General features: G+C 60.7%; 39 protein-coding genes, 1 tRNA gene and 1 pseudogene (1 of these 41 cut by a window edge). 15 read left to right on the top strand and 26 right to left on the bottom strand.

The window, feature by feature from the left end:
* The first annotated feature begins 308 nt into the window (after nt 1–308).
* The 7 genes from Q0897_RS03685 (at nt 309) to Q0897_RS03655 (ending at nt 7,920) form a co-directional block, all read left to right on the top strand.
* Nucleotides 309–4,133, top strand: a complete 3,825-nt coding sequence (locus Q0897_RS03685) for an FtsK/SpoIIIE domain-containing protein (RefSeq protein WP_299307544.1) — start codon at nt 309–311, stop codon at nt 4,131–4,133.
* 81 nt (nt 4,134–4,214) lie between these two features.
* Entirely contained in the window at nt 4,215–4,601 is a 387-nt protein-coding gene (locus tag Q0897_RS03680) for a hypothetical protein (protein ID WP_299307543.1), read from the top strand.
* Nucleotides 4,598–6,004, top strand: coding sequence for a DNA phosphorothioation-associated putative methyltransferase (locus Q0897_RS03675; protein WP_299307542.1), 1,407 nt, complete (start codon nt 4,598–4,600; stop codon nt 6,002–6,004). The genes Q0897_RS03680 and Q0897_RS03675 overlap by 4 nt, the downstream gene beginning before the upstream one ends.
* Nucleotides 6,005–6,342: 338 nt before the next feature.
* Nucleotides 6,343–6,987: a S24 family peptidase gene (locus Q0897_RS03670; protein ID WP_299307541.1), complete on the top strand. Its 645-nt coding sequence runs from the start codon at nt 6,343–6,345 to the stop codon at nt 6,985–6,987.
* Between the two features lie 11 nt (nt 6,988–6,998).
* Complete coding sequence (locus tag Q0897_RS03665; protein WP_299307540.1) at nt 6,999–7,424, top strand: hypothetical protein; 426 nt, start codon at nt 6,999–7,001, stop codon at nt 7,422–7,424.
* Nucleotides 7,415–7,723 (top strand): DUF5818 domain-containing protein, encoded by a 309-nt coding sequence (locus Q0897_RS03660; protein WP_299307539.1) that lies wholly within the window; start codon nt 7,415–7,417, stop codon nt 7,721–7,723. The genes Q0897_RS03665 and Q0897_RS03660 overlap by 10 nt, the downstream gene beginning before the upstream one ends.
* The gene (locus Q0897_RS03655) at nt 7,723–7,920 is read left to right on the top strand and encodes a hypothetical protein (protein WP_299307538.1); all 198 of its coding nucleotides are present in this window, start codon (nt 7,723–7,725) and stop codon (nt 7,918–7,920) included. Before Q0897_RS03660 ends, Q0897_RS03655 begins: the two co-directional genes overlap by 1 nt.
* 33 nt (nt 7,921–7,953) lie before the next feature.
* Here Q0897_RS03655 and Q0897_RS03650 read toward each other — a convergent pair whose 3' ends face one another.
* The 3 genes and pseudogenes from Q0897_RS03650 to Q0897_RS03640 form a co-directional block, all read right to left on the bottom strand.
* A complete protein-coding gene (locus Q0897_RS03650) occupies nt 7,954–8,202 on the bottom strand; it encodes a hypothetical protein (protein ID WP_299307537.1) in 249 nt (82 codons plus the stop codon).
* A 63-nt stretch (nt 8,203–8,265) separates the two neighbouring features.
* Complete coding sequence (gene mobF / locus Q0897_RS03645; RefSeq protein WP_299307535.1) at nt 8,266–11,202, bottom strand: MobF family relaxase; 2,937 nt, start codon at nt 11,200–11,202, stop codon at nt 8,266–8,268.
* A 37-nt stretch (nt 11,203–11,239) separates the two neighbouring features.
* A pseudogene (locus tag Q0897_RS03640) lies at nt 11,240–13,624 on the bottom strand (type IV secretion system DNA-binding domain-containing protein).
* Between the two features lie 763 nt (nt 13,625–14,387).
* Between Q0897_RS03640 and Q0897_RS03635 the strand changes: the two are divergent.
* Nucleotides 14,388–14,582 carry a hypothetical protein gene (locus Q0897_RS03635; RefSeq protein ID WP_299307593.1) on the top strand — a complete coding sequence of 65 codons (195 nt, stop codon included), beginning with the start codon at nt 14,388–14,390 and terminating at the stop codon, nt 14,580–14,582.
* A 102-nt stretch (nt 14,583–14,684) separates the two neighbouring features.
* Here the strand turns inward: Q0897_RS03635 and Q0897_RS03630 are convergent, their stop codons facing one another.
* Nucleotides 14,685–14,921, bottom strand: coding sequence for a hypothetical protein (locus Q0897_RS03630; protein ID WP_013832744.1), 237 nt, complete (start codon nt 14,919–14,921; stop codon nt 14,685–14,687).
* A 326-nt stretch (nt 14,922–15,247) separates the two neighbouring features.
* Here Q0897_RS03630 and Q0897_RS03625 point away from each other — a divergent pair, with 326 nt between their 5' ends.
* Nucleotides 15,248–15,478: a DUF6437 family protein gene (locus tag Q0897_RS03625; RefSeq protein WP_299307532.1), complete on the top strand. Its 231-nt coding sequence runs from the start codon at nt 15,248–15,250 to the stop codon at nt 15,476–15,478.
* Nucleotides 15,479–15,594: 116 nt separating this feature from the next.
* Here Q0897_RS03625 and Q0897_RS03620 read toward each other — a convergent pair whose 3' ends face one another.
* The 7 genes from Q0897_RS03620 to Q0897_RS03590 form a co-directional block, all read right to left on the bottom strand.
* The gene (locus tag Q0897_RS03620; protein ID WP_054529553.1) at nt 15,595–15,984 is read right to left on the bottom strand and encodes a single-stranded DNA-binding protein; all 390 of its coding nucleotides are present in this window, start codon (nt 15,982–15,984) and stop codon (nt 15,595–15,597) included.
* Nucleotides 15,985–16,282: 298 nt separating this feature from the next.
* Nucleotides 16,283–16,711 carry a hypothetical protein gene (locus tag Q0897_RS03615; RefSeq protein WP_299307531.1) on the bottom strand — a complete coding sequence of 143 codons (429 nt, stop codon included), beginning with the start codon at nt 16,709–16,711 and terminating at the stop codon, nt 16,283–16,285.
* Between the two features lie 10 nt (nt 16,712–16,721).
* The gene (locus Q0897_RS03610) at nt 16,722–17,159 is read right to left on the bottom strand and encodes a DUF6878 family protein (RefSeq protein ID WP_299307530.1); all 438 of its coding nucleotides are present in this window, start codon (nt 17,157–17,159) and stop codon (nt 16,722–16,724) included.
* A gap of 118 nt (nt 17,160–17,277) precedes the next feature.
* Nucleotides 17,278–18,231 (bottom strand): DUF2493 domain-containing protein, encoded by a 954-nt coding sequence (locus Q0897_RS03605; RefSeq protein ID WP_299307529.1) that lies wholly within the window; start codon nt 18,229–18,231, stop codon nt 17,278–17,280.
* 301 nt (nt 18,232–18,532) lie between these two features.
* Nucleotides 18,533–18,955, bottom strand: coding sequence for a hypothetical protein (locus tag Q0897_RS03600; RefSeq protein ID WP_299307528.1), 423 nt, complete (start codon nt 18,953–18,955; stop codon nt 18,533–18,535).
* An 11-nt stretch (nt 18,956–18,966) separates the two neighbouring features.
* On the bottom strand, nt 18,967–19,908 hold the full coding sequence (locus Q0897_RS03595) for a zincin-like metallopeptidase domain-containing protein (protein ID WP_299307527.1): 942 nt from the start codon (nt 19,906–19,908) through the stop codon (nt 18,967–18,969).
* A gap of 155 nt (nt 19,909–20,063) precedes the next feature.
* Nucleotides 20,064–22,052 (bottom strand): ParB/RepB/Spo0J family partition protein, encoded by a 1,989-nt coding sequence (locus Q0897_RS03590; protein WP_299307526.1) that lies wholly within the window; start codon nt 22,050–22,052, stop codon nt 20,064–20,066.
* 167 nt (nt 22,053–22,219) lie between these two features.
* Here Q0897_RS03590 and Q0897_RS03585 point away from each other — a divergent pair, with 167 nt between their 5' ends.
* Nucleotides 22,220–22,705 (top strand): hypothetical protein, encoded by a 486-nt coding sequence (locus Q0897_RS03585; RefSeq protein ID WP_299307525.1) that lies wholly within the window; start codon nt 22,220–22,222, stop codon nt 22,703–22,705.
* A gap of 39 nt (nt 22,706–22,744) precedes the next feature.
* Here the strand turns inward: Q0897_RS03585 and Q0897_RS03580 are convergent, their stop codons facing one another.
* The 4 genes from Q0897_RS03580 to Q0897_RS03565 all read right to left on the bottom strand — a co-directional run bounded on the left by Q0897_RS03580 (nt 22,745) and on the right by Q0897_RS03565 (nt 29,179).
* Nucleotides 22,745–23,464 (bottom strand): RES family NAD+ phosphorylase, encoded by a 720-nt coding sequence (locus Q0897_RS03580; RefSeq protein ID WP_299307524.1) that lies wholly within the window; start codon nt 23,462–23,464, stop codon nt 22,745–22,747.
* Entirely contained in the window at nt 23,461–23,874 is a 414-nt protein-coding gene (locus Q0897_RS03575; RefSeq protein WP_299307523.1) for an MbcA/ParS/Xre antitoxin family protein, read from the bottom strand. Before Q0897_RS03575 ends, Q0897_RS03580 begins: the two co-directional genes overlap by 4 nt.
* Nucleotides 23,875–23,934: 60 nt before the next feature.
* Nucleotides 23,935–28,167 (bottom strand): strawberry notch family protein, encoded by a 4,233-nt coding sequence (locus tag Q0897_RS03570; RefSeq protein WP_366519895.1) that lies wholly within the window; start codon nt 28,165–28,167, stop codon nt 23,935–23,937.
* Nucleotides 28,168–28,270: 103 nt separating this feature from the next.
* Nucleotides 28,271–29,179, bottom strand: coding sequence for a toprim domain-containing protein (locus Q0897_RS03565; RefSeq protein WP_299307521.1), 909 nt, complete (start codon nt 29,177–29,179; stop codon nt 28,271–28,273).
* 127 nt (nt 29,180–29,306) lie between these two features.
* On the opposite strand from Q0897_RS03565, the gene Q0897_RS03560 reads away from it, so the two are divergent.
* On the top strand, nt 29,307–29,966 hold the full coding sequence (locus Q0897_RS03560; protein WP_299307520.1) for a lytic transglycosylase domain-containing protein: 660 nt from the start codon (nt 29,307–29,309) through the stop codon (nt 29,964–29,966).
* Between the two features lie 42 nt (nt 29,967–30,008).
* Nucleotides 30,009–30,176 carry a DUF5818 domain-containing protein gene (locus Q0897_RS03555; protein WP_299307519.1) on the top strand — a complete coding sequence of 56 codons (168 nt, stop codon included), beginning with the start codon at nt 30,009–30,011 and terminating at the stop codon, nt 30,174–30,176.
* Between the two features lie 15 nt (nt 30,177–30,191).
* On the opposite strand, the gene Q0897_RS03550 is transcribed toward Q0897_RS03555, so the two are convergent.
* From Q0897_RS03550 to aspS, 8 genes are all read right to left on the bottom strand, one after another.
* Nucleotides 30,192–31,445 carry an integrase arm-type DNA-binding domain-containing protein gene (locus Q0897_RS03550; protein WP_299307518.1) on the bottom strand — a complete coding sequence of 418 codons (1,254 nt, stop codon included), beginning with the start codon at nt 31,443–31,445 and terminating at the stop codon, nt 30,192–30,194.
* Nucleotides 31,446–31,623: 178 nt separating this feature from the next.
* Nucleotides 31,624–31,700: transfer RNA gene (locus Q0897_RS03545), tRNA-Met, on the bottom strand.
* 81 nt (nt 31,701–31,781) lie between these two features.
* Nucleotides 31,782–32,324: a 2'-5' RNA ligase family protein gene (locus tag Q0897_RS03540; RefSeq protein ID WP_299307517.1), complete on the bottom strand. Its 543-nt coding sequence runs from the start codon at nt 32,322–32,324 to the stop codon at nt 31,782–31,784.
* Nucleotides 32,317–32,844: a peroxiredoxin gene (locus Q0897_RS03535; RefSeq protein WP_299307516.1), complete on the bottom strand. Its 528-nt coding sequence runs from the start codon at nt 32,842–32,844 to the stop codon at nt 32,317–32,319. The genes Q0897_RS03540 and Q0897_RS03535 overlap by 8 nt, the downstream gene beginning before the upstream one ends.
* Nucleotides 32,845–32,950: 106 nt before the next feature.
* Nucleotides 32,951–33,940, bottom strand: a complete 990-nt coding sequence (gene mltG / locus Q0897_RS03530; protein WP_299307515.1) for an endolytic transglycosylase MltG — start codon at nt 33,938–33,940, stop codon at nt 32,951–32,953.
* Nucleotide 33,941: 1 nt separating this feature from the next.
* Nucleotides 33,942–35,201 (bottom strand): beta-ketoacyl-ACP synthase II, encoded by a 1,260-nt coding sequence (gene fabF / locus Q0897_RS03525; RefSeq protein WP_299307514.1) that lies wholly within the window; start codon nt 35,199–35,201, stop codon nt 33,942–33,944.
* 173 nt (nt 35,202–35,374) lie between these two features.
* Nucleotides 35,375–35,611 carry an acyl carrier protein gene (locus Q0897_RS03520; RefSeq protein WP_047821044.1) on the bottom strand — a complete coding sequence of 79 codons (237 nt, stop codon included), beginning with the start codon at nt 35,609–35,611 and terminating at the stop codon, nt 35,375–35,377.
* 127 nt (nt 35,612–35,738) lie between these two features.
* A complete protein-coding gene (gene aspS / locus Q0897_RS03515; RefSeq protein ID WP_299307513.1) occupies nt 35,739–37,559 on the bottom strand; it encodes an aspartate--tRNA ligase in 1,821 nt (606 codons plus the stop codon).
* A gap of 150 nt (nt 37,560–37,709) precedes the next feature.
* On the opposite strand from aspS, the gene rnd reads away from it, so the two are divergent.
* Together rnd and Q0897_RS03505 are read left to right on the top strand one after the other, a co-directional pair.
* Nucleotides 37,710–38,894, top strand: coding sequence for a ribonuclease D (gene rnd, locus Q0897_RS03510; protein ID WP_299307512.1), 1,185 nt, complete (start codon nt 37,710–37,712; stop codon nt 38,892–38,894).
* Nucleotides 38,895–38,913: 19 nt separating this feature from the next.
* Nucleotides 38,914–39,813: a hydrogen peroxide-inducible genes activator gene (locus Q0897_RS03505; RefSeq protein ID WP_299307511.1), complete on the top strand. Its 900-nt coding sequence runs from the start codon at nt 38,914–38,916 to the stop codon at nt 39,811–39,813.
* A gap of 20 nt (nt 39,814–39,833) precedes the next feature.
* Here the strand turns inward: Q0897_RS03505 and pgsA are convergent, their stop codons facing one another.
* On the bottom strand, nt 39,834–40,400 hold the full coding sequence (pgsA, locus tag Q0897_RS03500) for a CDP-diacylglycerol--glycerol-3-phosphate 3-phosphatidyltransferase (protein WP_299307510.1): 567 nt from the start codon (nt 40,398–40,400) through the stop codon (nt 39,834–39,836).
* Between the two features lie 132 nt (nt 40,401–40,532).
* On the opposite strand from pgsA, the gene Q0897_RS03495 reads away from it, so the two are divergent.
* Nucleotides 40,533–41,843, top strand: a complete 1,311-nt coding sequence (locus Q0897_RS03495; protein ID WP_299307509.1) for an MFS transporter — start codon at nt 40,533–40,535, stop codon at nt 41,841–41,843.
* 22 nt (nt 41,844–41,865) lie between these two features.
* On the opposite strand, the gene Q0897_RS03490 is transcribed toward Q0897_RS03495, so the two are convergent.
* Nucleotides 41,866–42,087, bottom strand: coding sequence for a hypothetical protein (locus Q0897_RS03490; RefSeq protein ID WP_299307508.1), 222 nt, complete (start codon nt 42,085–42,087; stop codon nt 41,866–41,868).
* A 154-nt stretch (nt 42,088–42,241) separates the two neighbouring features.
* A protein-coding gene (locus tag Q0897_RS03485) for an EVE domain-containing protein (RefSeq protein ID WP_299307507.1) crosses the window boundary here: on the bottom strand, nt 42,242–42,253 show its final stretch. The gene runs 402 nt beyond the window's last position; the window shows 12 of its 414 coding nt (coding positions 403–414); the start codon falls outside the window, past its right edge; the stop codon is at nt 42,242–42,244.

Genomic DNA, 42,253 nt, shown 5'->3' with positions numbered 1-42,253 from the left:
AGTGAATTTTTCAAGGAGGGTTTGGGCTTCATCTTCGTTCCTTCGTCACTACGACGAAGCCCAAACCCTCCTTAATTACAACCTCAAATCTGTGCCATGGGTGCTGACGGGGAACACTCGCACCTCACGCCGTCCTCGACTTTGGTCGCTGTTGGGAAGGCGAATGGGAGCAGAGCGTAAAGGAGGAAAATGCGAGCGTTGGCAAGGCAGCAACGGAATTCGAGTTCGAGGCGTATCTGGTAACCGCCGAGGAATTAGACGCCCTTAGGAAGAACCGGACGAGCAAGCCCCACGCAAATCGGGCGCAGATGACTTGGAAGCCGAAGCCAGAGGCGCTCGGCTTATCCTTGTCGATAGATCTACGTCAAATTCGCAAGCAGGATGCGACACAGCCGACCTTCCTCATTTCAGGTCGCATCCATCATAATCGAGCGAGCCGGAATGCCGCGCCAAGTGTAGTTGATCTGGCACAGCGCAGCACGGTGTTGGATGCGTTCCAACAGAGCGAGGGCCTGCTCGCCAATCCTGGGCGTGACGAGAATCGGATCGACGTCACTTGGCCGCAGTCGCTGGAAGCGATCGTCGAGAGCGGTGTGATCACAGCGACCGAAGGACAGGAACTCGGTAACGCTTACGATGCTTTCATTACTGCCTATGGCGCAGCGATCGAAGCGCTCCTCCGTGGCACCGGAGTGGGCGCCGACGAGCTTCTTCTCCAAGCCGAGGTCTATGGTGACCTGCTTCGTAGCGTCATGACGATAGCCCCTCAGGAACTGTGCATCCGGGATCTGCTTGCCCCTCTGGCGCGCATCGGGCTCATCTTGATCGACGGAGACACCCCCTCCGCGATACTGACTCCTTGGCATCCGCTGCGGCTCGCCGAAATCGGGGCGAAGGCACGCCAATTGGCCAGTGCCATCACTGACGTTGTCACGAGCAATCAAGAACAGCGCAGTGGAGTAGAGGACTTCGTAGAGGACCGCATCGCAACCCTTGGCGGGACGTATTACGGCGATGTCGCCGTGCTTCCTGGCCTCGACGCACAACTCGTAGCTGAAACCCAGGCAGTGATGGACTACAGCCTTCTCGAACCACTGTCCGGCGGATCCCAACATGGTGTCACTAACGAACCCACAGACGCAGCCATCAAGGCTTTCGACCGCGTCGCCAACGAGTATCTAAAGCTGCGGCCTCACGAGCGCGCCAATTTCTCGGTCGTCATTCTCAACGCGGATTCAGAGAACCTCCCTCTGGCAATGGCGAATGGATTGTCACGTCGTGTCGAGGACGACAGCGAAATCAGGTGCGAACTGGTGGTTACCGATGACGATCCAATCCGACTTCGGCAAGTTTACGAAAGGCAGAACCGCCGCATAAGCCACGAGATCGACACGAGCCTCGCCAGCGAGGCCGCCCGCAATTTCCTTTCGCGTCTGCGCGTAGGCATCTTCAGCCCGGAAACTCTGGCTCAGGAAACCCAGAAGGCCAACGATGTCGTCCTTCTACGGGACGTGATCGCTCGCAGCAGCAATGTGCGATGGACTAAGGGTTTTGACGACGGGTCCAGCGAAGATTTTGCCACGTTCGTCCCTACCGCTCGGTCGAAACGTCGCCCGTTCCGGAAAGGCAACACCACGTCTGCGCTCTATTTGACAGCCCCGCGGCAGCCATTGGCGGGCCGTATTTACGTCGACGCCCTCCGCACGATCATGATGCGGGACGTCGCAACGAATCCAGAACCTTGGCTCCCCGTTCAGGAGGTAGAATTCAAGGCAGGCGAAGTCAGTCAAATCCTCGGCAAGGCGCACAGCCTCGGAAACTGGGTCATGACGTTCGATCGCGTCGCGGATCGGCGGCTGATCGCCACCAACGAACGTCGCATCATCCGATACTTTAGCGTGCCGGGATCGACGCACAACGTGATCGTCTCGACCGAGATAACCGAGGACGACCTTGGCGACTGCATCGACGTCGACGTTGGCATCTTGCTCCAAGGCATCGGAACCGACGATCTTTCAGCTTTGCGCCATCAGCTATTTATCCGCGCGGCACAGCTCTCCGGAGGCGTTGTCATGCGCGGTGCACAATGGGCGAACTACGCGCACGAACTGCTTGGGCTCGTCCTTTCACAACGCGAACTGGACCGCTTGCTCAAGGTTGATCGCGAGAACCGGACTGCATGGTTTTTCCTCGATGACTATCGCGACTGGCTCGATCTGACCGGAGAGATGGCGGACATACTAGCCATCGACTTCGCAGTGAGTGCGAACGGACCGGAAATCCGTGTTGTAGTTGCCGAGGCGAAATACGTCGGACAGGATGGGATCTCCGATCAGCGTAAGCGTTCCGCAGGGCAACTAGAGTCAACCTGGACTGCGCTCAACCAACGCTTGCTCGGAGGATCTGCCAATCTCGACCCCGCGATCTGGCGGCATCGCCTCGCGGACATGGTCCTCGAACACATGGACCCCTTCGACCAAGTTGGCGGAATTACTCAAGATCGGTGGCTTGAAGGGCTGAGAGACGGCTCATTCCCCATATCTGTCGACGGTCACTCGATAGTGTTCAGCCATGAACTCGACACGGTATTCGAGCCGATGCCTCATCTACCCGACGAGGCCAAGGTTATCGCCGACCGACGACGTCTCGCACAATGGGTATTCTCACGCGCTGAAACCGCCAAAGCCCTGCGGGGCCTAGCCGATGACGCGCAACCCGGGATAGTCCACGTTCCCACTGGGTGGCCCCAGTCAACGTCCTTCGACGAGACGATTGAAGGGAAACAGCCCGAAGCGCAGCAGCGTGATGCCGGCATGGGCGATAACAGTCCCCCAGATGACGCTCCGCCACAACGTGATCCTCAGCCCGACGGGCCAACACCTGATGAAGAAGCTAAACTGCTAACTGAAGACGCCGTGGACGATGACCCAATGGAGCCCAATGGTCCTTGGAGTCAGCGGATTAACTCGGTGCTTCATCGCCTCAGAAATGCAGGCGATGAGGCGGAGGGCAATTCCTGGCTAGCGTCGCAGATCGACGCCCTCCGCGCCGCACTGCAAGGCGAGGGAATGGACGCTCCGGTAATGGGGCAGCGGCTCACGCCGAACACTGGCCTCGTCTATGTGGGGGGACGCACCCTGACTGTGGCTTGGCTGGAGAGAAAACGAACCGACCTGTTGACGCGCTATGGTCTCGACATCGTGCGGATATCCCCTTTGCCCGGTCAGATCGCGATCGGACTGCGTCGGCCTGCGCGGGCTATCCTGCATCTTGCTGATGCTTGGCTAAAACGCGCATCTGACCCGGTCGAAGGGCAGCGGACCTCGCCGCTTCTGGGCGAGAAGGAAGACGACGGAAGCTTGTGCTACCTACCACTTGCCAGCGGCTATCTCTCGCAAGAACGGGCGGCGCCCCACAGTCTCGTCTCAGGGACGACCGGGAGCGGCAAAGGCATCCTTGTTACTAACCTCATACTCGACCTCTGTGCCCTAAACAGTCCTGATGAACTGGAAATGCATCTGATCGACCCAAAGCGGGGGGTCGACTACGCTTGGGCGCGGCGACTTCCGCACTTGAGGGGCGGGATCATAGACGACCAGGACGAAGCTCTGGCATTACTTGAGCGTTTGGTCGCCGATATGGACCGGCGGTACGACGAGATTAGCCGAGAGAACTGCCGCAACATCGATCAATATAATCGAAAGGTGCAGCCTGAACGGAAAATGCCGCGCATCGTCATCTTCTTTGATGAAGTTGCCAACTGGATGCAGGACGACGAGTTCAAGAAGGAAGTCGATGGCCTAATCAACAAGATCGCTACCAAGTCCCGCGCCGCTGGCTTCCACCTGTTCATGGTGTACCAACGAGCCGACAACCAAGTGATGACGATGCAGTTGAGAACCAACCTGGGCAACAAGCTGATCCTGCACCTCGGCGACGAAGGAAGTTCCCGTATCGCACTTGGAGAGGTGGGAGCTGACCGCCTACTGGGGAAAGGACACTTGATCGCAAAATTGGACACCGATGATAAGATCTACCTGCAGGTCCCCTTCATCGGGGATGACGAGGTTGAGGAGCTTGCCGACGCCGTGATCGAAACGTGGCTGGAGGTGAGACGGGAAGCGGCAGAATAGATGTCGGTTGGGAAAGTAGTTCGGGGGGCACTCTATGTTCACCGCACGGCAGTTGCAGAGCTGGCGCCCGAGGCACGCAAATTGCTCGACAAGGCGACCGCCATATCGAGAGGCGTGAACTGGAATGTCGCGAGACTTCAAGGTGACATTGTCGGCCTTCTTGAATACGAGGACTTCGATAGCGCCGCGTTTCCACGTCTGATCGCGTCGACGAGATTGAACTTATCAACTGGCGAAACCAAGCGCACAGACTTCAGTCGATCGGAAAACCCACTAATTCTTCATAGAAAAGAACAGCTATTTGGCGATCGAGACCCGAGGGTGGCAAGATGGGCAACGACAACGAAGCAGCTAGTGGAAAAGGGCCTTTTCGAAAACAGTCACCTGATTGGAAGACAGAAGCTCTGGTCGGCGCGTCTTGCTGCGGCAGGTCTACTGGTAGTTGGCGACGAGGTCGTGGAATCATGAGCGTAGAGGTCCAGCGTCATCGCACGGCGATGGTCCGTCATACGCTGTCCCAACCCATGTCCCTCGCAGTGAGACATGGGCTGGTCCGTCCGGGCGTGACCGTCTTCGACTATGGCTGTGGTCAGGGCGACGATCTGCGTGCACTCGCAGCGGCGGGCATTGAGGCCAATGGATGGGATCCTTATTTTGCTACGGACCGAGATAGACGGGAGGCGGAAGTCGTCAACATCGGTTTCGTCCTCAATGTAATTGAAGATCCGGTCGAGAGAGTGGACGCCCTCACCACAGCTTGGGGTCTAACGCGGCGCGTGCTCATCGTCTCAGTAATGGTCGTCGGGGCTGTACCCGTAGACGGATTGAAACCCTTCGGCGATGGCTACCTTACGACAAGAGGGACATTCCAGAAGTACTTCCAACAGGCCGAACTCAAAGCACTGTTGACGCAAGTTGTTGACGTTGAGCCGATCGCACTTGCTCCTGGAATTTTCGCGCTATTCCGTTCACCTGAGGAAGAGCAAGATTTCCTTCTGGAGCGTAGACGCGGGCGCAGGGCCTCGACGAGCGCATATCGTAGCGACCGGCCAGTCGGATCAAAGCCAATTCAGCCGCATCTTCAGGAACGGCTTGCTCCCGTAATCGATGTTGTCGCAGCGTTTGCTGCCCAACGCGGACGAATGCCTCACCCCGACGAGATACCGTCAGATGTTCATGATATCCTCGTCAGGGAACGGGTTTCGTTCGCGCGCGCACTCGATGCAACTAGAGGCGGAGGGATCAGCGATGAGCTCCTTGCTCAAGCAGAAGCACAGCGTCGTGAGGATTTGCTGGTCCATCAGGCGCTGAACATCCTGAACCGGTCTCGATCAGCCGCCCGGCCAGGCCCTTCGATTGTTCGTGACATCCGCCACCTTTTCGGAAGCCAGCAGCAGTTCGTCGAACAAGCAATGGAATATCTTCATGGCCTTTCAGACCCACACCGCACAGTTGATGCGATTCTTCGAGCGTCTAAAAGTAGGCTAGGTGCAATCGACGAGGATGGTCGGCTTGTAATTGACAACAGGCGTGTGGCTGAACTCGAAGGGATTATCAGGTGCTTTATCGGATGTGCGTTGTATTTGTCAGGCGAGATGAATGATGAACACATTATCCGCGTCGACCCTATGCGTCGACGCGCCACCCTCTTCCGCATTTCAGGCAGGCGCAATTCATTTCCCGAAACCGACACGTCAGTCACTATAGATTTGAAACGACAAGACGTGATTGTTCGGAGTGATCGACGCGTTTTGCTGCGCAAGGCCGACGTTTTTGGCATGTCTTCACGATCACAACAGCGCTCTATAGAACTAGAAAGGAAAAAACAAGAATGCATAAATGAAGACAAGGTCCTTGTGAGGATTCAATAGATTTCCATAAATTTGTAAAAACTTGTCTACATCATGATGATATATTCGATAGGATGCTAGGGGTTTCCTTCTAGGAACTGCCTTACACGTTGCCGCGTCTTTTCCCTTGGCCTTCTGCCTTCGCGAAGATCCTGAACAAACCGTGGGTCCCCAACTGCCTGCCTACCAAACATGCTGGCCTTCGTACCGCTACGCGCCAAGTAGCCCTCAATCTGGTCCAGGAGCTCCATCGCCTTCGACTCGCTTTCCGCTTGCGTTCTTGTTATGTTCTTATTAGGAAGACTTCCTAGAGTCTAGGATCTAATTTCCTAGACGGATGCGATAGGACCCGCCGCGCGATGGAAGATGCACGCAAAGCCCTGGACGATCTGATCCGGCAACGAGGCTGTAATTACTCTTCGATTTCTCGCCTTCTCGGACGCAACGCGGCCTACATCCAGCAATACATCCGCCGCGGCAGTCCCCGCCAACTGGACGAGCAGGACCGCTCCGTGCTCGCCCGCTTCTTCGGCGTGGACGAAAAAATCCTTGGCGCTCCCGAGCGGCGATCCGGCCCGGTCGTCGAACTGGTCCATGTTCCGGTTCTCGATGTCGAAGCCTCGGCGGGGCACGGCGCTTTGGCCGAAATGGAATCCAAATGCGCCCAGTTCGGGTTTGACGAGAAGTGGCTGCGCCGTCTGACCGCAAGCAAGGCGACGAGCCTTTCGATCATCGCCGTGCACGGGGATTCGATGGAGCCAACGCTGCATGACGGCGATGAAGTCATGGTCGATCTCAACGATGGACAGTCGCGGCTGCGCGACGGGATCTATGTGCTGCGCATGGACGACATGCTCAGCGTCAAGCGGGTCGCAATCGAGCCGCAAGGCAAGCGGGTCTCGGTGCTCAGCGACAATCCGGCCTATCCCAGTTGGCGCGGACTGGAGAAGCGGACGATCAATATCGTCGGCCGCGTGCTTTGGTTCGGCCGCGCGCTTCGCTAGGTAGCTCGCCAATGCTTGCCCTCCTCGCTGCCTCGATCGTCGCTGCCGGCCAGACCTTTACCTGCACACCCACGCATGTCTGGGATGGCGACGGGCCCATATGGTGCGCCGAAGGCCCCCATGTCCGCATCGCCGGGATCGCCGCGCGCGAAATGGAAGGAACATGCCGGACCAACCAGCCTTGCCCCGACGCGTCGGCAATCGAAGCGCGCGACGCGCTCGTCGATCTTCTTGGCGGCCCTCGCGGGACCATCTCGACAGGGCATGTCGTGGTTCGTGGACCGAGATTGACGTGCCGGTCGGAAGGTTCGGCAGGCGGCAACCGGACGGCTGCCTGGTGCCGACTGCCAAGCGGGGCTGATCTCTCCTGCTCCATGATCCAGACACGCACTGTGCTGCACTGGAATCGCTACTGGAAGGGGCCTGCGTGCCGCTAGGCCCGGAACTCTGTCTGACAGGCCGTCTTGCCGAAGGCCCCTTCGGACTTGAACTCCATTCGGGTGGCGGGGTGTGGGAACTCGACACCGGGCGTGGAACACGCCGGTTGCTCGGACGCGAAGTGGAAGTCTGCGGACGCCGCGCAGGTTTCAACGAGCTCATCTGCGATCAGATCTGGCCAGCAGGACAACCCCGCCCTCCTCGCTCCAAATTCAATATTGAACTGCTCCTCGCCAGCAGTGTCGTGGGCTATGGTTTGATCGCGTTCTTCCTCGGCCTTGTTGGACGTCTCGGCTGATGTTGAGCGATTGGGAACTCTGGGCTTGCGCCAACCAGGTGCTGAAAACCCATGGTGAGAATGCACCGCTTCATGTCGCCGAGCAGATCGGCGCGCTCGCGCTGGCACAGGACGAGGCGGGCGTCGCCACCTGGAAAGCCATCGCCAAACGCATTGCAGAGCTGATGGGGAAGGATCGCCCGACGCGCCTGCAATAAGCCAGTATTACCTCAGCCACATCTAAATGCTGGTCAGCCCATCGGCGAGAGATCGCCCGGAAAGAGAGTGGGCTGAGAGCTCCTGCCGGCATTCCCCTTTCCTTCGAACTCCAAACCCTGCATGCGTTCGACCAGGTGGCGCGCGAGATCGACACGAGCATTGCGCTGGGTTCGCGGGTCGTCAGCGCCGAGCCCGACAAGCGTTGCTTCGGACGCGATGGCAATCGCGACTTCGATATGCGTGAACAGGATTTCATCGGCGATTCGGGACATGGCCGCCATGAGAACAAAAACAGAACTAACAGTCAACCGGTGCCATATGAACCCATGCGGATAAACGCTGCGTCAGATCCCGATTTCGAAGGGCTTGGTGATCGAGCGATCGAGTTCGGGCGGCTCGCGAGCCGGTTCTTGCGAACGATCAGACGCCTTGCCCTTAGCCTGGCCAATTGCTGCCGCATTGCGCAGCTGATTGACCGTTTCGAGTGCCGAGCGCTTCATTCCCGGATTGCGCTCAACAGCTGCTTCGAGCTTGCCCGCATTGTCGACAAACAGGGTCAGACCATCGCGCAGGCGGGTTATCGTCACGAGAAATGTCTGCTGATTGGCAAGATTGCGTTCGCGGCTATCCATGACGGCGATCCCGCGGTCGGAGGTCAGACCCTGCGCCATGTGCGCATTGAGCGCGTAGGCGAGATCTAGACGCTCAAGCATGGGGTCGCCCAGCCCCAGCAGGTGTTCGGTGCCGAGCGACGTTTTCACCGTGACACCCTTCGCATCAACCGCCATGATGCGCGCCTGATCGGCGTTGAGCAGTCCGCGCTTGTGATCGGTCGCCGTCCAGCGAACGCGGTCGCCATCGTAGATTTCTAGTGGGCGAACCTCAAACAGACGCAGGGGATCCTGCTCACCCTGCGGTCGTATCTGGCCCGGCCGGAATTCAAAGCGCTTGCCCCGCTCGTTCTGCAGCATCACGCGTTCGCGGGTGGGATCGGTTTCGATCACATCATAGCGGCCCTTCTGCAGCCCCTGCCCCCTTTGCCGGCGGTCGACTTCGAGCACCATGCCGGCCGCATAGCTGCGCGCATAGCGCATTTCCTCACGCGTCAGATTGACGCGCGACAGCACAGTGAGACCCAAGGAACCCGGTCCCAATTCGCCATTGGCCTTGAGCCCGATTTGGACTGCTTCATTCACCTGTCCGCGCAAGTTGCGACCCGAAGCATAAATCGCGGTCATCTCCCGCTCTGCAGGCGAAAGCGATAGCCAGGCCGCCGCGGCGTCGACGGCAGCTGTATTTCCCGACGCGACGACATGCGGGCCAAGATGTCGCAAGGCCTCGTCGATGTTTCCGCCCTGCGCTGCATATTGAGCGTCGCGCAACGCCTTATCGCGGGCCCGGAGATTGGTGTTCATGGTAGCCGTTTCGACGCCTGCCTTCTGCATGACGTCGAAGGGTTTGCCCGCATCGACAGCGCCCAATTGGTTCCTGTCCCCTATGCTGGCGAAGCGGTCGAGCTGAAGCAGGTTGGCGAGGCGCACCAGCTTTTCCTTGTCGGCATTGCCGACCATCGAGGCTTCGTCGAGTAGCACCGTGGTGCCGCGCAGAGACGCGCGGGTCTCGGCAAGCCTCGCCTGGTCTGCTCCTTCCAGAAGGCCCTGATGTTGGCGTAGAAAGCGCGCGACCGTCATCGAGGGAATGCCGGTGTCACGTTCAAGCATCTGCACGAGCGTGTTCTGGACTGCTAGTCCGAGCACGGACCTGCCTTCCTCGCGCAAGATGTCCGCCACAGGTTTGAGGACGGTACTCTTGCCGGCGCCCGCCACACCCTGAATCGCGACAATCCGGTTATGCGAGGCGAGAAGCAGGCACCCTGCCCCTTCCTGGCCAGGGTTCAAGGTCAGGCCATATTTGAGCTGAGAGAGCGCCTGTAGCCGCTCTCCGGCCACATCAGCTTCGACCACGGCAGACCCATGGCCACGTCCGGTTTCGACGGCGGCGATGATGCGCTGTTCGAGCCCGATCGCATCGCGGGTCGTAACAAGATTGCGATCTGCACCCTTGCCTTTTTGCAGGTGGCCCTGGCGCAGCAACTGGTCGACGCGGTGTTCGATGTCGGGGAGCGTGGTGGGCAAGGCAAAGCCTAGCGCTGAGCGATATATCTCGGTCCGCGAGAACGCCGCCTCGCGCTCGCCCAAATGCCGGATTGCCGATGCGACCGCATGAACGGCGGCGATCTGTTCGGGCGTCCGGCGCTCGATGTCGCGAGGCACAAGCGGATCGCCCTGACGTAGCCCCAGACGCTCCGCGAAGGTCGCAGCCAAAAGGCGCGCCCGCTGACCGATCGATCGGACCGAATTTCCAATTCCGGAGACGGAGCCAATGTCGGTGGCGGCCCGTGCATTGGCCTGTGAAATGACAAGCCTCGGATCAAAGCCCAACTGTGCCGCTGCCTCGCGCCATTGGTTCACGAGAGCCTGGCGGTCCGCCACCGGCCCTTTGTCCGCGCGGGTCATCAATGTGGCTGCATCCAGTGCGGCCGGACCTTTTGCCTCCATGGTCGAGTATGCCTCGAGAATCTCGGTACGGCGCGAACTGAAGGCGTCACGAACGGGTTTTGGGACGCCCACCGCTTCGAAATTGCCATGCTTGCCGAATTCGCCGACCTGGTAGCCGAGCTTTTCTACGGCCAAGCGGAAGCGCGCCATGGTCATGGCATTGAGCAGCGTGTTGTGCTCCCAGATCTTGTCATTCCTCAGCGCTCGCCATTTGCCATCGGGTCCCTGGGTGACATTGGCAACCACGGCGTGAAAGTGCGCGTTGGGCTCCTGATTGCGGTTCGTGTCGTGCTGGAAAAGCCCGATCACGAGATTGCGTGTCGCGACCACCCGCTCCTTGCCTCGGACTTCCATGCGGGTTTCGGCGAGATTCTTCTCAGCCCAGGCCAGAGTCTCGCGGACGGCCGCACCATAGGCATCGAGGATACGCCTGTCGCCGCCGACGAGGGCAAGGATGGACCAGCTCTTGGGCATCGAGAATGTGAGGTCGGTGCCGGCGCGATGCGCCCTGTTATCGCTCCCGACACGGCTTCCATCGGGCAGCATGCCCTTGAGCACGGCCTCGAACTGCGAGGCTTCGACGACGCCTCGCAGTCCAAGCGCCTCCGCGCCTTTGCCAAGCCATTGACCAGATCGCTCGGCATCGGCGCGGGTATAGTAATTGTCAGCGGCAAAGTAGTTGGCAGCGCCGCCAGCCGTGCGGACGTTGGCTACAGAGAGCATCAGGCGTCACTCCGCCCGGCGGCATCTGCCTCGTTCGTCACAGTTCAAAATCGCCGAGGTCGGGACCCTCGTGCGAAGGCTGATCCTGCTCGGGAACGCCGTCTTCGAGCATGAGCTTGCGGGCTTCTGCCTCTCGCTGGCGCTGGGCTATCCGATCGACGGCTTGCGGCTTATCCGAGGGCGGATTGGCCCGCGGCAAGTCGCTTCGGCGTCCCTCCTTCACGCTATTCGATGGATCCTTCTCATCGGGATGATCGCCTTTGCGAAACGCCGCATTCGTCGGCAGCAGCGGACGGGAATTACGCGGCGTTGCCGCGCGCCCTTCGGGCGACGATCGTCGCGGATGATCGGATTTGGCTGACACCTTCCTGGTGTCGTCGAGAACGTCCTTTTCGGCCTGCTTCGTCACCCGCTGGCGTGATTGCTTGGCATCGACATCCACTGCCGACTCTAGTGAAAGAGTACCTTGCTTTGGGACGACGGGCTTGCCCGCCCCGTCATCGTTCGACGAGGGATGTTCGCTCTGACTTGCGGGCGGATTGGCAGCCGTCTCGTCGCCTTCACTCTTGCCATCGACCTGCCGGATTGGTTCTCGATCCTTGGCCCGACCGACGAAGACATGCGCGATTCTTTCCCGGTCTATCGGCTTCAGACGGACCGGCGCTGCTGGAAAGCCGTCGGGGAATTTGATGAAGCCTGACAGGCGCGGCAGGTTCATCAACTGGTCGGGCAGCAGCAAAGGCTCGATATGCTTGCGCGGCGTCAGGCTGACGGCGTCGCGGGCATTGTTGTAGCCGTAGGTGTAGCCTTCTTCCATGTCGCGAACCTGGCGATGACCGATGAAGTCGGAACACCAGGTGGCGGTCTCGCGATCTGCCGTACCGAGGATCAATTTTGTCCGGGCAAGCGATGCAAGCGTCATCGCCATGTTCTCACCGTAGACCTCCTTGAGCTTGGCATAGGCATGGATGCCGGTGACGATCGCGCCGCCGAAATTACGCGCCGTCTGCAGGCCTTTTTCGAGAGCGGGGAGCCGGTGAAGCGCGCCCAGTTCGTCAATGAAGAACCAGCATTTGAGGTCCTTGGTGCGAGGCATCGTCATAAGCGTGTTCATCGCCGTATCGAGCCACAGCGTAAGCAGCTGCGCGCACACGCTCATGTCGACGTAGCGCGCGGAGATGAAGACCATGGAGCCACTTCTTTTGGCGTTAGTGCCTTCGTCGTTATGGGCGCCCTCCTCGATCCAGTCGCGGATTGAAAAGCGGCGCCCGGAAGTGGGCAGGAGCTTCAGCGCCTTGGCGTTCACGTTGAACACTGCCCGGATCGATTCCGCCATGCGCGCGGCTTCAGGAGCGGTTAGGGGATCGGCGATCGTGCCTCGCATCATTGCGTGGACCCGCGAGAGATCAGCGGTCATCAGTTCGCGGGCAAGCGCAGCATTGGTGCCCCGCCCTTCGGCCACCAGTTTGAGGCAGAATTCGACGAACAGCGCACGCGCCGCGATAACCCAGAATTGCGCCTCCCCGCCCCCGTCATGGGGTACGATGGCTTCCGCTGCCGCCCAGAATTCACCTTCGGTGCGGCATTCGTCGAAGAGGCTCCATTGCGGACAGCGCGCGTCGAGCGGGTTCAGAATGATGTCCCGGTCGGCCTGGTAGAAGTGTTCGATAAAAGCGCCGGTTAGGTCGAACACGACGCAGCGCTGTCCCTTGGCGCGGGCTTCAGCAATCATGTCCGACATGGCGACTGTCTTGCCCATGCCGGTGGTCCCGATGAGCATGGCGTGGCTCTGTTCAAGCCGCCAGGGATAGACAACCGTCGCAAGATGCGAGGGCCGGTATGGAAATGCCGCAGACAGTTCCTTGGGCGAACACAGATGCCATTTCCAACCCATAGAGCTCGAGAGCTCACGGGCGCGCTCGCGCTGGTTGTGCCCGCGCAGTTCATCGACCAGTTCCGGTAGTGTAACGAGCATGGCCCCGCGCTCATGTTTGCGCTCTTTTGAACGGCTGCCGAAGCGCGCTGCGAACCAGTAGAACAGCACGAACGCCGGCACGAGAAGCAAGGCCGAACGCACCAAAGCATCGCCCAGCAAGTCGAGCAAATGATCCCAGGCATTGATCACCGGTGGATAGGCATCGAGTATGATGATGGGGAGCTGGACGGTTCCTCCCAACCCCGTTTCGAGTGCGACCTGTTTGGCCGGATCGAACTCCATGAAGCCGTAGATGGCAGCATAAATTCGCATCCAGACAAGGTAGGTTTCGTGATCGCTCAGCCCTGCCGAAATGGTCCACCAGCTAGTCTAGGAAATGCCGATAGCGGCGATGATCAGCGGCCCCTTGAGACCTGCTGCAAACATGAAGCTGAAGTGCCCGAGCAGCTGACTTCCGCGCGTGAAGTTGACGAGGTTACGCTTCATCGGAACCTCCCTCGCCGGTGTTTGCGGTGAGTCCCAGTTCCTTGCATTTGCGCGCATAGGCCTGATGGGCTCGCTCACGCAGCCCGTGATCGGCATGCCCTGCAAGAAGAGCATCGACGCCGACCATTGTGAACACCGATTGACGGCTGACGCGGTCGACCGATGTTTCGAGCTTGGATGCAAGATCATCATTTTCGCATGCCTGCGAAAGCAGCGACCGGATCCATTCGCTGACGCTTATATCGCGCCGCTTTGCTGCAGTACGAACCCGCTCAGCGAGCTCGACGGTGACATGTACCTAGAGAGATTTTGGCCGTGTCATGCACGGACTCCTTGTGGTCAGGAGCCCGGAACGCACTGCGAAAGGCGGTTATTGTCTAAATCAGAAACGAGAACATGTCAAGAACATGCGAGATGCGCAGGAATGCGCCATTTCTGGCTGTCGTCAATCGAATCCGATTGGCGAATTGGCGACAATTCATTTCTGATTGAGAAGCTGCCATTTTTGCCAGAATCCAGTACCACATTGTCTTTACTATCTTTTTTACCGCCCCCCGCTTGCGATTTGTCGCGTAGGGTGTGCTCTTCTGTCCCCAGCTTAGAGGGTAGGACCCAGTGTTATGACCTGCACGGGATCGGCGGTTTTGAAGTCCCAAAACCAGGGGATGAGGACGATCCCGTTCGACTGCCGATTGTGCTAAAGATTGATTGAGCTTGCCGGCAGGAAGAATGGTGTGCCGGGCATCCCACAGGGAGCATGGTTATGGCGGACGTAACACTGAGCGCGACACCCAAAGGCAACGGATTCCAGGCAACCGTGACCCATTCCAACGGCGTATCGATCAGTTCGGCAGAAGCCTTTCCGACGAAGGCCGAAGCCATTTCAGCCGCGGCCATGAAGGTGCTCGACATGCCCGATCGGCTGGAGAAGTTCGACGCGTCGGACGCCGAAGACTGATGTTGCACGGAATGCTCGCGCGATACGTACGGGAGCGACAAAACGGGACCCGAGCAAAAAGAAAGGAGGAAGCCCTGACGGACTTCCTCCTTGTGTGTGGCATCAGAATTCATCGCTCAGCTTTCCTGGCACTGTGTCGATGACCCGGTCCAGCATGGCCTTGGGCAGTGCGCCGTAATCGCCCTCATCGACCGCGATGTAACCTGCCTCACCATCGGTCAGGACATATTGGGTGAAGTAGCTGTGAAGGGACCGGGCATGAGCCTTGTCGAGTGCGGCAACGAAAGCTGCCTGATCTGCCTGGAATGAGCCCTGCGCGATATTCAGTGAAGCGTACATGATCTTTCCTCCTGATGTTCGATGCGTCGCATCAGGAGCTGCGAGGATGTGGGTGACGGGCCGGGTCAGGGACCGCGCATAGCGCGGCCGCGAAGCGGCGATGGGGGAAACGATTTTTGCCGGGCTTGCCCGGTAAAAATGGTGGGGCCCCGTCGTCCTTGACGCGGCCCCAAAGCCCGCATCACACTTGGCCTTTCTGCGAGAGAGACCTCTCCAACGTCAGCGAGAAAAGCACTGGCATCGCGGCAAAAACCGTTTTCCTACATGGCCCCTTGCTGGCACTGTCGCGCGTGGAGGGGACCAACGGCCAGCGAAAGGACAAACTCATGGCCAGGTCCAAACCGAGCGCGCGGAACGCGCTCAAGAAGCTGCGCGAGCAGCGCGAAGAACTCGATGCACAGGAGGCCAGGCTCCGTGATGAAGCAGCCGGCGAACTGGGCAAGGTTCTTCTCGAATGCGGAGCCGAGACGGTCGAACCTGCGCAACTGAAGCAGCTCATCCGCGCATCGCTCACCATCGGGATCGACGATGCTCTCAAGCGGCTCTCCCCCGCCTGACACTTCAACCGCGGCGGGGTGTGGGCTCGATGCCCCGCCCCGCCGTTCACGCCTGCGAGCACAAAAAAGGCCCCGATGGCGCGAACCATCGGAGCCTTGTCGTTTGCGGGAGGCACTCAGTCCTCATCAATGTCGGGCGCACCTTCATTGTTCGACGCTCGGCCCTTGGTGAGGAAGTCCACCTTGTCGGCGATGATCTCGCAGCCGTAGCGCTTGGTGCCGTCCTGGTCTTCCCACTGCGTATAGTGGATGCGCCCCTCGACCGTCACGAGCTGGCCCTTGGTGCAGTACTTGGCGACGTTCTGGCCGAGACCGTTGAAGCAGGTCACGCGGTGGAATTCGCTGTCCTTGGCGGTGTAGCCGTTTTCGTCCTTGTAGGTCTTGCCGTCCTTGCGTGCGGGACGGTCGGTGACGACCGAGATCGAGGTGATGCTGGTACCGCCCTGGGTCGTGCGGGTTTCGGGATCGCGGGCGATGCGGCCAACGAGGATAACGAGATTGGTCATGGTCTTTCTCCTGATCGAGCATTCCGGGTCCATCCCGGCTGCAAACCCGACTAGGAAGCGGCCACGGCGAAGCGCACCGAAGGGAAACCTCGATCTGGTTCGGGTGGTGCGGGCAGCCGGGCGCAGCCCGGCAACTCGGCCGGACCTGATCGGGGTTGCGCGTCTCGACGGGGATGCTTCAGGAAAGGTTTGCTTACAGGCCGGGTTGGTCCCGAGTGCCTTGCACAGGCCAAGCCATGACTTTTCGCATTAACAGGTTGCCACGTCCCCCCTGACCTCGCTTGCCTTCAAGGCGACATCATATCTCGACTACCGACGCTCCTCCCGAAGCGGACGAAAGCCCCCCTGAAAACGCGCCGCCAGCAGCCGTCTCCACAGTGCCAAGCGGCATAGGCTCGTCCAGACGATGGCCCCGCAACATCCAGTCTTGGGGCGTGATGAGGCGTCCCCAATCCGCAAAGGAAGGAATCGTGCCCAAATCCTCGCGGACGTGCTGCTCGCCTACAAGGCGAACGGGCACGACACGGCTGTCGGCGTTGAGGATGGTAGGCCCGAACAGCGTTTCGAGCATGAAAATGCCTTCGGCATGGTGCCGAAGGGCCCGGTGCCGCGGATCAGCAAAGATCGCCTTCGACTGGTCAAACCATTGGTGGAGCGGCAGGTAATCTTCCACCACCCCTCCCCATTTCCGGACTGACGATAGGGCGTGATAATAGCAATGAGCCATCACACCTCTCCTAGAGATCAGTCGAATGGTCGTCGGTCGCCGTGTACCGCAGCTGGCAGTCCAGAACGAAACTCGGCATAGCCACGTCGATGACCAGTTCGCCGCAGGCACCATCATTGATTTCCCACCCAGGATGATGGCGTTCGAGAGCAAGGTAAGTCAGTTGCTCGAGGGCGGAATTGAGGCTCTGGTCGTCGCCTTCTCCAACACAGGCGATCGTCACTTCGGGACACGGAACACTCGCCCCCACGGCGTCAGAGAAGACGCATTCTTCGACCGCACCGCTGTCGCCACACCCATCGAAACGGATTTCTACGCGGGCAATTTCGGCATTGCGCAGCGGGGCAATGATAGCTGCCTTGAGCCGTTGGACTTCACTTTGTGCCTGCGCCGCGCGCTCGGTCTGGCGGACAGCAAAATCCGCCATGATCGCCTGAAAATCAGTCATGAAATTTCTCCTGCAATGTGGGGGGCAAGCACCAATCGTCTTGCCCACGATGACAGGCGATTTCTCTCCTCTGACAGGCTGCGCCAGCGCCGATGGCGCTGGCGCGATGCCAGACGCATCAGTCGGTATCCTGAGCCGCGCGCTTGGGTGAAGTGCCAAGCGGACCACGGCGATCAACGACGGTAATCCGACGGGATTTGGCTTCGATGACCAAGCGCTCTAGGACCCCGTTTCCGGGAAAGGCCACGACATAACGGGGGTCGAGCGAGAGCATACGCTCGTTGCGCTTGAAGCCTGCGCGTGCCCCCAGGCGCATGTCGAGGGAGAAGCTGATTTGGGGGATACTGCGTCGTTCCGCCCATGAAGATGCCAGACGGTCAACGCCCTTGGTATCACCGCCGTGGACAAGAACCATGTCAGGAACCCGGTCGTGAACCTTGTCCAGAGTAGCCCAGACGTTGTTGGCGAAAGTGAGAGCGTCCTGCTCGTTTGGATGGCGTGTGCGGCCACCGGCAAAGATCACCGGCGTTCCTTCTGGCATGGCGGCGCGGCGCTTGGCTTCGCACCGGGCTCGGATGAACTCGCGGCCCTCCACGAGCGCGGAAGTCAGCATGGCGCTGTGATTGAAGCGCGAACTCGACACGGGCTTCCACGAGGAGCCGAATTCGTTGAGATAGAGGGCAGCGGCCACTTCGCGCATCTCCTCGAGAGCGATCATGGCCCCTTCGGCACACTGCGCACGCTCAACCTGGGTCTCGAGTTCATGGGTATGAATTTCGGATCCATCTGCAGTGGCCAGGAGCGCTCGGACTTCGTCGGTTGCGCGGTCGACTGCGGTCGATTTGCGGGTCGCGGAACGGTGAAAGATGTTGACGAACGCCCAGCCGAGGTCCTCGGCATCGGCCTCCAGCGCAGTCCCAGAGACCATCGCAAAAAGATCGGACCAGACAGCTTCGAGCGTCTGGACGACCGCTTCGTGGACCGGAAAATCATTGGTGGAAACCGGGGCAGGACCAATCGAAAAACCGGAAAGATCGAGGCCGGCAAGTTGGTCAGAAAATGATGAGTGCATGGGTATTGTCCTCCTGACTGGCGTGAGGCTGACGCACCCGCTCATGGCTGCGCCAGCGAGAGCCCGTCAGGGCCAGCTTGAGGCAGTCTCCGCACCCGACAGGGGAAACCCGCTTGGGCAGGCTGGCGCGGGCAGGCCAACGGCCCACAGGGCCGGGCCAACTCGGGCCTGCGCAAGCCGGGTTGCGGAAGACTGGCGGCTGGCCCAGGGCCTCTCTCGCATGGCTTCAGACCATGAGTGCACATGCAGGCTTCGTCAGTCAGGACTGGTACATGTGTTCGCTCACGATTGAGTGGCGCATTCAGGCCACCCGTTTTGCGTAGACGCCCTCACCGTTCGACATGTGACCGAGGCAGACGTAGTCGCCGAATAACGCTTCAAAGCGCGAGGCGATCTGGGACAGCCAGCGTTGTGCTCTGGGCGATCTGGCCGTGCGCCAATCGGCATCCCAATAGGCGCCATCGTCGCGCTCGACGATCCACACCGCAACCAAGCCGGCGTAAACCGACACGCCGAAATCCGCATAGGCATTGCGCATGAGGATACGGTCTTCGCGGCCTCGCCAACCGTCGTGCGCGATCAGGGAAGGGAATGCCTGCCCTGCGCGCTCGCGCAGATCCTCGCGGAGCCATTCATATTCCAAGTCCCAGTCGTCGTCGTTTTCGACTTCGAGCACGGTGAAGGCGACAATGGCCCCGCTGGGATAGCTGACCGATCGGCCCATGATGCCCTCCTTCAAGCGGCCAGCGCAGCGTCGTCAGACGCTTCGTCAATATCATCGGCAGAGGTCCGTCCCCCGAGTCTGAGCAGAAGCCTTGATGCTTCCTCCGCCTTTGCGGCAGCGGTGAGAATGGCACGGTCATCCTGCTTCAGGAGCTTGAGCCAATGCTCGATATAGCTCGCATGGCTATCCAAGTGTGTGACTGGCAGACCGAGTTCAGCGCCGAGCATGGCGCTCGAAAGTTCGGCAATGAGTTCCTCGGCAGCGTAAGCTGCAGAGCCAAATCGATTCTTGAGATTACGGTCGAGGCGGCTGGCATGACCGGTCCAATGCGATAGCTCGTGCGCGAGCGTCGCGTAATAGTGGTCGAAGCCTGAGAAGAGATGCAAGGGCGGCATTGTCACCCGGTCAGCTACCGGCTCATAATAGGCTTCGTCGCCCTGATGACGCAGGACGGCCGGAATAATGGCAAAGAATGAGTCGAGTTCAGCCTGACGGCCCTCGGGCTCCACCACCTCAAGCGTCGCGGCGGGATGGAAACGTTCCGGAAGACCTTCGACCTGATCAGCATTGAAAACCGGATAGGCCTTCAACACGCGACGACTTTCGTCGGTTTTTTCGCCGGTGTCGGGTGCTTCTACTTCCTTGGTGTAGCTCTTGTAGAAGATGGCGATGGTGGATTTTTCACCCTTGCGCACCTGTGCGCCCAGTTCTTTGGCCTGATTGTAGGTCATCCAGAACGGCGAGGCGTAACCGCACATGTCGGCAACCATCCAGAGCCAGAATACATTCATGCCGCGATAAGGGATGCCGCACGCCCGCAATGGGCGCGAGACTGGCACACCGCGCCATGGCTTGATCCAGGGCTTCGTGCCGGACTCGAGGCGGGCGATGATTTCCTGGGTGATACGGGTAGCAGGCGACACTCCGCCGCTTTGTCCCTTGCGATAGGCCATGTTGTATCTCCTGAAATGGCCTGACGACAGTTCCGTCGGTCAGTGCCGGAGATCCCGGAGCCCGCTCCGCTCTCTTTCCATGAAGGAAACGGCCCCCCGGCATGTGCCGGAGGACCGCTTCACGGTGGCGAGCAGCCGTTCCTGTCAGGAGGAGGTCAGGCGGCCAGCTCGCTCGGGGGCTGATTGTCGTCGTTGGCGACGAAATCCGCATCGGGACTTTGCGCTTCGTTATCGGCAGGAATTTCCGGCTGGTCGGCAAAACGCATGACTTCGGGCACCCAGGCGAGGGCTCTTTCCCGAACTTCGACCTCGGTGATGTAGGTCCCCGCGAAGACGCGCTCGGCGCTCATCGCGAGATCGCCCTTTTTCACCGATGCAAAGCGTGAGGACAGTTCCAAACCGCCAACATCGGTGAGCGCATCAAGGATGACCTGCTTCGAGACGCGGTCGAAGTAGTTTGCCGCGGTCGGACGCCACCATTGCGCCATGTCGATGCCGATCGTGCTGCCCAGATGATCCTGGAACGTGATCTGACGTTCGCCTGCCATGTTGAGGCTCGCCTCGAGTGTGCGAGCGACGACGAAGCCGAGCCATGCTGCGCGACTTTCATCAGCGAGTGCCCGAAACATCTTGAAGCGCGACGAAGCGTCTTCGCCAGATCGCCAGCTCTCATCGAGACCCGAGCGCAGGTCCGCAAGGGACGCGCTTGCCGGCGCATCCTTCGCTTCGAACCCGACAATCGGACCCGCGGGGACGCCGCCACGCAGGGTCGTGGCCGCGCGTGACCGCCAGTCGTGGGTGTCGGCATCCGCGAGGGTGAAGACCATGATGTCGAGCGAAAGGCCGGGATCCGATGCCACGTGGAGCGCGAGCACGTCACGACGTTGCATCGCAAGTTCGTCGACCAGACGCTTGGAAAGCGCTGCACGGCGTTTGCCATCACTGCCGACACTCGCGACGACTTCGACGACATCTTCGTCACCAACGACTTCGATGTCGCGTTCGCCGTAGAACACTGGCTGGAGAACCGGTGTGCCGTCGCGCGAGAGGACGAGGATCATTCCGGCATCGGCCTTCAGTTCGGGTGCCAGCTCCGGGGGCTTTGCCCGAATGTCCTGGCATTCGCGCTCGATCGCTTCGATCGTCGCCTCGGCCGCAGCAATTGCTTCTTCGGCGCTGTCTTCGTCTTCAAGAATGGCCGCATGCTCGTCGTACGAGGCATCGAGCTCATCAAGGCGGGCCAGTTCGGCGTCAGTCAACGGAGCCGGCTCGGCTGGAAGTCGAATGAGGCCTTCGACGAGATCGTGACTGGCATAGGCGTCAAGCGTCGGCTTGACCCAGGCAAGACCCTGCTCTGCTGCGAGCGCCTTGGCGCGCTTTTCCATCTCCTCTGCGGCGAGCGTTTCGAGAAGCGCGACATCGACCCAGGACTCGCTGTCATCGTCGTCGAAGAGTTCGCGTTCGATCCGGCTACCTGCAGCGAGATAGGCTTCGCGACCGACAAGACGGGCCCGAGCATCGCTGCCGTGAACCGTGCCGGAGAGCACCATGCGCCGGATACTGTCGGCGCTGGGCGCATAATAGCCCGAAGACGCTTGCTCATAGACGCGAGCCTGAATTTCTTGATCGGAGGTCGCGCCGAACGCTTTGGCGAGATCGAGAGTGATTTCGCCGGATGCCAGAGCATCGAAGACGACGGGTGCAAGGGTCGCGAGACGCAGCCGGCCTTCGACGAAGCGGACCGTCAGTCCGAAGCGGCGCGCGACATCTTCCGTCGAGGCACCAGCATCAATAAGGGCAGCGAACGCCTGCGCTTCATCGGCTGGGTTCATCGCGAGGCGATGGAAGTTTTCGGCCAGGCTCGTTTCGACGGCTATTTCCGCATCGTCCTCAAGCACGAGGCAGGTAACCTCGTAGCCCTTCGGCAGAACTTTCTCTTCGGCAAGCGCCAGCAAGGCGCACCGGCGGCGCTCTCCTGCTTCGACCTCGAATTTTCCACGAGCAGCAGGCCGAACGATGAGGTTCTGCAACAAACCATGGGCTGCAATGCTCGCTTTCAGTTCGGCATCTGCGGCGGGGTCGCCGTGACGGCGCACATTGCGAGGGGACTGGACCAACTTGGTCAGCGGGATCGCCTTGATCATGGGACTTACTCCTGATTGCGAGCTCAAGCATCGACCATCGAGGCTCCTTCGGCTCAGTCAGAAGCAAGCTTCCTTTCCTCTTCTATGGGCGCAGTCGTTGATAGGGAAACCAGTCATTTACTGGTAAGATGGCATGTCACGCCAATATGATGCACGGCCCAACAGACATGTGGAACGAAGACAACGCCATTTACGACGATGGTGAATGGATTACCTGGACTGAGATCAACACACATCTGGCGCGTTTGGAGTTCGAAGCCCGGTTCCCGAACCTCGACGTCGATCTGGTTCCGATATTTCAAGACTTGCTCGCTGTTGCGCAGAACTATTACGAGCTCACGGGCAGCCACCTTCAGGTGTATGGCGATCTCGGTGAACTCTATGGGGCCATCACTCACGGGCTCAAACTGCACCGGAATTACGCACAAGGGTCGGACGGCAAAATTGGCAATCATTTCGTTGAAGTGAAGACGATTACGCCTTTCAAGAGCAACGACACAATTGCGCTCAATCTCAAGCGCAACTTTAGCAAGGTCTTGATCGTGAAGATTGATTCTGACTTTGAGGTGCAGGGCAAGCTGATCGACCGCAAAGCCCTGCCTAAGGTGAAGGGCAATTCGTTGAAATTAAGTTGGGCGGATGTCGTTTCATAGCTGGATTGCCTTTTGGCCTGCTTCCCGTGGATCGTTCGCTCAAGCAGAACCCACCACCCGAAACACCGCCCCTGTACCAGCGTCTCGAACCAGATCGACACCCATTCCGTCCCAGTGATAGTCGAGGTGACGTCCCTGAGTGGGGTCGGATGCACAATCCGGGTAGAACAAGCCGACACATTCACCACCCGGATGCCGGATGCTCGGATAGACAACACCTTCGGCCCCGCCCCCTTTGAGCTCAACAGCGAGGGCTTGCGATGCAGCATGGTTGTCGGGATCAAGCGCGGGATTGCCTGCGGCAAGGCTCCTGAGATCGTGAAGATCGGCGCTTACCGAAAGGATGATCTCACGGAACTGTGAGGTCCAGCCTGGCGCTTCTACGGTTTGAGCCATGAAGCGGGCATGATGATGGATTGTCTCGAATAGCGCAGTTTCGAATGCATCCCCCGCGTATAGGACGCCGTAGGTCCCATCGGTGAAGCGACTTGGTCGGTCCGTGCTGACATGCGTGAACGGGGCCATCAGATAGGATGCGCCGTTGCCCCCTACCCGGCGGTCAGCAGGTACCAGATCGAGATTGCCGATCGTCGCCATAATGCGAGGATTGGTTTTTTGCTCGGCGGAGATCAGCAGCGGCCAATCTGCAGGGTCTGCGATGTCTTCGAACAGGTCAATCGGTGGAAAGGCACTGCGGATAATCCGTACAGCACCTTTCCACTCGACCTGGGCAACCGGAATCGCCTTGGGATCAATCACCAGGCACCACGTTCGGCATCAAGATAGCGACGCACCCGCATGATATCAGTCAGCTCGCCGCCAAGCATGACGTCGAGCGCACTCACTCCGGCAAAGGCAGCGTTACCTGCCTTGATCCAGGCGTAGCCACGTTGGGCTTCGGAAAAGATGATCCTCAGCGCCTTGTGGATACCCATCAGGTTGGAGAGCCGCGCCGCACCATCGCGCGAGACACGGCCCGCACCCTCAGCCTTCCACCGCCGGTAGGACCGAACCGGCATGTCGAGCAGAGTCGCTGCCTGCTCGTCTGTGAGTTCCCATTTGCCGAACAGGTTCAGCACGGCGCGGAACATCGCCGATGCTTCCTCCTGAGTTATAGGATCGGGTCGGAAGGCGTGGGGGACGGTATCAACGGGTTGCAGTGCCAACATGAGCATTCTCCATATGGCATCATATATCACTTTGGATGCCAATTGGCAATATAGGAGGCCTCATCCGACAAGTCCCGCCAAGACCGCCACCGCGTTCGTCGTCGGGACGAAAAGTCGCGTCTGATAGCGTATGATCTCGGTGAAGCACCCATGTGCCTTGTACCAGTCGAGGCGCGACGCCGACCAACCAGCCAGTTCGAGCCGCTGCGCGCCATTGACGAGGCTGCGCTTGAGCGTAAGCGCTTCGCGGCTTTTGATTTGCATCGGCCGCCCGGTCCCGAGCACCGCATCGACGATTTGCTCTGCCGAGAAGGCATGTTCGTCTTCAAGTCCAAGCGCCTGGCATAGTTCGGGCACGCAATGGAGCGGAACCTCCCGGCCTAACAGCGAGCGTCCGTCTCGCGCCGAAATCCGGCTGACCCGAACATAGTCGGAAGGGAGTTTGTCCCACACCGGAAGCAGCAGGCCCGTTGCAAGATGCAGTCGCTCGCGCTTGTGATTTGATGCGGCGTCATCGACCTCCACCTGCCACAGGCGGCGAAATTCGGTTGCATCCACCGTTTCCCAGCTGCTCTCCGCGAGTTGATCGGCAGTAATGTGTCCGTGCTTTAAGGGACGAACTAGCTCGAAGCGGGCCACACGCATACCTTCGTCGGTGAGCAGACTACGCGCCGGGACAAGCAGCCCGATCCGGCCTGAGCGCGCATTACGCAGAAGTTGCTGACGCGAACCTGAAAAGCCGTAGAGCTCCTCGAGCCGTTCGAGACGCAAAGGCTTGAGCGCGCGGGCAATCTCGAGTTCCAGGAGATGCGTAGTCGCACCCGACAGCGCATCGGTGCGCAGAAGCGTATCGGTCAGCACCTCGAAATGCTCGACCGCAATGGTCTCAACCCCAATGTCGAGCGTGCCCGCCTGGCGTGCGGCATCGATCCGCGCTTCGACGAGGCCGAGAAACTCGTCAAATATGCCGTTTTGCAAAACAATCGGCAACGCGAGGATGCGATTGAGCCAGCGCTGGATTGTTGGCAGGTCATCGATCATCCCGCCGTCGGCTCCTTCGACCCTGAGCCCGCTCAATTCCTCAAACCGAGAAAGCGTAACGGCTTCCAGCTTGCCTTCGAACAACAGGCCGAACCAGCGGTGAAGCGCCTCCTTGGCGCATGTGCTCTCGAGATTGTCGGCAGGATCGAAGAGGTTCTGCCCACCCGTCTGACGTTGCCCGCGGGTCAGTGCCCCGAGGCTATCGAGCCGACGTGCAATGGTCGATATAAACCGACGTTCGCCACGCACATCGGTGGTCACGGGGCGGAACAGAGGGGCCGACGCCTGATTGGTGCGGTTGGTACGGCCAAGCCCTTGAATTGCGGCATCGGCCCGCCAGCCCGGCTCAAGCAGGAAGTGGACCCGGCGCATCTGGTTCTTTGCCGCGAGGTCGGCATGATAACTGCGGCCGGTGCCACCGGCATCGGAGAAAACCAGGATTCGTTTGGTCCCGTCCATAAAATCTCGCGTCTCGGCGACATTGGCGCGCGGAGAGCGCGACTGGAGCACCTGGCGTCCATCGCGTCCGACGATCAGGCGGCGGGTACGGCCGGTGACTTCGGCGACCTGATCGACACCGAACCGTTCGATGATTGCATCGAGCGCCGTCGCGATCGGCGGCAAGGCACAGAGTTGCTCGATCATGCGATCGCGCGCGGCAAGCGCCGAACGACAGAGAACTGGAGCACCTTTCTCATCGCTCATCGGTTCGGACCGAGCATTGCCGTTCTCGTCCGTAAAAACGGACATCAACCGCACCGGAAAGCTTTTGGTGAGGTAATCGACGACGTATTCGCGGGGGGAGAGATCGATTTCGAGTGCTTCACGTTCCGCATCGGAGAGATCAGCGAGGCGGCGGTTGAGCATGGCTTCGGCGGTCGAGACGAGTTGCACTACAACAGCGTTGCCGTCGGCAAGTGCCGTATCAATCGCAGGCAGCAGGCTCGGCAGCTTCATCGATAGAAGTAGCTGCGCGAAGAAGCGCTGCTCGGTGCCTTCAAACACCGAGAGCGCCGCCGATTTGGCACCTGAATTCAGGGTATCGCCGCTGTCAGTGTCGACGATCCGAGTTGCCTCGAGTGCCTCGCGCAAATTGGCATGAATGATTGCCCAGGCGTCTGCATAGGCGTCATAAACCGCTACCTGGTCGGGGTTCAGGTAATGTTCGAGAATCTCGTACTCAACCCCAGCAAATGAAAGTGCCCTCGCCGCATACAGCCCCAGTGATTTCAGATCGCGCGCGACCAGTTCCATGGCCGCGATACCGCCATCGCGGATGTCTGCGACGAAGGCTTCGCGATTGGCAAAAGCTGTCTCGGGACCCCACAGGCCCAAACGGGTGGCATAGGCGAGATTATTGACGTCGGATGCCCCGGTCGCCGAAGCGTAGAGCACGCGGGCGCGCGGCAGCAGGTTCTGGATGCGAACACCGGCAATGCCCTGCTCTGATCCTTTGACCTTACCACGTGAGCCCTCCCCGCCAGCTGCGTTGGCCATCGCATGGGCTTCGTCAAAGACGATGAGCCCGTCGAAGTCCTCCCCTGCCCATTCGAGAATTTGCTCGAGCCGGGTGGCGTCGCTTCGGCCCGAACGCAGCGTCGGGTAAGTGACGAAGAGTATGCCTTCGCGCATCCCGATCGGGACACCGAGCTTCCATTGGCGAAGGGGCTGGACGTCGATGGGAAGACCGCCGAGCGCATTCCAATCGCGGCGGGCATCTTCGAGCAAAGCTTCGTTCTTGGAAATCCAGATGTGGCGCCGTTCACCCCTCACCCACCGGTCGAGGATGACGGAAGCGACCTGCCGTCCCTTCCCTGCACCAGTCCCGTCACCAAGAAAGTAGCCCATGCGGTAGGCGTGCCCCTCGGCGCTCGCCTTCAAGGCGCAGCCTTTGTCGTCGGGCTCGAACCGTCCCGGCAGGTCGCGGGCATGCGCGCTTGCAGCATAGATCAGGGTCTCGGCCTGCGCAGCGGATAAGGCGCCTCCAGCAATGAGGCTCGACGGAAGCTGAGGCACTACTTCGGGCACGGGTGCGGTTATCGAACCCATCGCAACGGACTCGACCAGCGGGGTTGGATGCGGGACAGCATCTGCAATCGAGATCCGGCTCGGCCGGTAGGGCAAATAATGCCCAACCTGGCTTTCGATCGGCGCAGGTGCTTCGAGCGGAGTAAATTCGAGCGGCAGGATCGACGGCGCCGCAACTGCTGGATGGCCCCTAAGTGGAACCGGTTTCGTCCTGTTCGCCACCAGTCGAAGCGGCAATGCTGGCTTGGTGCCGATGCTGGGTTCGGCGGGCAGGCTTACCCGGCCAGGCAGCATATCGATCAGCAAATGAAGCTCGGCAAAGTTTGTCGGCTGGGCGATGATCGGGCTGGTACCATCCTCAGCCTTGTCGAGAACCAGGAGCCGGGTTGAGATTGAGGTGCCCTGCTTGACGAAACCGCGCTCGATCGTCGCGTTGAGGCGCAACGAGACGGGGCCGGCGATCCCGGCAAGGAACTTCGGAAGCTCGAACCAATCGGGCATCACTGCGACCAGGCGGCCACCGGGCAGAAGGCGCTTCAAGGCAGAGCGCAAGTGCCTGTCGCCAGTGCGGCTATCGTGGCCCCTCTCAATACCATGTGAATAGGGCGGGTTCATCAGCACCACGCTCGGACCCACGTCGGGCGTGAGAAGTTCGTCGATCAGTTCCCCGTCAAATCCCGTGACTGTCGCCTCCGGAAACACGGTGCCCAGGCATTCGCGGCGCAGCGGTGATATCTCGTTGAGAGCGAGACGCGCAGCTGCCTTTGCTGCCCATACGCCTAGGATCCCGGTCCCGGCCGACGGTTCGAGAACCAGTTCAACGGCAGAAATCGCGCAAGCCTTTGCAGCCATCCAGGCCAGACGGGGCGGCGTTGCGAATTGTTGCCACTCGATCTGCTCATCGCTCCGGTTGGACTGGGTCGGGACCAGACCTTCAAGGCGCGTGAAAGCCTCATCGGCAGCGCTGGATGGCATCGCGAGAGAGAATTCAGTTGCCTGCGCCAGGAACAGCACCTGCGCCAATTCAAGTGCAGCATGGGCATCGCGTACGGACCAGCGTCCTTCGGCGTCGCTACCGCCGAAATGATCGGCCATTGTTGCATTCACAGTGTGCCGTGCGATTGCTTCATCTGAACCTAGCCGCGCGGCCAGCGCCCTCGCCGCTGCCAACACTTGCGGCTCGGCGGGATCGGAGAATGCGAAAGCGGTATTTGCGTGTGACATGAGAGACCTCCTGAAGAGGCCCTGGGTTTGTCCGGGTGTCCGTTCAGATGGATCCGCCCGGGGGCCTCACAAGGCCCCAAGCCCGCTTTCCTCTCACCGGCATTCAGACCGCAGCTCGTACTGAGCGCATGAGCACATCATTCCAGTCGTCGCCGGTTAGCTCCGGGCGCCTGGTGACAATCAGCCGCCCTTCGCAAGCGTAAGCCTTGCGCGCGCGCTCCTCAGCAAGGTGCCCGCCCGCATCATTGTCGACAAAGAGATACAGCTGCCGCACCGATTGAGGGATGGTGGCCAGGCCGAAGCGTTCGTTTCCCAGCGTCGCCCAGCAGGGAACATTGAACAATTGCATCGCGGAGAGGGCCGTTTCGTTTCCTTCTGCGAGGCCAAGGCGTCCCCCAGTCGGGTACGCGAAACGCACCGCCCCAGAACCGGGGCTGCCTAACGCACGCCTAGGCTGATCGAAAGAAGCCATGCTGGTTTTGTCGAGGTCAAGGAAGGAGCGGTGCAGCGCCAGAATTCCGGCATCATTGCGCACGGCCGCCACCATCGCGGGTAGAAACCGGACAGCACCCTTTGGCCCCAGCGGCATACGCCGGTGGAAACGCAGCTCCGGCGAAGCAATCGTGATGCCTCTGGACGCGAGGTACTTCTCGGCGGGGCTGCCAGCGATGATCGACGCCTCACGCCAGAGCCTCAGCGCATTGCGATTGGCGACTTCCTCGCGCGGTTCGGCCACGATCGGACCACTCGTGCCATCGAACGGGTCCGCAATTCGTATTCCGAACCCGGCCATGCCTTCTATCACCGCCTCGTTCGTGCAGCCGGCAAAGCAATGAACAAGGATTGCGCGCCTTCCGAGCGTGATGCTTAACGAAGGAGTGCGGTCGTCGTGGGCCGGGCAGCAGCACATCCCGCGCGAACGCGACCAGATACCGCCCAGCTGCTCGACTATCTTGCGTGCGCGGTTTTCCAGTTGCAAGCCTTGGGATTGGGATGATCGGTGTTGGTGCATGGGGGCATTTCCATCGTAACGTGCCTCCACCCGCGCAGCCTCCGCTCTGCGTCGCTGACGTTTCATTTTCCTACATCATATGTTCTATATATGTTCTTTCCCGATTCGGCCATCAAAGGATTCGGGAATGAGACTGAAATGGACAGTAGCTGCTGCGGCAACGACAGGATTTGGGCTCGCGCTCCCCGCTCACGCGCAGGATATTGAGCCTCCTCAGGTGACCGTTGCTTCGGAATTGACGCCCGATGGCTTCCGCGTTGCAGAAGGAACCGATGGCTTTCGTCTCGTCGAACACGGCATTTGGAGAATGCCTCCAGAGGGCTCGTCCGAGCCGCCGGCTACCGATGCGGGTCGAACCTATCTGCCCTATCGATATCCAAAGCCCCAGGGCAGCGCGCCATCCGGCTTCCGTCGGGCAAGCTACCTTCCTCATGTTTACGCCGCTGAGGCTCAATACTCGCTACCAAGGGGCCTTCTCGACGCGCTTGTATGGACGGAGTCCCGATATAATCCTCTGGCGATCAGCAAGGCTGGCGCCGCAGGTCTGGGCCAATTGATGCCAGGTACAGCGCGGGACCTTGGCGTTTCAAATCGCTTCGATCCCAAGGCGAACATCTTGGGTGCGGCCCGATACTTGCGTCAGATGCTCGACAAGTTCGGGGTAGTTCATCTGGCCCTCGCCGCCTACAATGCAGGTCCCGGTGCCGTCGAGCGCGCCGGCGGTGTTCCACGCAACGGCGAGACGCCGGCCTATGTGCGCGAAGTGCTGCGCCATTGGCGTTTTTGAGCGGGGGGCATTGTGAGTGCAGGTCGAATACGCGTGTCGGGGATGTTAAGCCGCGGTAGACGCGGAATGTTCCTGACCACAACAGACGAAGTCGTCTGGATCATCGAGAGCGACGAATCCGAATGCGAATTCGTCGGATTAGCAGTGATTGTCGAAGGCGTTGTCGCAGGTCGAGATCGTTTGCGCGCAGACTGGATTGGACCGGTCTGATCGAAGCCATAGTTATCAGGCTGCGCGCTTCCCTGCCTTCTTGATGTCGATCACCTTCCCGCCGCTCAGATAGTCAGCCCAGTCCTGCATCATCCGGCGCCGGGGAGCCAGGTATTCAGCGGCATTGTAAGCTCCACGCACGTCGTTTTTCTCCGAATGCGCGAGCTGTAGTTCGACCCAATCCTCATGGTATTTCCTGATCCACATGGGCGGCTTACCGAACTCGACCAACTGCTCATTGGCCCAGGTGCTCGCCAAGCCCCTGAAGCCGTGTACGGTTTGGCGGCTGTGGTATCCGAGGCGATAGAGCGCGTAGATCATTGTGTTCTCTGAAAGCGGCTTGTTCGGGCCGTTGCCCGGGAAGAGAAACTCGCCAGGCGCTGCTGCTATCATGGATTTCGCGATGTGCGTTGCCTGCTGCGAGAGGGGTACCAAATGCTCTCGTCCCATCTTCATTCGCTCGGCTGGTATCCTCCAGACAGGTGATTTTCCGCCCAGGTCTTCAAACTCGGATTTGGCGGCGAAACGCAGTTCCTTGGTTCGAACCCAAGTCAGGAGCGCAAAGAGAACTGCGTCACGGGTGATCGCGGCCCGTCGTTCGCCCTCTTCCTGATAGGCATGCAGCTTCTCGATGAATGCGGGCAACTCGCTGAGCGGCAGCCGGCTCATATGCTTCACTCTTGGTCGCGGCTTTAGAGCCCCGCGCAAATGCGTCGTCGGATCGTTCGAGGCCAGACCACACGCGATTGCGAACTGGAAGACTTGCCCCACCCCTTGTTTCGCACGCCGGCTGATATCGAGCGCGCCTCTTGCTTCGATCTTGCGGATCATGGCCAGGACGTCGGGTGCCGTGATTTCATTCACGAGTTTCTCGCCGATGACTGGAAAGACGTCCCTTTCCATGCGCGACCAGACGCGTTCGGCATGCGCGGCATTCAACGCGCTCTTTCGATTTTCATGCCAGCGCTTTGCGACCTCGAAGAAGGTGGCTCCTTCCTGCGAGATCACTTCTCCCTTGGATTTCATTGGATCCTTGCCCTCGGCTAGCAACGCCTTTGCGACTGTGCGCTTGTCGCGCGCGGCAGCTATCCCGAGATCTGGGTAAGCGCCGAAGGAGAGCAACTTCTCCTTGCCCGCGAAGCGGTACTTCATCCGCCATAACTTTGACCCGTTCGGCTGTACGAACAGGAACAAGCCCTCCCCGTCGGCCATCTTGTAGGCGCGCTCGCGTGGCTTGGAATTTCGGGCCTGAATCTCCGTGAGAGGCATTGGGGGTATCGCTCCTTTCCGATACTCCGCGAAAATACCCCCAAAATACCCCCACACCAAATCCGGCTGCATGTGGAAGACCATGGGCGCATGCGGACGCGAATCACCCGCAACCCTCTGCTTTTCTTTCGATTTTCGGAAAAATGCGGAAGCTAGTGGAAGCTTCCGGATCAAGGAATGGTAGCGGAGGAGGGACTCGAACCCCCGACACGCGGATTATGATTCCGCTGCTCTAACCAGCTGAGCTACTCCGCCCCGAAAGGCACCGAATGGTCGCGAAACCACCCGACAGGCGGGCGTCTTAGGCGCGGTTTTCGAAAGGGTCAACTGCTTTGCTCACCGCTTTTTACGAAAGCGCCAGCGTGCCGCATTTTCCCATGGCCCGCCCCGATAATAATGCGCTTCGAGGCCGGTGAATTCGAACGTGCGCGGCTTGAAATCGCTGCGCAGACGGGCCTGCAAGAGCTTTGCATCGGCCGCGGAAACCTTGTTTTGAACGGTGACATGGAGATTGGGCCGATGGCTGTCCTGTGCGGTCAGCGACCCCGCGAAACGGTCCGCCGCGATGGCGCGCAGGTTCAGCAATTCAGGGCTGATAATCTTGAAGGCCGTTCCGCGCCCCAATGACATGACCGAGTCGAGGGTTGCCGGTATCGGCGCCGTCTGCGCGCAAAGATCGGCCAGCAGGTTTTTCAATTCCCTCTCGCACGACGGGGGAATCGCATGAAATAGCGTCACATGCGCATCGATATGATTGCGCTCCGGCGGAAAATACTCGCGTCGCAAACCCTCCGCCCAGGAAAAAAGCTCGGGCGGCAGGGTCGCGGTCACGATAAGAGGAGCCGGATCGCCGGCCTCCCCCCTCGCCCGATCAATCATTCTTGAGCGCGGCCAGCACCTTTTCCGGCGCGGAAACGCCATACGGGTCTTCGTCGGCGCCGACATCGTTGATGCCCGGCTCCTCGAACCAGTCGGTGACGACATTATCCTTCACGATCATGGCGTATCGCCAGGACCGCTGTCCGAAGCCGAGGTGATCCTTGTTGATCAGCATGCCCATGCGCCGGGTAAAATCGCCGGAGCCATCGGGCAGCATCTTCACCTTTTCCAGGCCGAGATGCTTCGACCACTGATACATGACGAACGCATCGTTGACGGCGATGCAGTATACCCCGTCCGCACCGGCGGCCTTGAAATCGTCATACATCGATTCGTAGCTGGGGCATTGTTCGTTGGTGCAGGTCGGCGTGAACGCGCCCGGCAGCGAAAATGCGACAATCGTCTTTCCCGCCCATTCGTCGCGCACCGGAAAATCGCGCCAGCGGAAGGGGTTTTCACCCTCGACGCTTTCGTCGCGAATGCGGGTCTTCAATGTGACGTCGGGAATTTGCTTGTGCACGGATATGCCCCCTGTTGGCCTTGACGGAATCTGAGATTTGCGAAGGGAACGGCGCCGCCGCCTCCCGGTTCCGAGAGGCAAGGTTGGCGCCGGCCCCCGCTGGCGTTCAGATTTCGCCGCGCTTGCGCCGGATCGCGCGCCATTTGCGCACGTTTTCGTTATGCCCGGCCAGCGTATCGGCAAACACGTGCCCGCCCGTTCCGTCCGCCACCATGTACAGCGCATCGGTGTCTGCGGGGTTCAGCACCGCACGGATCGATTCGCGTCCGGGATTGGTGATCGGACCCTTGGGCAGCCCGTCCATCGAATAGGTGTTGTAACCGTTGACCGCATCGATCTCGGATCGGCGGATCCTGCGGCCGAGCGGCTTGCCCTTGGTAATGGGATAGATGATCGTCGGGTCGGCCTGAAGCCGCATGCCGGTCTTCAACCGGTTGGAGTAGAGCCCGGCAACCATGCGCCGTTCCTTCGGCACGCCGGTTTCCTTTTCCACCACGGATGCCAGCGCCAGCGTTTCGGCGGGGCTGGAAACCGCGATATCCTTCGCACGCTGCGCCCATGCTTCGGCAAGGAATTCATCCATCGCCGCCTCCATGCGGGCAAGAACGTCGGCGCGGCTTTCGCCCCGCTCGAAATCATAGCTGTCGGGGAGGATCGCGCCTTCCCTCGGCACCGGAATCGTACCCGTCAGCAAAGGCTCCGCCATCAGCCTTTCGTGCACCATGATGGAGGGCAGACCCTCGGGGATGGTGACGAAACGGCGGATGACGTCGCCGTTCTGAAAAATATCGAGGATACGCGCCGGCGACGCATCCGCGGGCAGGAGGAACTCGCCCGCCTGAACCGGATCGCCGCCGCCGAAGATTTTCGCGCGCAAGAGGAACCCGTCGGCCGAACCGATGATGTCCTCGCTCTCCAGTTTTTGCGCGATGGCCGTCAGCGTCGCGCCCGACGGAACGACGAAGGGCCGCTCTTCATCGAGGTTCGCAGCGCCATACCACCCGCTTGCGAAAATGACGACGACGATCAGGACGGCGAGGATGCCCGCGGCGATCCCACCGAGCAGCCAGCGCCGAACCGTCCGCCCCGCCGCCATATCAGACCGCCTTCATCACCAGCGACGCGTTCGTCCCGCCAAAGCCGAAGCTGTTGTTGAGCACGGCCTTGACCTTGCGCTCCTTCGCCGTGTGGGGGACGAGATCGACGCCCTTGCAGCTCTCGCTCGGGTTATCGAGATTGAGCGTGGGCGGCACGACCGAATCGCGCATGGCGAGGATGCAGAAGATCGATTCGACCGCACCCGCCCCGCCGAGCAGATGGCCGATCGCGGATTTCGTGCTGCTCATGGAAAGCGTATCGATCGCGTTTCCGAAAAGCCGCCGAACCGCGCCGAGTTCCAGCTCGTCACCAAGCGGCGTCGAGGTACCGTGCGCGTTGATGTAATCGATCTCGGACACATCGACGCCCGCCTTGCGAAGCGCCATCTCCATCGAACGATACGCCCCCGATCCTTCGGGATGCGGCGCCGTCACATGGTGCGCATCGCCCGAAAGGCCATAGCCCAGCACCTCGGCATAGATCTTGGCGCCGCGGGCCTTCGCCTTCTCATATTCCTCGAGCACGACGACGCCGGCACCCTCGCCCATGACGAAACCGTCGCGGTCCACGTCATAGGGACGGCTCGCCCGGGTGGGATCGTCGTTGAAATTGGTGGACAGGGCACGCGCCTGCGCGAAACCGGCGATGCCGATGGGGCAGATCGTCGCCTCCGCCCCGCCCGCCAGCATGACATCGGCGTCACCTTCGCGGATCATGCGCGCGGCATCGCCGATGGAATGGGCGCCGGTCGAGCAGGCGGTCACGACCGCGTGGTTCGGACCCATCAACCCGTAGCGAATCGAAACCTGACCCGAGATCAGGTTGATCAGCCGGCCGTGAACGAAATGCGGTGATACGCGACCCGGTCCCTTTTCGGCGAGGATGAGCGATTCCTTCTCGATCCCCGGAAGGCCGCCAATGCCCGAACCGATGGAGCACCCGGCGCGGAACCGTTCCTCGCCGCTCATGTCGAGCAGGCCGGCATCCTCGATCGCCTGGCCGGCGGCGTCGATGCCATACACGATGAAGGGGTCGACCTGCCGCTGAATCTTGTGGTCGACACGCTTGTTCGCGTCGAAGCCATATTCATGGTCGGCCGGCTTCACCTCGCATGCGATGCGGCATTTCTGGTTGCTGGCATCGAAACGTTCGATCGGACCCGCGCCCGATTTTCCGGCCAGGATGTTTTTCCAGACCGTTTCGACATCGGCCCCAAGCGGGGTCACCAGACCCAGACCGGTAACGACCACACGACGCATCAGCACACTCCGATTGTTCCGTTCGGCCACATGCCATGGCCGGTTCCATTATGCATATATCCGATTTGCGGGGCCGGATACGCAACAGGCCCAGCCCAGCGGGCCGAGCCTGTCGGTAAGCGGCCCGCCCACGCCTTGCAATGGTCAAGGCATGGCGGGCAAGGACCGTGTTATCAGCCCTTGTGCTCTTCGATATATTTCACCGCGTCGCCCACGGTGGTGATCTTCTCGGCGGCATCGTCGGGAATCTCGACACCGAATTCCTCTTCGAATGCCATGACCAGCTCGACGATGTCGAGGCTGTCCGCGCCCAGATCGTCGATGAAGCTCGCATCCATCGTCACCTTGTCGGCTTCGACGCCCAGATGCTCGACCACGATCTTCTTTACGCGTTCCTCGGTATCGCTCATGAAATGCCCTCTCGCTCAAAGCGGTTAAAAATCAGGGGTTCGCCCTAGTCAACGGTTTGCGGGCTGGCAAGTGCCGATGGGGTTCAAATATTTCACCATCATCGGCCCGTGCCCGCCCGCCATGAATTCAGCCGTCGCCCAGACGGTCCGTGCGCACGGCCTGCTCGGTCGCCGGCTTGGGCGGTTCGACCGTGCGAATGTGCAGTTCCTTCAGCTGTTTCGCGGTCACGGCGGACGGCGCCGCCATCATCAGATCCTCGCCCTTCTGGTTCAGAGGGAAGGCGATGACCTCGCGAATGTTCGGTTCATCGGCGAGCAGCATGACGATGCGGTCGATGCCCGGTGCCGAACCGCCGTGCGGCGGCGCGCCATATTTGAACGCGTTGATCATGCCCGAGAAATTCGCGTCCACGTCGGCTTGCGAATATCCGGCGATCTCGAACGCTTTGTACATAATGTCGGGCCGGTGGTTCCGGATCGCTCCCGACGACAATTCGTAGCCATTGCACACGATGTCGTACTGCCACGCGAGAATATCGAGCGGGTCCTTCGTCTCCAGCGCCTCCAGCTCGCCCTGCGGCATGGAGAACGGGTTATGGCTGAAATCGATGCGCTTCTGCTCTTCGTCATATTCGAACATCGGGAAATCGACGATCCAGCAGAACTTGAAACAATCCTTCTCGATCAGGTCGAGCTCCTGCGCCGTGCGGGTGCGGGCCGCGCCGGCGAGCTTGGCCGCTTCCTTCTCCTTGCCCGCGGCAAAGAACAGGCCGTCGTCCTCGCCCAGGCCCAGCTCCTCGTAAAGCTTCGCCATGCCTTCTTCGCCGTGGTTCTTGGCGATCGGGCCGCCGAACGTGCCACCCTTGCGCGTGACATAGCCGAGCCCTGCAAATCCTTCGCCGCGTGCCCAGTTGTTCATGTCGTCGAAGAACTTGCGGCTCTTGTCCGCGGTGTTGGGCGCCGGGATCGCGCGCACGACGCCGCCCGATCCGACGATCTTCTCGAACAGGCCGAAACCCGACGTCTCGAAATGACGGGTCACGTCCGAAATGATGAGCGGATTGCGAAGGTCGGGCTTGTCACTCCCGTATTTCAGCATCGCCTCGGCATAGGGAATGCGGGGAAAATCGCCCGCCTTCGTCACGCTCTTGCCGTTCGCGAATTCCTCGAACACGCCGGCGAGCACGGGTTCAAGCGTCTGAAACACGTCTTCCTGCGTGACATAGCTCATCTCGAAATCGAGCTGGTAGAATTCCAGGCTGCGATCGGCGCGCAGATCCTCGTCCCGGAAACAGGGCGCGATCTGGAAATAGCGGTCGAACCCTGCGACCATGAGCATCTGCTTGAACATCTGCGGCGCCTGCGGCAGCGCGTAGAACTTGCCCGCGTGCAGACGGCTCGGCACGAGGAAATCGCGCGCGCCTTCGGGGCTGCTGGCGGTGAGGATCGGGGTCTGGAACTCGGTAAAGCCCTGATCGACCATGCGGCTCCGGATCGAGGTGATGACCTTCGAACGCAGCAGGATATTGGCGTGCACCTTTTCGCGGCGCAGGTCGAGGAAGCGGTGCTTCAGCCGGATTTCCTCGGGATATTCGGCATCGCCGGCGACCGGCATCGGCAATTCGTCGGCGCGGCTCTGCACCGTGATCTCGCGCACGAACACCTCGATCTCGCCGGTGGGCAGGTTCGCATTCACCGTGGCGGCATTGCGGGCCTTCACCTCGCCATCGATCGTGATGACGCTCTCCACGCGGAGCCGGTCCAGCACGTCGAGCGCGGGGCTGTCCTCGTCCGCGACGAGCTGCGTGATGCCGTAATTGTCGCGCAGGTCGACGAACAATACGCCGCCGTGGTCGCGCTTGCGATGGATCCATCCGGACAGGCGAACGGTCTCGCCGGTGTTGGCGGCGGTCAGGGCGCCGCAATTATGGGTGCGATAGGGGTGCATGAGAATTTCGTGCTTTATGAAAGAATGAAAGAATGACCGGCGCCCTAGGTCAAAGCGCGCCGCTTTTCCAGTGGGCAATGGCGCCGCGCCCCCACGAAGGCGCGCGTGCTTATTGAACCTGCCCCCACTTCGGCGTAACGCATGCGTCAGATGAAGATACATGACCTGATCACCGACACCGCCGCGCTGACCGCCCTGTGCGACCGTATGGCCTCCGCCGACTTCGTGGCGGTCGATACCGAATTCATGCGGGAATCGACCTATTGGCCGCTGCTCTGCCTCGTGCAGATTTCCGACGGGAAGGAAGCCGCCGCCATCGACCCGCTGGCCGACGGGATCGACCTGACGCCGCTGCTCGACCTCCTTACCGATAATGAGGACGTGCTGAAAATCTTCCACGCCGGCGGGCAGGATGTGGAGATCATCTACAACCTCACCGGCAAGACGCCGCACCCGATTTTCGACACGCAGATCGCGATGATGGCCATCAGCCAGTCGGAGCAGATCGGCTATTCCAACCTGGTCGAGACATGGCTCAATTTCTCGGTCGACAAGGGCGCGCGCTTTACCGACTGGTCACGCCGTCCGCTGACCGACCGGCAGCTCGAATATGCGATTGGCGACGTCACCCATCTGGCGGAGATATTTCCCCGCATGCTGGATCGCCTGATGGAAACCGGGCGCGGCGAATGGCTCAATGTCGAGATGGAAAAGCTCGCCGATCCGGAGCATTACCGCAACGATCCGGACGAACAATGGCGCCGCATCCGCGCGCAGGGGCGCAAGCCCGACGTGCTCGGCCGGTTGAAGGCGCTGGCCGCGTGGCGCGAGATCGAGGCGCAGGACAAAGACATCCCGCGTGGTCGCATCATGCGCGACGAAACGCTCGCCGACATTGCCGCCCATCCCCCGCGGCAACAGGGCGATCTTGCCAAGGTGCGCGGCCTGTCCAACGGGTGGAAGGACAATGACATCGGGAAGCGATTGATGGACGTCCTGTCCGCCGCCGCCCCCCTCCCCGCCGACGAAATGCCGGAACGCAAGCGCGGCACTCCGCTGGGCAAGGAAGGGGCGCTTGTCGCCGATCTGCTGAAACTGCTGCTGAAAATCCGGAGCCGGGAAATCGACGTTGCATCGCGCCTGATCGCGCGGTCCGACGATCTCGAAAACCTCGCCGCCGGCGCGCGCAAGGGGCTGCCCCTGCTCGAAGGGTGGCGGTACGAACAATTTGGCCGCGACGCGCTCGACCTGGTGGAGGGCAAGATGGCCTTTGCCGTGAAGGATGGGCGAATCACCATGACGCGGGTCGACGACAGGCCGGTGCCGACCGTGTGATGGCCAGCCCTGCGCAGCGATGAAAAACAGTTACCTGCCCACGCTGAAACAGCTGCAATATCTGCTGGCGCTGCATGAGCAGGGGCATTTCGGGCGCGCGGCGGAAAGCGTCTATGTCTCGCAATCGACGCTTTCGGCCGGAATACGCGAGCTGGAATCGCTGCTCGGCGTGACGCTGGTCGAACGCACGCGGCGGGTCGTGCGCTTTACCCCGCTCGGCAATCGCGTCGTGGACAAGGCGCACCGGCTCTTGCGCGAAGCGGAGGAATTGAGCGAGCTCGTCGCCTCGGCCGGAAAGCCGCTTTCGGGTGAGCTCAGGATGAGTGTCATCCCCACCATCGCGCCGTTCCTGCTCCCGCGCATTCTGCCGCGCCTGCGCCGCGAACGTCCGCAGTTAAAGCTTTTTCTGCGCGAGGAGCCGAGTGCCGACGCCATCGAATCGCTCCATCACGGGCGGGCGGATTGCGTGCTCCTCGCGCTGCCCTTCGCGGTGGGGGATGTCGAGCACGAGCATATTTCGCACGACGAATTGCTCATCGCCTTTCCCAAGGACGATCCGCGCGATCCGCCCGAAATCATCCCGCCGGCCATGATCGACGAAGGGCGGCTGCTCCTGCTCGAGGATGGGCATTGCCTCAAGGAACATGCGCTGGCCGCGTGCAACCGCCCCGAACTGCGCGCCAATGCGACGATGATCGGGACCAGCCTGCACACGCTGGTGCAGATGGTGGACAACGGGCTCGGCCTTACCATGTTGCCGCAAATGGCGATCGATGCGGGCATATTGCGCGATACCGACGTGGTGGCGCGGCCGCTGCAATCCGAAAACCCGACGCGCGAGATTGCGCTGGTCTGGCGCCGGAACAGCCCGCGCGGCGACGAATTCCGCCTGCTCGCGCAGGAATTGCGCGAAGGGTGACGCCCTTTCGCGGCGAAGGATCAATCCATGTGGCGCAGGCCGATGCGCAAATAATCCCACCCGGTGATGACGGTGAGCACCGCCGCGCCCCACAGGCTCACGATGCCGACGAGGTGGATCCACACCTGCCCAGGTATCCCCTGCGCCAGGATCAGCGCGCCGAGCGAAATGATCTGTAACGTGGTTTTCCACTTGGCGAGGCGGGACACGGGCACCGAGACCTGCACGCCGGCAAGAAATTCGCGCAGGCCCGACACCGCAATCTCGCGAATGAGGATGATCAGCCCCGCCACCACGTGCAGATCGCCAAGATACGGCCCGCGCAACGCCCCCTGCGCCGTCAGCACGAGGATGACCGCGGCCACCATGATCTTGTCCGCGATGGGGTCGAGAAAAATGCCGAGCCGGCTGACCCGCCCGCTCGCCCGCGCGAGATAGCCGTCGAAATAATCGGTGATCCCCGCCAGCGAATAGACGACGAACGCAGCAAGATAGCCGATCGTCCATCCCGGCCACCACATCAGCACGGCGAGCAGCGGAACAGCGAAAATTCGCGACAGGGTGAGGAGATTCGGTAAGGTCAGCATGATGTCGCCTGCGCGCATAGCGGGAAACTTCGCCGCAATGAAACAAATTGCGGCACCCGCCCCGTGCCGAAGGGGTTGTGCCGCGCCCGCCAGCGTTTAATGCCATGGCCAAGGACCGCGACCGGATATTGCATGACCCTATCGACTCCACTCATGAAGCAACGGCGGTTCGTGCCCCTCTTCGTCACGCAGATGCTGGGCGCGTTCAACGACAACCTCTATAAAAACGCGATGGTGCTGTTCGTCGTGTATTCGGTGTACAGCTCCGAAGCGGCGGAGGCCCGGTTTTCGGCCATCGCGTCGGCGGTGTTCATCCTGCCCTATTTCCTGTTTTCCGCGCTCGCCGGGCAATTGGCTGACATGCGCGACAAGGCCGCGATCATCCGATGGATCAAGATGGCCGAGATCGGGATCATGCTCGCCGGTGCCGCCGGGCTTGTGCTTGCCTGGCAATCGATCGCGGTGGAAAGCATGGCGATACCCCTGCTGCTGGCCGCGCTGTTCGCGATGGGAGTGCACTCGACATTCTTCGGGCCGATCAAATACGCGATCCTGCCGCAACATCTGCATGATGACGAGGTGCTGGCCGGGACCGGGCTGGTCGAGGCCGGGACCTATCTCGCCATTCTGGCGGGGACGATCCTCGCGGGATGGGTGGCGGTGGAATGGGCGGCGATCCTCGTGATCCTCCTCGCCATCGCGGGATATGTCGCGGGGCGTCAGGTGCCCCCCGCCCCGGCGCAGGGCGATGTCGAGGCGATCGACTATAATGTCTGGCGCAGTTCGATCCGGGTCATTCGCGACACCATGGTCGATTCGCGCGTGTTCTACGCCATCATCGCGATCAGCTTCTTCTGGACCATCGGGGCGGTGCTCTTCATCGAATTTCCGCCGCTTGCCAAGAATGTCCTCACCGCGAGCAAGGAAGTGGGCAGCCTTTTCCTCGTGGTATTTTCGGTCGGCGTCGCGATCGGATCCATGGCGATCAACGGGTTGCTGAAGGGCAAGGTTTCGGCCCGCTATGCCCCCGTATCGGTCATCGCGATGGGCATTTTCATCGTGCTGTTCCACTTCGTCTGTCTCGCCTGGACGCCGCTGGCTTCCGGACTGCTCGGACCGTTGCAGTTCATTGCGCGTCCGCTGGCATGGCCGCTGCTTGCCTGCCTCCTGGGCATCGCGGTCAGCGGGGGCATGTTCGTGGTGCCGCTCTACGCCTTTCTTACCACGGTCGTGAAAAAGACGCAGACCGCGCGCACCATCGCGGCGAACAATATCCTGAACGCGATCGCCATGACGGGCGGGTCGCTGCTCGCCGTGATGCTGACGGGGATGGGCGTCTCGATCGAGGATCAGTTGCTTCTCGCCGCGGCGATGTGCATCGGCTCGGCGTGGCTCGGCTTCGTCCTGTATCGCGCGGAAAAACGGCTGGCGAGCGCGGGCTAGGCTCGCCGGCGCTCGATGCTCGTCAGAAGATGAAGGCGCCGACCGCGAGGAAACCCGCGCAATAGGCCAGCAGGAAATCGCGCGTATCCTGCATGCTCGGACGCGCGAACGCGGGCAACCGGGCCAGAAGCGACCGGCGCGCCGGCTTGCCATCCCTATGCCGCGTAGCCTGCCCGAAGAGGACCGTACGCCCCTCGACCGCGGTTTCGCGCACGAATATCAGGGAGGCTGGCAAGGGGGGCATCGGTTGATCTCCGCTTTCCGCCGGACCTACGTAATGGCCCGGATCTCATTTTAACGGAATGGTAACCAATTCGTTTCGTCCGCACCAGCGATCGACCCGGCATTGGACCGATCGGGCGAGCCTGTCTCGATTCGGGACGGTGTCCGGGCGGCGCTCAATCCTTCGC

Origin of the sequence: uncultured Croceicoccus sp. (assembly GCF_947496385.1) — a bacterium.
Lineage (GTDB): Bacteria > Pseudomonadota > Alphaproteobacteria > Sphingomonadales > Sphingomonadaceae > Croceicoccus.
This window is presented reverse-complemented; position numbering and strand designations above follow the sequence as displayed.

Bases quoted from the DNA above. Each gene is read 5' to 3' on its own strand.
- Q0897_RS03655 (WP_299307538.1), top strand. From the start codon at position 7,723: ATGTTGAGCGATTGGGAACTCTGGGCTTGCGCCAACCAGGTGCTGAAA.
- Q0897_RS03615 (WP_299307531.1), bottom strand. From the start codon at position 16,711: ATGGCTCATTGCTATTATCACGCCCTATCGTCAGTCCGGAAATGGGGA.
- Q0897_RS03630 (WP_013832744.1), bottom strand. From the start codon at position 14,921: ATGTACGCTTCACTGAATATCGCGCAGGGCTCATTCCAGGCAGATCAG.
- fabF (WP_299307514.1), bottom strand. From the start codon at position 35,201: ATGCGTCGTGTGGTCGTTACCGGTCTGGGTCTGGTGACCCCGCTTGGG.
- Q0897_RS03670 (WP_299307541.1), top strand. From the start codon at position 6,343: ATGGAAGATGCACGCAAAGCCCTGGACGATCTGATCCGGCAACGAGGC.
- Q0897_RS03620 (WP_054529553.1), bottom strand. From the start codon at position 15,984: ATGACCAATCTCGTTATCCTCGTTGGCCGCATCGCCCGCGATCCCGAA.
- Q0897_RS03570 (WP_366519895.1), bottom strand. From the start codon at position 28,167: ATGTCACACGCAAATACCGCTTTCGCATTCTCCGATCCCGCCGAGCCG.
- Q0897_RS03520 (WP_047821044.1), bottom strand. From the start codon at position 35,611: ATGAGCGATACCGAGGAACGCGTAAAGAAGATCGTGGTCGAGCATCTG.
- Q0897_RS03490 (WP_299307508.1), bottom strand. From the start codon at position 42,087: ATGCCCCCCTTGCCAGCCTCCCTGATATTCGTGCGCGAAACCGCGGTC.
- Q0897_RS03540 (WP_299307517.1), bottom strand. From the start codon at position 32,324: ATGATTGATCGGGCGAGGGGGGAGGCCGGCGATCCGGCTCCTCTTATC.
- Q0897_RS03635 (WP_299307593.1), top strand. From the start codon at position 14,388: ATGGCGGACGTAACACTGAGCGCGACACCCAAAGGCAACGGATTCCAG.
- Q0897_RS03550 (WP_299307518.1), bottom strand. From the start codon at position 31,445: ATGCCTCTCACGGAGATTCAGGCCCGAAATTCCAAGCCACGCGAGCGC.
- Q0897_RS03575 (WP_299307523.1), bottom strand. From the start codon at position 23,874: ATGTTGGCACTGCAACCCGTTGATACCGTCCCCCACGCCTTCCGACCC.
- mltG (WP_299307515.1), bottom strand. From the start codon at position 33,940: ATGGCGGCGGGGCGGACGGTTCGGCGCTGGCTGCTCGGTGGGATCGCC.
- Q0897_RS03665 (WP_299307540.1), top strand. From the start codon at position 6,999: ATGCTTGCCCTCCTCGCTGCCTCGATCGTCGCTGCCGGCCAGACCTTT.
- rnd (WP_299307512.1), top strand. From the start codon at position 37,710: ATGAAGATACATGACCTGATCACCGACACCGCCGCGCTGACCGCCCTG.
- Q0897_RS03650 (WP_299307537.1), bottom strand. From the start codon at position 8,202: ATGGCGGCCATGTCCCGAATCGCCGATGAAATCCTGTTCACGCATATC.
- Q0897_RS03590 (WP_299307526.1), bottom strand. From the start codon at position 22,052: ATGATCAAGGCGATCCCGCTGACCAAGTTGGTCCAGTCCCCTCGCAAT.
- Q0897_RS03610 (WP_299307530.1), bottom strand. From the start codon at position 17,159: ATGACTGATTTTCAGGCGATCATGGCGGATTTTGCTGTCCGCCAGACC.
- pgsA (WP_299307510.1), bottom strand. From the start codon at position 40,400: ATGCTGACCTTACCGAATCTCCTCACCCTGTCGCGAATTTTCGCTGTT.
- Q0897_RS03600 (WP_299307528.1), bottom strand. From the start codon at position 18,955: ATGGGCCGATCGGTCAGCTATCCCAGCGGGGCCATTGTCGCCTTCACC.
- Q0897_RS03625 (WP_299307532.1), top strand. From the start codon at position 15,248: ATGGCCAGGTCCAAACCGAGCGCGCGGAACGCGCTCAAGAAGCTGCGC.
- mobF (WP_299307535.1), bottom strand. From the start codon at position 11,202: ATGCTCTCTGTAGCCAACGTCCGCACGGCTGGCGGCGCTGCCAACTAC.
- Q0897_RS03595 (WP_299307527.1), bottom strand. From the start codon at position 19,908: ATGGCCTATCGCAAGGGACAAAGCGGCGGAGTGTCGCCTGCTACCCGT.
- Q0897_RS03675 (WP_299307542.1), top strand. From the start codon at position 4,598: ATGAGCGTAGAGGTCCAGCGTCATCGCACGGCGATGGTCCGTCATACG.
- Q0897_RS03505 (WP_299307511.1), top strand. From the start codon at position 38,914: ATGAAAAACAGTTACCTGCCCACGCTGAAACAGCTGCAATATCTGCTG.
- Q0897_RS03555 (WP_299307519.1), top strand. From the start codon at position 30,009: ATGTTAAGCCGCGGTAGACGCGGAATGTTCCTGACCACAACAGACGAA.
- Q0897_RS03585 (WP_299307525.1), top strand. From the start codon at position 22,220: ATGTGGAACGAAGACAACGCCATTTACGACGATGGTGAATGGATTACC.
- Q0897_RS03605 (WP_299307529.1), bottom strand. From the start codon at position 18,231: ATGCACTCATCATTTTCTGACCAACTTGCCGGCCTCGATCTTTCCGGT.
- Q0897_RS03495 (WP_299307509.1), top strand. From the start codon at position 40,533: ATGACCCTATCGACTCCACTCATGAAGCAACGGCGGTTCGTGCCCCTC.
- aspS (WP_299307513.1), bottom strand. From the start codon at position 37,559: ATGCACCCCTATCGCACCCATAATTGCGGCGCCCTGACCGCCGCCAAC.
- Q0897_RS03565 (WP_299307521.1), bottom strand. From the start codon at position 29,179: ATGCACCAACACCGATCATCCCAATCCCAAGGCTTGCAACTGGAAAAC.
- Q0897_RS03685 (WP_299307544.1), top strand. From the start codon at position 309: ATGACTTGGAAGCCGAAGCCAGAGGCGCTCGGCTTATCCTTGTCGATA.
- Q0897_RS03560 (WP_299307520.1), top strand. From the start codon at position 29,307: ATGAGACTGAAATGGACAGTAGCTGCTGCGGCAACGACAGGATTTGGG.